This is a genomic window from Nonomuraea sp. NPDC050556 (assembly GCF_044457355.1).
Taxonomy (GTDB): Bacteria; Actinomycetota; Actinomycetes; order Streptosporangiales; family Streptosporangiaceae; genus Nonomuraea.
Genome location: NZ_JBITGU010000001.1, coordinates 2,716,644 through 2,774,314, shown reverse-complemented (window position 1 = coordinate 2,774,314; position 57,671 = coordinate 2,716,644). Strand labels below are relative to the sequence as shown.

The window sequence follows — 57,671 nt, the reverse complement described above, 5'->3', positions numbered from 1 at the left end:
CCGGTTTCCGTCGCTCCGGCTGGCGGTCCCTGAAGAGGACCTGCGGTTCAAGCCGGGGAAGCCGGCCCCCTTCGCCGTAGAGGAGCTTCCCGTTGAGTGGTGACGACTCGCGGCCTGTCCATATCCGTCGGCGGGACTTGGATCCGGCGGACGAACTGCGCGCCGCCGGAACGCTGACGAGGATCACCATCGGATCAGGAGCGGACGTGGAGGCCACCTGGCTGGCCACGGGGTACACCGTCGTGCGGCAGGTGCTCGGCGATCACCAGCGGTTCAGCACCCGGCGCCGCTGGAACCAACGGGACGAGATCGGCGGAAGGGGCACCTTCCGGCCGCGTGAGCTGGTCGGGAACCTGATGGACTACGACCCGCCCGAGCACACGCGGCTCCGGCAGAAGCTGACTCCGGGATTCACGCTGCGCCGGATGCGGCGGCTGGAGCCGTATATCGAACAGATCGTGACCGAACGTCTCGATGCCTTGGAACGGGCGGGTCCGCCTGCGGATCTGGTCGAACTCGTCGCCGACGAGGTGCCTGCGGCCGTGCTGTGCGAGCTGATCGGGGTGCCACGAGATGACCGCACCATGTTCACGCGGTTGTGTCACGGGCATCTCGACGCCTCGCGAAGCCAGAAGAAGCGGGCGGCCGCCGGCGCGGCGTTCTCCCGCTACCTGCTGGCCATGATCGCCAGGGAGCGGAAGGATCCCGGCGAGGGGCTGCTCGGAGCCGTCCTGGCCGAATATGGTGACACGGCCACGGACGAGGAGCTGAGGGGCTTCTGCGTTCAGGTGATGCTGGCCGGCGACGACAACATCTCCGGCATGATCGGACTGGGCGTGCTGGCGCTGCTCAGGCACCCTGAGCAGATCGCCGCGTTGAGGGGCGACCATCATTCGGTGGATCGGGCGGTTGACGAGCTGATCCGGTACCTGACGGTCCCCTATGCCCCGACACCCCGAGTCGCCATGGAGGACGTCACCATCGGGGACCGGGTGATCAGGAAGGGCGAGACCGTCTCCTGCTCTCTCCCCATGGCCAACCGTGACCCCACCCTGCTGCCGGATGCGGACCGCCTCGATGTCTGGCGCGAGACCGTCCCCCACGTCGCGTTCGGGCACGGCATCCATCATTGCCTGGGAGCCGCTCTGGCCCGCATCGAACTGCGAACGGTCTATACCGCCCTGTGGCAACGTTTTCCCACATTGAGGCTTGCTGATCCCGACCAGGAACCCATGTTCCGGTTGACTACCCCTGCCTATGGATTAACCAGTCTGATGGTTGCCTGGTAATCGAAAGCGCGATTCGTCCATTATGAGACGCTGGAAATATCGTCTGACGGCGGCAAGGATCAGATCATCTGAGCGTCCGGGTCGGCAGCGAATGGAGTTTCGACTCGCGTATGGATGACGGTATCGATGAGGGCGCGCCGATTGTGCAGCCGACGGCGAATTACATGATGAGAACGCATTGCGATCCGCATGAGGACATGTTCGCGCTCAGGGCGTACGGCCCGCTGGTGCGTATAGGCGGGGATGCGGCTACTCAGCTGCGTGTGGACTATGTCTGGCAGGCCATGGGATACGACGTCGTGCGCAGGATACTCGGCGACCACGAGAACTTCACGACGCGCCCTCGGTGGAGTTCGGCGCAATCGATCGGCGAAGAGCCCGTGCCGCCGAATCTCGTCGGCCAGCTGTCGGTATATGACCCGCCTGAGCACACGCGGCTGCGCGGGATGCTGACATCGGAGTTCACGGCCCGCCGGATCCGCCGGCTGGAGCCCGCCATGCAAGAACTCATCGAAGACCGCATCGACGAGATGGTGGCCGAGGGGCCGCCAGCGGACATCCAGGCGCTGTTCGCCGATCCGCTCGGCGGGGGAGTGCTGTGTGAGCTGCTCGGCATCCCGCGTGACGATCGGATCGAGTTCATCCGGCGCGTCAGGCAGAACGTTGATCTCAGCCGCGGGTTCAGGGCCCGTGCGGCCGACAGCGCGGCGTTCAACCGGTATCTGAACGGCCTCATCGTCCGGCAGCGGAAGGACCCCGATGAGGGGTTCATCGGCATGCTGGTGCGAGAACACGGAGAGGATGTCACGGACGAGGAGCTGAAGGGCGTACTCACGGCGCTGATCCTGGGTGGTGTCGAAACGGTCGCGGGGATGATCGGCTTCGGAGTTCTCGCGCTGCTGGATCATCCCGACCAGAGACAGTTGCTCCTCGCCGGACGCGAGGAGGCCGATCGCGTGGTCGGTGAACTGATGCGTTTTCTGTCGCCCGTGCAGCAGCCGAATCCACGGCTGGCCGTCAGGGACGTGGTCATCGACGGCCATCGGATCAAAGCGGGGGATTACGTCCTGTGCTCCATTCTGATGGCGAACCGCGATGAGGCGCTGACGCCGAATGCGAATGTCCTCGACGTGAGCCGTGATGGCGGCTCGCACGTCGGGTTCGGGCACGGCATTCATTACTGCATAGGCGCGGCGATAGCACGGACGCTGCTGCGAATGGCCTACCAGAGCCTGTGGCGCAGGCTCCCCGGGCTGCGCCTGGCGGTATCCGCCGAGGAAGTGAAGTTCCGTAACGCGTTCATCGACTGTCCGGACCAGTTGCCGGTCACCTGGTAGCGGGCGACAGGCGATACGCGCGGCACCGTGTGGCTTCGAAGGAGCCGCAGCAGAAAGGAGAAGCCGGTGGAAGAGTTCGATGTGGTGGTCGCCGGGGGCGGCCCGGGCGGCTCGACCGTGGCGTCGCTGGTGAGCATGCAGGGTCATCGGGTGCTGCTGTTGGAGAAGGAGGTCTTTCCGCGGTACCAGATCGGCGAGTCGTTGTTGCCCTCGACGGTGCACGGGGTGTGCCGGATGCTCGGCGTGACGGACGAGCTCGCCAAGGAAGGGTTTCCCGTCAAGCGGGGAGGCACGTTCCGGTGGGGGACGCGGCCGGAGCCGTGGACCTTCTCGTTCTCCGTCTCCCCGCGGATCACGGGTCCGACGACTTTCGCCTACCAGGTGGAGCGGGCGCGGTTCGACGAGATCCTGCTCAACAACGCCAAAACCAAAGGCGTGGTGGTGCGTGAGGGGTGTTCTGTCACCGAGGTGATCGAAGACGGCGATCGGGTGACCGGCCTGCGTTACGTCGATCCTGACGGTGGCGAGCATGCGGTGTCCGCACGCTTCGTGATCGATGCGTCGGGCAACAAGAGCCGGCTGTACTCCAGCGTCGGCGGCACCCGGAATTACTCGGAGTTCTTCCGCAGCCTGGCGCTGTTCGGCTACTTCGAGGGCGGCAAGCGGCTGGCGGCTCCGTATTCAGGCAACATCCTGAGCGTGGCCTTCGACAGCGGCTGGTTCTGGTACATCCCGTTGAGCGACACGCTGACCAGCGTAGGCGCGGTGGTCCGCCGGGAGATGGCGGACAAGATCCAGGGAGATCGAGAGAAGGCGCTGGCCACATTGATCGCCGAGTGCCCGCTGATCTCGGAGTACCTGTCGCAGGCGCGCCGGGTGACGACCGGCAAGTACGGAGAGCTGCGGGTCCGCAAGGACTACTCCTACCACCAGACGCAGTTTTGGCGGCCCGGGATGATTCTGGTGGGCGATGCCGCGTGCTTCGTGGATCCGGTGTTCTCCTCCGGAGTGCATCTGGCCACCTACAGCGGCCTGCTGGCGGCCCGGTCGATCAACAGCATCCTGGCCGGTGACGTGGACGAGAAGGCCGCCCTGACCGAGTTCGAGGCACGGTACCGCCGCGAGTACGGCGTGTATTACGAGTTCCTTCTGGCGTTCTACGAGATGAATGTGAACGAGGAATCGTATTTCTGGCACGCCAAGAAGGTCACCAAGAACAACGAGTACACGGAGCTGGAGTCGTTCGTGGACCTGGTGGGCGGCTTGTCCTCCGGTGAGTCGGTGCTGGTGACCCCAGGGCGGATCGCCGAGCGCAGCGCCGAGTTCGCCGCGGCCGTCGATGAGATGGCCGACGGCGACGAGTCCAGCATGGTCCCGCTGTTCAAGTCACAGGTGGTCAAACAGGTGATGCAGGAGGGCGGGCAGGAGCAGATGCGGGCGGTACTCGGTGAAGACGCGGAACCCGAGCAGCCGCTTTTCCCCGGCGGGCTGGTGACCTCACCCGACGGAATGAAATGGCTGACACACCATCCCGCGTAGGGCTCTCGCCTTTCGATCGATTCACCGGACGTCAGATCTCGGAACGCGACCGGTGACTGCCCGGATCGGCATCACGGAACAGGGATACGACATGCGTGTGTTGTTGTCGACGTCCGGATCACGCGGAGACGTCGAACCGCTGCTGGCGCTGGCGGTCCGGCTGCGGGCACTCGGCGCGGAGATACGGATGTGCGCACCGCCGGACTGCGCGGAGCGACTGGCCGAGGTCGAGGTGCCGATGGTGCCGGTCGGCACCTCGATGCGCGCGATGATGCACGGGAAGAAACCGCCCTCGCTCAAGGACATGCCGCGGCTGGATGCCGAGGCGATCGCCACGCAGCTCGAGCAGGTCCCGCCGGCCGCCGAGGGGTGTGATGCGATGGTGGTGAGCGGCGGGCTGTCGGCGGCGGTCGGCGTCCGGTCGGTGGCCGAGAAACTGGGCATCCCTTACGTCTACGTCTTCTACTGCCCCATCTACGTGCCGTCGCCGTACTACCCGCCGCCGCCGCCCCTCGGTGAGCGGCCCGCGCAGGACGTGACCGACAACCGGATGCTGTGGGACCGGAACAACCAGGGTGCCCACAAGCGGTTCGGCGACGCGCTCAACAGCCAGCGCGCCTCGATCGGCCTGCCACCGGTGGAGAACATCTTCACCTACGGCTATACCGATCACCCCTTGCTGGCCGCGGACCCGGTCCTGGCCCCGCTGCAGCGTACGGACCTCGACGTCGTGCAGACCGGTGCGTGGATCATGCCCGACGAACGGCCCCTTCCGGCCGAGGTGGAGGCGTTCCTGGAGGCCGGGCCACCGCCGGTGCACGTGGAGTTCGGCAGCGGCCCCGCACCCGCTGACGCCGCGAGGGCGGCCGTCGAGGCGATCCGGGCCCATGGCCGCCGGGTGATCGTCTCCCGCGGTTGGGCCGACCTGGCCCCGCCCGACGACCGGAGCGACTGCCTCACCGTCGGCGAAGTGAACCACCAGGTGTTGTTCGGCCGGGTGGCCGCCGTCGTCCACGCCGGCAGCGCGGGCATAACGACCGCGGCCACCCGGGCAGGCGCCCCCCAGGTCGTGGTGCCGCAGATGACCGACCAGCCGTACTACGCCGGTCGGGTGGCCGACCTGGGCATCGGTGTGGCACACGAGGGGCGGGTTCCGACCGTGGAGACCCTGTCAGCCGCACTCACCACGGCTCTGTCTCCAGAGACTCGCGCGCGGGCGATCGACGTGGCCGGAAAGATCCGCGCCGACGGGGCGAGCGTGGCCGCGGAACTTCTGCTCGACACGGCCGGGGACGCCAGGCCGAACGGAACGGAGTGACGATGGATTCCGAGAGCGTACGCAGGGAGCTGCGGCTGGGGGAGAACACCGCGGCGTGGCTCTCCCGGATCGATGAGCTCGGACCGCCTCCGGAGCCGGTACGGCTGCCGCGGGGCGATGAGGCGCGTGATCTTCTGCGGCGGCTGGAGGTGCCGGCTCTCGACGTCGAGGAGATCGTGGCGGCCACCCCCGACCCCGATCGCGACCCTGCCCTGTGGTGGCTGCTCGAGCGCGCCCACCACGAGATCGTCCATCGGATGGGCGACTTCAAGGTGAAGGTACGAGGTGGGCCTACCCTGCCGAGCGAGGCCGGGGACGCCGCACGCTTCTTCCACGCGTACGTCTTCCTCGCGACGATTCCGGCGGTGCGCAGCTTCCACGCGACCCGGGACATCCCGGAAGCGACCACGTGGGAGACCCTGACGCAGCTCGGGGAATCGGTCGCGATCCATCGCCGCAAGCATGGCGAGGGTGGCACGAACATGCCGTGGTGGCTCACCTTCCTCCTGCGCGGCTTGGTCTACCGGCTCGGCCGTCTCCAGTTCTCCCTGGCCGTCGCGAGGGGCGGCTCGCCCGTCCTCGGCATGCACATCCCCGAGGTGGGGGGACCGTTGATACCTGAGATCTACTACGACTCGCTACGCCGTGCCCGGCCGTTCTTCGATCGGCATTTTCCCGAGCACGGTGCCCGGACGGCGACGGGCACATCGTGGCTGCTCGATCCGCAGCTGGCCGAGTATCTCGCCGAGGACTCCCATATCCTGCAACTCCGACGCGACTGGACGCTCATCGACGCCGAACCGGAGGACGGGGACGATGCGATCTTGGAGTTCGTCTTCCGCTACAACGGCCAGCCGCTGGAGGAGCTTCCTCAGCGCTCGGCGCTGGAGAGGGCGGTGGTCACCCATTTGCAGGCGGGGCGTCACTGGCACCAGCTGAGCGGCAGGATCGAGCTGCCCTAGCCGTACTGACCCCAGAGGGTGGAGTACGGTGCCCTGGCGACGGGCCGCCTCGGAAGGTGCCGGGGTGCGCGCGACACGGCCGGCCAGCCGTGCGGCGGCCTCAGTCATGTCAGCCCGCGCCACCGATCACGGTAGGGGAGTCAGCGGGCGCCGGGGTGGGGTAGCCGTCGGGGTGGCGTGCCACCGCTCTCCGGGCGGTGTTCGAAGTGCCACCACTCGTTGTCGTAGATGCGGTAGAGGTCGTAGCGGGCGCCGCGCAGCTCAAGCCAGCGCGCGCCTTCGTGGGGGCGTACGTCCAGGGCTGTGCCTTTGACGTGGTTGGATTCCGCCGGCAGCGCCACGAACCTTCGTGCCGAGGCCACGGACCCGGTGCGGCGGACCTCCTCGTCGAACATCCGTTGCTGGACCGAGGGAGCGCGGTATCCCGAAGTGAGACCGATGAGCTGACCGTGCTGCCACAGCGCCTCGGCCCGCGCCGCGGTGAACGCCGCCTTGGCCCCGTCGGTGAGCCCGGTGAGATCCTCGGCCGGGAACCGCATCCCCAAGGCCCAGCGGCAGGCCAGTTCGCGGGCGCGGCCGGGCCGGCGGACGAACGCCGCGGGCAGCAGGAGTACGGCGAGCACCCGCGTGAGCGCGGCGTACATCCGGTCTCGGGCCCGAGGCGGGAGAGTGCGTGGTTCGTTGCCGTCGCCCCTGACGGCATCGCCGGGTGCGGCGGATTCGTGCGAACCCGCACCGGCCTGGACGACCACGGCATGGGTGGCCGGTGGCCATCGTCTTCTCCGCACACTGCTCCTTGAGTTTGGTGACATACACCAGTTCTACGGAGCCGGAGGTGACACGAAGGTCAGAGAACGTGTGACCGCTCTGTGACCGCGGAACTCAGATGCGATATCCCTCGCGTGAGACGGTTTCGATCAGCGGCGGCTGGCCGAGCTTCGACCGCAGCCGGTTGATCGTCGCCTTCACGGTCGTGGTGAAGGGGTCGGCCTGCTCATCCCAAACCCGTTCGAGCAGCTCCTCAGCCGACACCACCCGGCCGCGCGCGGTCAGCAGATGCTCCAGGACCGCCAGTTCCTTGGTGGTCAACGGCAGCCGCATGCCGCCCCTGACCGCCACCCGCTGCGCCGGATCGAGCCGCAGATCTCCGTGGACCAGGATCGGCGGCGCAGGAGGGTGCGCACGCCTGCCCAGAGCGCGGATGCGCGCCACCAGCTCGGCGAAGGCGAACGGCTTCGGCAGATAGTCGTCGGCGCCCAGGCTCAGGCCCGCCACCCGGTCAGCGGTCGTTCCCGACGCGGTGAGCATCAGCACCCGGGTCCTACGATCGTCTGCCGCGATCTCAGCGCAGAGCTCGTCGCCGTGGCGGCCGGGAATATCCCGATCGAGGATCACAACGTCGTAGTCGATCACGGAGATGCGCTCCTGGGCGTCATCGCCATCATGACTGACATCGACGGCCATGCCCTCGCGACGCAGCACCCGTACCACCGAATCAGCCAGGTCGACGTGGTCCTCCACCACCAGAACGCGCATCGTGTCGCCGTCTCGATCGGGGGCCGTTCAGTCTGACACGGTATCCAGCGTCTGGTCGATCTCCGAGTGAGCACCGGGAACCGGCGGGACGTGCCAGCCGTGGAAGCGGAGCGCCTTGGCGAGCCTGCCGGTGTCTTCCGGCCGCACGGAGACCTCAACCACACCGACCGGCAGGCCGGCCGAGTGCTCCAAGCGGATGTCCTCGATGTTGACATCGGCAAGCCCCGCTGCGTTGAAGAGCCTTGCCAGCTCTCCAGGCCGGTCCTGCAGGACCACCTGGATCACCGTGTAGTCACGCGCCGGGCCGCCGTGCTTGTCGGGGATCCGGCCGTGGCCGACCACGCCTCGCCGCAGCAGATCCGTCACGTCATCGAGATCGCCGGACCGCAGCGCCGAGGCCGCCGCAGCGAGATCGGCCGCGATCCGCTCCAGCACCCCGGCCACCGGCAGGGCGTTCCGGGAGAGAATCATCTGCCACAGCTCGGGATTCCCCGCGGCGATACGCGTCACATCTCGCAGCCCCTGCCCCACCAGCCCCAGAGCGACGGCGTCGCCGTCCTCCAGGCGCGCCGCCACCGCGGACGCGGCCACGTGCGGAGCGTGCGACACCAGCGCCACCGCCGCGTCGTGCTCGCCCGCGCTCACGGTCACGGCCTCCGCCCCACACATCGAAACCAGCTCCCTGGCCAGCAGCACGGCATCCGCATCCGTCTCAGGGCGAGGGCAGAGCGCCCAGGGACGCCCCAGGAACAGATCGGCGCGGGCGGCGGCCGGGCCGGACCGTTCCCGGCCGGCAAGCGGGTGTCCGGGGACATAGGAGGTCAGGTCGCAGCCGAGCCGCTCCGCGTCGGCGATCGGATCGACCTTGACGCTGGTCACATCGGTGTACGCCCGCGCGGCCCCCCGCTTCTGCAGATCGGCCAGCCGCTGCCCCACATCGGGCGGGGGCACGGCGATCAACGCCAGGTCCACGCTCTGACCGGTCCATTCCTGGCCCGCGCCGAGCGATCGCGCCAGCCGTACGGCATGCGCGTCGACGTCGGAGAGGTAGACCTCCACCCCCTTCTCGCGAAGGGCGAGCGCGGCCGAGGTGCCGATCAGACCAGTGCCGACGATGAGCGTCTTCTCCAGGGTCACGGCTACTTCTTATGCCCGTGCACTGGGCGATGTCCATCGGCGGAGCCTGGGCACTGCGCCATTTACACATGCTGGATCGCCGAGCGAATCAGGTGGCCACCGGCGCCATTGATGTGTCAATCCATTTCATTACTCGGCAGGCAGGAGGTGGCCGAGTGCCTTTCTGGATTCACGCCTGTCCATTGTCAAAGGACAGGCGGCCCGCATGGGGCGAAGGCACACCCCCTCTGCGTGGGGGCGAGCCTTCGCCCCATCCGGCGGAACCTCGCCGTCGGCCTGCCGGACTCCTTGGGCAGCTCAGCATGGCCGCCGCGACAGCATGCCCGGCGCGGACCACCCGCCATCCGGACCGGGATCACCCTCACCTGGCAACCGGCATCATGCCCGAAACCGGGCGGCCACCGAGGCCCCGCCGGGCTCGCGACGGCGGCGTCTGCCAATACCCCGGATTAACACGGATGGTAACCGCCCCGATTCAGTCCGAGTAATCACCAGGATAATCCCCAGTTGTGCGACGGAGGTACCGGTCCTTTGGATCGGTCTTATCTGAGACTAGGGGGGTGCATGTCCGGGATAGGGGGTGGTTCGAGGTGTGCAGCTCCTTTAACATTCCTGAAGAAGACCTAACCGAAAGTCGGAGTGATCGGAATGCTAACGGGAAGCGTTCTGCAATTCGATAAGGTGCGTGGCTACGGATTCGCGGCGGCAGTGTTCAATTCCATGCCGTGCAGAGTTGCCGAAGAAATGGGGATGCGGGACATTCTCCCGCCAGAGTACATGGCCGATGGGTCCGTGCATCTCTCACTGGGGAATCCGTGCTTGTCCGTGACCAGACGCCGCAGGCGCGACGGGGATTCGTCGAAGATGCGCGAGACGCGCGCGGCTGGGCTGATTTCCGAACGCCGTCGGCTCCGATACGACACTAATCGAATCGGAGGCTAGGTGGACACGACGGGAGTTGACATAGTCGCTCTCCCTGTCGTCGAAATAGAGCTGTCGCGGCTGTCTTCTGTATACTCACCGCGAACCTCAGGCGAGGATCCAGAGCACGTCGAGACCCTTTTGTCGGCACAAGGGGAGCTTCCGCCCATTCTCGTTCACCGACCAACGATGCGGGTGATCGATGGCCTGCACCGATTGAAGGTGGCACGGGTCAGGGGCGAAACGAAAATCGCTGCAAGGCTTGTCGACGGCACAGAATCAGACGCTTTCGTCTTGGCCGTCGAGGCGAACGTGCGGCATGGGCTGCCGCTTTCACTGGCCGACCGCAAGCGGGCGGCCATCCGGATCATCGGGACACATCCGCAATGGTCTGATCGCCGGGTGGCCTCGGCGACCGGCATATCTCCCGGTACGGTGGCCGACCTGCGCAGGCGCAGAGGACACAGCGGAGATGACGCCAGGATCGGGCGGGATGGGCGCATCCGTCCGGTCGACAGTTCGGAGGGAAGAAGGCTCGCCGCCGAGCTCATCCGCAGCCATCCGGACCTTTCGCTCCGCCAGGTGGCCAGACAGGTCGGTATCTCCCCGGAGACGGTCCGGGATGTGAGAGGCCGGCTGGAGCACGGTGAAAGCCCGATCCCGGACGGGAGCAGGAGGTTACGGACCAGGCCGGAGTCACTGCGCCGGGCAGATCAGGACTTCGGCCACGCCGGGGGCCGAGATCGCCAGGCGATGCTGGAACGGCTCAAGGCCGACCCCGCTCTGCGTCTGACCGAAACCGGGCGAATCCTGTTGCGAATGTTAGCCTTGCATTCCATCGACGGGCAGGAATGGGAAAGGCTTTTGCGCGGAGTCCCGCCGCATTGGGACACCGTTTTCGCTAGATGTGCCAGGGATCATGCCCAGATCTGGGCAGCGTTCGCGGATCGCCTTGAGGGGCGGGCGACCGACCTGGCCGCCGGATGATCATCAGCAAACGGGACGGGCGGCCGTATGTAGAACAAGCAGACGGGACCAGATCAGGCACACGACAATCCACATCGGGGAACCGCTTGGGGGACGAGCAAGAGTGCTGTTCGGGCGAGATCGTGAACTGAAGAGTCTGATGAGATTGCTCCATTCCACCGCGGCCGGGCGCGGTGGAATGGCCGTCATTACGGGGCCCGTGGTCGGCGGCAAGACCGCCATCCTCCACGAACTGGGCACGCGGGCCATCGCGGCGGGGGTCCGGCTGGTCAGGGCCAGCTGCACGCTGGCGGAGCAGCCGCTGGATTGGGGGCTCGCCGACCAGATCCTGGGTCGGGGGGCAGCGGAGCGGCTGACCGCTCACAGCGCGGGCGACGCGGTCGAGGAGGTCTGTGTCTCCCTGTTCCAGATGGCCGAGGCGAACCCGATCCTCCTGACGATCGACGACGTGGATCTCGGTGATGAGCCGTCCTTGCTGGCCATCCTCGCCATGGCGCCCCTGCTGAGGAACACCAGGATGATGATCGCCGTCACGATCTGCCCGGACCGGCCGCCGGCCCGCCTCCCTCATGGCGCCGAGACCTTGCCGCGCCTGCCCGACGTCCAGCTGGTTGAGCTGCCGCTCCTGTCCCCTCTGGCGGTCAGGCAGTTCGCCGCCGAGCACCTCGGGGCGGAGAGGGCCGACCAGATCGCTGACGACCTCTACCGCTTCAGCGGCGGCAGCCCGCTGCTGGTCCAGGCGCTGATCGAGGATCATGAGGCCGGCGCGGGCCGACTCGTGGCCGGTGACTCCTTCATGAGCGCGGTGGCAGCCTGCGTTCATGGCTGCGAGCCGGAGGCTGTCGGCGTCGCAGAGGCGGTGGCCGTCCTCGGCGAGCACGCTACGCCGGACGCTGTGGGCGAACTCGTGGGCCTGGCCCCTCCTGCGGCAACGCGATCGATGGGCGTGCTGGATCGCGCTGGGCTCCTGGCCGGGGGGCGCTTCCGCCATGGGGCGGGCCGCCTGGCCGTACTCGGGCGCATGACCTCGTACGGCAGGATGGAGATCCACCGGCGGGCCGCTGAGATCCTTCATCGGCGGGGCGGCCCGTCGTCGGCCGTGGCCGCGCACTTGCTGGAGGCGGACTGGTCGGGTGAGGAGTGGGCCTTCGATGTCCTCGTCGAAGCGGGAAGGCAGGCGTTCCGCGAGGGTGATTTCGTCGCTGTCATGAGGTATCTGCGGCTCGCTCTGGCGTCCGGCTGGGGGAGACCTGGCAGGCTGGACGTGAAGGTGATGCTCGCTGCTGCGGAGTGGCGCGTCGACCCGGCCGTGGCGGTACGTCACCTGCCCGATCTGCTCGACGCCGCGCGCTCGGGCGCGTTGCGTGGATCTCACGGACTGGAGCTGTTCCGCCAGCTCCTTTGGTACGGCCGGTTCGCGGACGCGGGGGAGCTGATCGATCGGCTGAGGTCGACCGTCGCCGACGGATCCTTGATCGGGATGTGCCATGTCCACCCGGCACTTCTCGACAGGTTGCCCCGATCCGCTCGCCGCTCGATGGGCCAGACAGTCGAGGACGCGCGACGCATTCTGCATCGAGCGGAGCCGATGGATGAAGAGATGGACGGGATCGTCTCCTCCTTGATGGCTCTGCTGTTAGGGGGAGTGCTGGATGCCGCGGACTCGTGCGAGACGCTCCTCAAGGAGCCCAGGGTGACGGAAGCGCCTACCTGGAAGGCGATCATCGCCGCCATCCGCGCGGAGACGGCGTGGCGTAAGGGCGACCTGGCGGGGGCCGAGGCGCATGCGCAGGAGGCGCTGACCATCGTGCGGCCCAGTGGCTGGGGCGTCGCGATCGGCGCACCACTCAGCACGCTGCTCCATGCCCAGACCGCGATGGGCCACCTCGATGACGCCAAGGCGACCGTGGGAGTGCCGATGCCCCGCGAGACGGCGGAGACCGCCTTCGGGATCGGCTACGAACTTGCGAGGGCGCAGTACCACCTGGTCACGGACCAGCCTCGCGCCGCTTTCGCCGGCTTCCAGGCATGCGGGCAGGCGGTCCAGCGGTGGGGATGCGGCCAGTCCCACATGTTCCCTTGGCGCCTCGGAGCGGCGCGGGCGTGCCTGCAACTGGGCTGGTGCCGCAGAGCGGCCGATCTACTCACGGCCCAGATCACCCACACCTCCCCCGGTGACCTGCGAACCTACGGGATCGCCCTCCGCCTGCTCGCTCAGGTGAGCAAGCCCGGACAGCGCCAGCGATTACTGATGCAGTCCGTGGACGCGCTCGAGGCCGCCCAGGATCGCTACCAGCTGGCCCTTGCTCTCTCCGACCTCGCCGGTACCCACCAGCTGAAGGGCGGCGAGGAAGAGGTCCGGGCCTACTGGATCCGAGCGCAGGAGTTGGCCCGCGAATGCAACGCGAAGCCGTTGATGAAGAGGCTTGCCACGCAGCACGATCATGCTGAGGCCGCACCGTTGAGCGGCGCAGAACGGCGAGTCGCCGTTCTCGCCGCCCGGGGGCAGACGAACCGTGAGATCGCCGAGGCGCTCTACATCACGCGGAGCACGGTCGAGCAGCATCTCACCAGGATCTATCGGAAGCTCAACGTACAGACCCGCGGTGACCTGGGCGACCTCTTCTCCGTGGGCATCGCGGAGGTGGCAACGGCCGCAGCCGGCCGCGAGCCGCGTGAAGCGGTGCGGGTATGAAGTGAGTTCGGGGCGACGGTCCGGCTGGTGGCCCAGGCCGAGACCGGCCGCCCGCGCTCCGCCATGATGAGTGTGCAACTGCTCGACCGCGCGGTTGGACGCTCATGCCGAGTAGGCGTCGGGGATGATTAACCAGAATATGTGCGCGGCGCCGTCGTGAATATCACTTTATCACATGAGTGCGTCAGGATGGCCATTCACGGCTGCCGACTGGAAAGGCCTCGCGAATGGGCTGGAAATCTCCTGGGATTTGCCGGTGAGAATGTCCAGTGGACACGGTGCGAACCTCCCTGGCCCAGTCGTAGCGTCGGAATATGGTATCGCTTCCACCTCTCGGTGTTGATTACGTCGAAATGTATGTGGCGGATTTGCAGGTCGCCACTCTCCCCTGGACCGATGAATACGGCTTCGCCATCGTGGGCACGGCGAACGCCGCCGACCATCGCAGCGTCGCGCTCCGGCAAGGCCGGATCACTCTCGTCCTCACCCAGGCCACGTCCGGCCGGCATCCGGCTTCGGCTTACGTGGAAACGCACGGCGACGGAGTCGCCGACATCGCCCTGCGGACCCCGGACGTTGACGCCGTCTTCACCCACGCCGTGGGCGCCGGCGCCCGGCCTGTACGGTCCCCGTCCCGTCACCCCGGCCCTGGGCCGGCATGCTCCGCCGTGATCGGCGGCTTCGGCGACGTGCTCCACACCCTCGTCCAGCGGGAGCCCGGCGACGGCCCCGGCCTGCCGGTCGGCTTCTCCGATGCTCCATTCGCAGCCGAGTCGCGTGCGGACGCGGCGGAGCTGCTCGACATCGACCACTTCGCCGTGTGCCTGGCCACGGGCGACCTCGACATCATCACCGACTTCTACGTCGCCACCCTCGGCTTCAGCGAGACTTTCAAGGAACGTATCGAGGTCGGTACCCAGGCTATGGAGTCCAAGGTGGTGCAGAGCGCCTCCGGCGACGTCACGCTGACCCTGATCGAGCCGGACCCCATGGCGGACTCCGGCCAGATCGACATGTTCCTCGAACGTCACGCCGGTGCCGGAGTGCAGCATGTCGCGTTCTCGTCCGCGGACGCCGTACACGCTGTGAGGACCCTGTCCGAGCGGGGCGTACGGTTCCTCGCCGCGCCGGACAGCTACTACGACCTGCTCGAATCACGGATTCAGGTCCGGGATCACACGGTGGACGAGTTGCGCGCGACGGGACTGCTCGCTGACGAGGATCATGGCGGACAGCTCTTCCAGATCTTCACGGCGTCCACCCATCCGCGCGAGACCCTCTTCTTCGAGGTCATCGAGCGGCAGGGAGCCCGCACCTTCGGAGGCGCCAACATCAAGGCCCTCTACGAGGCCGTCGAGGTGGCGAGGTCCCGGCAGGGTGCATGAGCGTCCCGTCTGCCTCGCCGAGTTCGAGGAGATCGCCGCCAAGGTCCTCCCCGGGGACATCCGGGATTTCATCGACGGCGGCAGTGGCCGCGAGCAGACCCTCCATGCGAATCGAGCCGCCTTCGACCGGGTGTTCCTGGTGCCGCGTGTGCTCCGAGACGTGTCGGCGTGCTCCACCTCCGCGACGCTGCTGGGCCATCGCGCGACGATGCCGGTGGCTGTGGCTCCCGTCGCCTACCACCGGCTCGTGCATCCTGACGGCGAGCTGGCGACGGCGCGGGCGGCGCGGGACACCGGTGTCCCGTTCACCGTCAGCACCTTGAGCAGCGTCCCGGTGGAGGACGTCACCGCCCTGGGGGGACACGTCTGGTTTCAGCTCTACTGCCTTCGGGACCGCGCCGCCACCCTCGGCCTGATCCGCCGGGCGGAGGACGCGGGGTGCCGGGCGTTGATGCTCACGCTTGACGTGCCATGGATGGCCCGCAGGCTACGTGACATGCGCAATCAGTTTCGCCTGCCCCCGCATGTGCGGCCCGTGCACCTGACGGCGGAGTCCGAGACCGAGGCTCATCGGGGTGCCTCAGGCGGCTCCGCGCTGGCGACGCATACGGCCATGGAACTCTCCGCCGCGGTGGACTGGTCGTACCTCGAGACCCTTCGGGCCGCCAGCGGACTCCCGCTGGTGGTCAAGGGTGTACTGGACCCTGAAGACGCCCGCCGCGCCGCAGATGCCGGCATCGATGGCATCGTGGTCTCCAACCACGGAGGACGTCAGTTCGATGGCGCCATAGCCAGCCTCGACGCACTGCCGGGTGTGGCGCAGAGCGTCGGGGACCGCTGCGAGATCTTGCTCGATGGTGGCGTCCGGTCAGGAGCCGACGTCCTCAAGGCGCTGGCGTTGGGAGCGTCGGGTGTGCTCGTCGGACGCCCCGTGATCTGGGGTCTGGCCGCGGACGGTGAACAGGGGGTCCGTACGGTGCTCGACCTTCTGGGCGCCGAGATCAAGGATGGGCTCGGCCTGACAGGCTGTGGCGACGTCGCTGCCGCCCAGGCGCTCAAGACCACTTCCGGCTGAGCACTTTCTCCGACTTGGGACAAGAGGAACTCGACGAGACAGCCGAGTCGCGGCGTGGGGTTCGTCTCCAGGCGTCGAAGGACTGCGGCGCGTCATGCGCTCCCACCATTTCCGACCGGCGCCCCCCGAGCCCTCCTGGCGAGCCTTCCTACGGTCGCAGGCCAGGGCTCCTAGCCTGCGATTTCTACCGCTGTGGGTACCACGGTGCCGAAGACTCCGCGCCAGCTCCCGAGGACCAGCTGCGACGCCGAGAGCTGGATCCGGACCGGGTATCGGCTGCAGCCGTACGGAGAGACCAAGGGCCGCTTCTGCGCGATCCGTACCGTGAGCAGGGATACGGTCACCCACAGCAGTAGCCCGCAGCTGTGAGCGTCGTCACAGGGGATTCCCGGAATAGGGCTGAGTAAAGCGGCTGTTAGTCCTGACGTGAACGAGTCATACGTCAAAGCCATGAGCGCCGCCGGCGACCTCATGTGCCGCCGTATGGCCATGGGACGAATGCGGATGGCCTGTCGGGCCCACTGACCCACCGTCCCTTTCGTTCCCCCTGAAGGTTCCCATGATCTCTCCCAGCTTCGTGCTGCGCAGGCTCAGCCATCTGCCCTTCCACCCCGGCACGCGCTAGCCCTTCCCCCGACATCCGATCGACGTCCGTTGCTCCGTAGTTGTGGGGAAAAGTTGTGATCCAGGCTTCCGGCCTGCGTAAGTCGTACGGTCGAACCGTCGCGCTCGACGGGGTCGACCTGCACGTGCGCCCAGGCGAGATCTTCGGTGTGCTCGGCCAGAGCGGCGCGGGCAAGAGCACCCTGCTGCGCTGCGTCAACCTGCTCGAACGTCCGGACTCCGGTACGGTCACCGTCGCCGGCCAGGACCTCACCGCGCTGGGCGGGCGCGAGCTCAACCGGGCGCGCACCCGCATCGGCATGATCCACCAGCACTTCGCCCTGCTCTCCTCGCGCACCGTCGCGGGCAACGTCGCCTTCCCCCTCGAAGTCATGGGCGTGCCCAGGGCCGAGCGGGAGCGGCGCACCGCCGAACTGCTCGACCTGGTCGGCCTCGGCGGGCGCGGCGGTGACCGTCCAGGACAGCTGTCCGGCGGGCAGAAGCAGCGGGTGGGCATCGCCAGGGCGCTGGCGGGCAACCCCGACGTGCTGCTGTCCGACGAGGCCACCTCGGCGCTCGACCCGGGGACGACGGAGTCGATCCTGGGACTGCTGCGCCGCCTCAACGGGGAGCTCGGGCTGACGATCCTGCTGATCACCCACGAGATGAACGTCGTCAAGAGCGTCTGCGACTCGGTGGCCATCATGGCCGCCGGGCGGGTCCTGGAGTCGGGCACCATCGCCGACCTCATCAGGACCCCGGGATCGCGGCTGACCAGGGAGATCTTCCCGCTGCCCGACCCCGCGCCCGGCGACGTCACGATCACCTTCACCGGCCGGGCGGACGAGCCGGTCATCTCCGAGGTCGTGCGCAAGTTCGACGTCGACGTCAACATCCTCGGCGGGGCCATCGAGAACCTCTCGGCCGGGTCCGTCGGCCGCCTGCGGGTGGGGCTCACCGGGGCCGAGCGCTCCGGCGCGCTCGACTACCTGGCCGGGCGCGGGCTGCTCGTGGAGGTGGCGGCATGACGTGGGCGGACATCTGGACGGCCACCGGGGAGACGGCGGCGATGGTGGGCTGGTCGACCGTGCTCACCGTCCTGTTCGGGCTCCCGCTCGGGGTGGCGCTCGTCGTCTTCGACCGGGGCGGGCTGCTGCCGCTGCCCGTGCTCAAGGCCGTGCTCGGGGCGATCGTCAACGTCGGCAGGTCGCTGCCGTTCCTCATCCTGATGATCGCGATCATCCCGTTCACCCGGTTCGTCGTCGGCACCACCATCGGGCTGGCCGCCGTCGTCGTGCCGCTCACCGTGGGCGCCGTGCCGTTCTTCGCCAGGCTGGTCGAGGTGGCGCTGCGCGGGGTGGGCGCGGACGTCGTCCAGGCGGCCGAGGCCATGGGCGCCGGCCGTACGACCATCGTGCGCAAGGTCCTGCTGCCCGAAGCCCTGCCCGGACTGGTGTCCGGGCTGACCGTCACGGTCATCGCGCTGATCGGCTACACCGCCATGGCGGGCACGCTCGGCGCCGGCGGGCTGGGCGACCTGGCCATCAGGTACGGCTACCAGCGCTTCGAGACCACCACCATGATCATCACCGTCGTGCTGCTCATCGTCATCGTGCAGCTCATCCAGAGTTTGGGCGACCTCGTCGCCCGGCGTCTGTCACACAAATAAAGGAAAAATCATGAAAATTCGTGCACTTGCGGGTGTTGCCGCTCTCGCGTTGTTGCTGACCGCATGCGGTACGTCGCAGTCCGCTACGCCCGCCGCGGCGACCCAGGATGCCGTGCTGAAGGTGGGCGCGAGCCCGGTGCCGCACGCGGAGATCCTTCAGTTCGTCAAGAACAACCTGGCCAAGCAGGCCGGGCTGAACCTGGAGATCGTCGAGTTCACCGACTACGTGCAGCCGAACGTGCAGCTCAGCGAGGGCCAGCTCGGCGCCAACTTCTTCCAGCACAAGCCGTACCTCGACGACTTCAACGCCTCCAAGGGCACCAAGCTCAGCTTCGTGACCCCGGTGCACCTGGAGCCGCTGGGCCTCTACTCCAAGAAGCTCACCGACGTGGCCGCGCTGCCCGCCGAGGCCACCGTGGCCGTCCCCAACGACGCCACCAACCTGGGCCGCGCGCTCAAGCTGCTCGCCGACAACGGCATCATCACGCTGAAGGACGGCGTGGGCACCGCGGCGACCGAGCGCGACGTCACCGCCAACCCGAAGAAGCTCACCTTCAAGCCCATCGAGGCGGCGCAGATCCCGAGGTCGCTCGAGGACGTCGACGCCGCGGTGATCAACGGCAACTACGCCATCGAGGCCGGGCTCAAGCCCGCCACCCAGGCGCTGGTGCTGGAGAAGACCGAGGGCAACCCGTACGCCAACGGCCTGGTGGTGCAGGCGGGGCACGAGAAGGACCCGAACATCGTCAAGCTCGGCCAGCTCCTTCAGGACCAGAAAGTCAAGGACTTCATCCAGAAGAAGTATGAAGGCGCCGTGATCCCCGCCAGCTGATCAGGAAAATGGTCTTATCGATCAATATCCACATATAGTGGATTGAAAGTATTCGGCAATCCTCGGGGCGTACCAAGAGGGTGACAGAAACCCTCTTCCCGAGGAGCCCGAATGCGATTCGTCTCACGAATCCTGATCGGCGTCGCAGCTGCCACAGCACTGGCAGTCGGCGCGCCCGCGGCGGCCAACGCGACAACAGCAACGGCCACCACGACAGCCACATCCGCCTCGCACTACTACGACGCGGACTGGGGTCCCTACTACTCCAGCGACCACAAGGCCAGCTCAGAGGGTCACGTGACCGTCGACAAGCAGGCCTACAAGTTCTGGTACTGGAAGACGTACAAGAAGCACGTCAAGTTCTGCTGGTTCGACAAGCAGGGCGACAAGCACTGCAAGTGGATCTGGAAGACGTACAAGAAGAAGGTCTTCGTCTGGAAGTACAAGTACTTCTACACCGTCGACAGCACGCTCACCAACTACAAGTGGTGGGGCCACCGCAAGTTCGTCTGCGCGTGGGAGACGTTCAAGGTCGTCAACTTCGACGGTTCCAGCTACTTCAAGAGCTTCAAGAACTGCTCCAAGCACCCGGCTGACTACAGCTTCGACGGCTGGAACGCCGCTCACATCTACGTCGACGTGAGCAGGGGCAACTACTACTCGCCCAAGGGCTACCACTCAGGCTGGCAGGACGTGTACCACCACGCGTGATCCTCAGCCAGGCGAAGCCGTGACCTTCCCGCAGGTCACGGCTTCGCCGTGTTTGTATTCAGGTATGCACTTCCTGATCTCTTTCGCGCTGGTCATTTCGCAGGCGGCATATCACCGAGAAAAGATCGATTCGCCCACGGAATTCACGAAAAAAGGTGATTGGGAGATCGCGCAGTGGACGTCGCAGCGCACGGTCGGGTTCGCCGCCACCGAGCTGATCCCGTCCTGGACCGCTGACACGCCGCCCGGCACCTGGATCAAGGTGGAGGCGCGCATCCCCGGCTCCGGCTGGTACACGATGGCCCGCTGGTCCTACGACGGGCCGCGCACCACGGTCAAGGGGCAGAAGGACGCGTCGGGGCGCGTCGCCGTGGACGTGCTCAAGGCCGCGCGGCCGTTCACGTCCTACCGGCTGCGGGTACGGCTGGCGCGCCCGCCCGGCTCCGCCGTACGACCTCGGGTGCGCACGCTCGGCGCGGTCGCCTCGGCCCCCGGGCGGACCCCGGCCGCCAAGGGGGGAGCGGCCTGGGGCAAGGAGCTGCAAGTGCCGCGGAAGTCGCAGCTCGCCCATGCCGACCACGGCGGGCGCACCTGGTGCAGTCCCACCTCGACCGCCATGGTCCTCGCCTACTGGGGCAAGGGGCCGGGAGCGGGCGAACTCGCCGGGTACCCGCCCGGCGACCCCGACCCGGCCGTCGACCACGCCGCCGAGCACACCTTCGACAAGGCGTACGGCGGAGCGGGCAACTGGGCGTTCAACACCGCCTACGCGGGGCGGTTCGGCCTGGACGCCTACGTCACCAGGCTGCGCTCGCTGGCCGAGGTCGAGCGGTTCATCGTGCGCGGCGTCCCGGTGGTGACCTCGCTCGCCTTCGCCAAACGCGAACTGGGCTACGGCAGCGAGGGCCACCTCATGGTGGTCACCGGCTTCACCGCGGACGGCGACGTGATCGCCAACGACCCAGCGGTGCGCACGGTCCGCGCCGTCTACCCGCGCGCCGCCTTCGAGAAGGCCTGGCAGCGCAGCAGCACCGGCACGGCGTACATCATCAGACCCTTTCCGGCGAACCGCTGACCGAATAGTGTTCGGTTCATGTATCCGGGAGCCATCGCAGCCGTCACCCCCGACAAGCCCGCTGTGATCATGGCGGGCTCCGGGCAGGTCGTCACCTACCGCGAGCTGGACGAGGAGTCCAACAGGCTCGCGCACCTCTTCCGCGCGTCCGGGCTCGTGCCCGGCGACCACATCGCCTTCATGCTCGAGAACCACCCGCTGTTCCTGGCGATCGCGTGGGCTGCGCACCGCTCCGGGCTCTACTACACGGCGATCAGCCCGCGGCTGCAGACCGACGAGCTGGCCTACATCGTGGACAACTGCGAGGCGCGCGTCTTCATCTCCTCCGCGCCGCTGGCGGAGGTGGCCGGGTCGATCACGGCCGCCACGCCCCGGGTGGAGCTCAGGCTCATGCTGAACGGCACGGCCGACGGGTTCGCCTCGTACGAGGAGGCGGTGGCGGGTCAGCCCGCCACGCCGATCGAGGACGAGTGCCAGGGCGCCGACATGCTCTACTCCTCGGGCACCACAGGGCGGCCCAAGGGCGTCAAGCCGCGCCTGTCCAAGGCCGGGATGACCGAGCCGGGGGCGCTGTTCAACCTGGTGTCGTTCCTGTTCGCGCCCTCGCCGGACAGTGTGTACCTGTCGCCCGCGCCGCTGTATCACGCGGCGCCGCTGCGTTACTGCATGACCTTCCAGCGGCTGGGCGCGACGATCGTGGTGATGGAGAAGTTCGAGCCGGCGCGCTACCTAGAACTTGTCCAGAAATATCAGGTCACGCACTCGCAGCTCGTGCCGACGATGTTCATCAAGATGCTCAAGCTGGCCGACCGCGAGTCCTACGACGTCTCCAGCCTGCAGTGCGCGATCCACGCCGCCGCTCCGTGCCCGATCCCGGTCAAGGAGCAGATGATCGAGTGGTGGGGGCCGATCGTCCACGAGTACTACGCGGGGACCGAGGGCAACGGGTTCCTGTACGCGGGGCCGCAGGACTGGCTGGCGCACAAGGGGACGGTGGGGCGCTCCCTGCTGGGGACCGTACACATCTGCGACGAGGACGGAAACGACCTGCCCGCCGGTGCGCACGGCACGATCTACTTCGCCGACGGCCCCAGCTTCGAGTACCACGGCGACCCGACGAAGACCCGCTCCGCGCAGGATCCGCAGGGCCGGGGGTGGACCACGCTGGGCGACATCGGCTACGTGGACGAGGACGGCTTCCTCTACCTGACCGACCGCCGCTCCTACATGATCATCTCCGGCGGGGTGAACATCTACCCCCAGGAGGCCGAGAACGTCCTCTCGGTCCATCCGAAGGTGGCCGACGTAGCCGTGTTCGGCGTCCCGGACGAGGAGATGGGCGAACAGGTCAAGGCGGTGGTCCAACCTTCGACCCCAGAGGAGGCAGGACCCGAACTGGAGGCAGAGCTGATCGAGTACTGCCGCACGCACCTGGCCCACTACAAGTGCCCGAAGTCAGTGGACTTCCGCGACGAACTCCCCAGACACCCCACAGGAAAGCTGTACAAACGCCTCCTGAGAGACGAGTACTGGCCCACAACCACCTAGGGCTGTCCACTTCCGGCCACCCCCACCACGCCAACCCCAGAGGTCATTGGCGCGTCCTCCTCTCACGTCTGCATCTTCCGGCGAGAGGGACCCTGGATGAACATCGGACCGGCTGAGCTCGCCGTCACCGTAGGCGCCCTCGGGGCGGCTGCCGCCCTCGTCAACGGTCTGGTCTTCCTCATAGCCCGCCTCACCCGTCACAGACGAAGATGAGTTTCGAGAACTTTCCCGTGGGTGGTCGGTCTGTGACCAGGGGTGATAAGGCGCGTGTCAGGGCTCTCACGCGGATCTGATCACGGTCTTAACCTGCACTTACACGCCCCGAGGCACCCTTGAGTCAGCAGACTTGAGGGAGAAGAAGATGAACGCGAACGAGCCTCACGAGCAGGGGACCTCCGGCGGCGGCTGGAGCCAGTTCGGTGCGACGCCGCCCTCGGCCGGGGGGTTCAAGCGCCCGGACGACACCCTGATCACGCCGGTCCCGCCGCAGCCGGCACCGCCCAAGCAGGGCTTCACCGGGGTGCAGAAGGCGGTGGCCGGTCTCGCGCTGGCGGCGATGGCCGTGGGCGGCGGCGTGGCGGGGGCCGTCATCGCCACCTCGGTGTCCCAGCCGACCACGTCCGTCTCGGCGCCGAGCCCGACGTTCAAGCAGGCGGCCAACCAGTACACGGTCGCGGACGTGGCCAAGAACGTCAGCCCGTCCGTGGTGATGATCCAGGGCAGCACCGGCGAGGGTTCCGGGGTCGTGCTGTCGGAGGACGGGCTCATCCTCACCAACAACCACGTCGTCGTCGGCGCGGGCCAGGGTTCCGGCGGCATGACCGTCAAGTTCAGCGACGGCAAGTCGGCCAAGGCGACCGTCGTCGGCACCGACCCGGCCACGGACCTCGCCGTCATCAAGGCGGAGGGCGTCTCGGGCCTGACCAAGGCCAACCTCGGCGACAGCGACCAGCTTCAGGTGGGCGACGCCGTCCTGGCCATCGGTTCGCCGCTGGGTCTCGACGGGTCGGTCACCGCGGGCATCATCAGCGCCCTGGACCGTACGCTGACGGTCGGCGGCGAGCAGGAACAGCAGCAGCAGATCCCGCCGGGCTGGCCCGGCGGCGGTCAGAGCCGGCAGCAGCAACAGCAGGGCGGCGGAGCCACCACGATCGGCGGCGCCATCCAGACCGACGCGGCCATCAACCCGGGCAACTCCGGCGGCGCGCTGGTCAACGCCGCGGGCGAGGTGATCGGCATCAACACCGCGATCGCCACCAACGGCGGCAGCAGCGGCAACATCGGGGTCGGCTTCGCCATCCCGATCAACACCGCCAAGCAGGTGTCGGAGCAGCTCATCAAGAGCGGCAAGGTGAGCCACGCCTTCCTCGGCGTCAGCGTCACCGACGCCACGGGCGACGTGCCAGGCGCGCTCATCAGGCAGGTCACCGACGGAAGCCCGGCGCAGGCGGCGGGACTCAAGACCGGCGACCTCATCACGAAGATCGGCGACAAGGCGGTCGAAGGCGGCGACACGGTCGTCGGCGCCGTCCGAGGTTTCAAGCCCGGCGAAGTGGTCAAGATCACATATATGCGCGACGGTAAGACTGCCGAGGTGCAGGTGACCCTCAAGGAGAAGACCGGCGCATAGGATCCCCCTCAATAACGGGTGTGCCGTCGAGATCGCTGCGGACTCGGCGGCACACCCCCCTCATTTCCCACGAAATTTCCCAAGAAATCAGGAAAAGCGGCGTCCCTCGTCCCGCTTGTAAGCCCAAGCGGCCGCGATGGCCGCGCCGACCGTCCAGACCGCGAGCATGATCAGGGCGACCGGCTGGGGCGACAGGCCCGTGGTGGCGGCCCAGATCAGTTCGGCCGCGCCGCGGCTGGGGAAGTACGGCGAGATCGTCTGCACGAACCCCGGCATCATCTGCGGCGGCAGCATCAGCCCGCCGACGATCGCGAACGGGAAGAACAGCACCTGCGACACCGCCACCGCCGCCTTCGAGGCGAGCACGAAGCCGAGGAACAGGCCGATCAGCATGAACGGCACGGCCCCTACGAGCAGTACGGCCAGCCCGAACAGCAGCCTCGGCAGCGAGATCGTCGCCTCGGTGAACAGCGCCGCGATCACCAGGACCGGCAGCGCCGCCAGCAGCATGATCGCCATCGTCGTCAGGATGCGCCCGGCGAAGCGCGGCGCCGGTCCTGACGGCAGCGTCCGCAGGTAGGGGTTCCAGGGCTGCTCCCTGTCCTGCGCCACGGACACGGCCAGCCCGATCAGCGCCGAGGACATCGCGCCGATCAGCATCATCGACCCCGTGGCCGCCGTCGCGCCGACCGGGTCGTCCGCCGCGAACGGCACCACGAAGGCCAGCATCGAGGCCGAGGGGAAGAACGCGCTGGCCACCAGCCCGATCGGCACCCTGACCTGCTCGATGAACTGGTAGCGCGCGTGGGCGAGCGTCAGGTTAGACATGCGTGCCTTCCTTGGACGTAAGAGCAAGAAACGCCTCTTCCAGCGAGGTCGGCCTGATCTCCAGCCCGGAGAACGGCACGCCACTGCGTACCAGCTCCACGACCAGTTGGTCGGAGTCGCCCGTGACCAGCTCGTACCGGCCGTCCTCGAAACGGCTGCTGAGTACGGCGGGCAGTGAGGGCAGCGACGAGGCCACGAGCGAGACGCGCCGCACGCCGACCATGTCGCGGATCGCGCGCACGGTGTCGTCGGCCAGCACCCGTCCATGGCCGACGACCACGACGCGCTGCGCGAGCGCCTCGATCTCCTCCAGGTAGTGGCTGGTCAGCAGCACGGTGCCGCCCCCGGCGTGGAAGGCGTTGATGCCGTCCCAGAGCGCCCGCCTGGCCTCGACGTCGAGCCCGGTCGTGGGCTCGTCCAGGAAGACCATCTTCGGGTTGCCGGCGAACGCCAGCGCCACGGCGACCCGGCGCTTCTGCCCGCCCGACAGGCCGCCGACCTGGCGCTTGACCAGGTCCGTGATCCCGAAGCGCTCCAGCAGCTCGTCCTTGGAGGCGCGGTCGGGGAAGTGCGCGGAGACGAAGTCGACGATCTCGCCGACCTTCAGCGACTCCGGCAGGCCGGTCTCCTGGGGCGTCACGCCGATGCTCCGCCGTACGACGGGGTCGGAGGGGGAGCCGCCGAACAGCTCGACCGTCCCCGAGGTGGGCCTGCGCAGGCCGACGAAGAGGTTGATCAGGGTGGACTTCCCCGCGCCGTTGGGCCCGAGGAGGCCGACCAGCTCGCCCTGGCGGATCTCGACGGACACCCCGTCGAGCGCGGTCACCTCCCCGTAGCGCCTGGTGACGTCGATGGTCCTGGCTAACACGGTCACGGGTTTCCTCCAGCATTGTCGAGCAGGGCGCGGATCGCCTTGGTGTAGTCGTCGAAGGCGGCGCGGCCGCGTTTGGTCAGCGCCACGTAGGTGGCCGGGGTGCGGCCGCGATGGGTTTTGACGATCTCGACGTAGCCGGCCTCTTCCAGCTTCGTCAGGTGCACGGACAGGTTGCCCGCCGTCATGTCCAGCAGATCCTTGAGCCGGGGGAAGGCGAACTGGTCGCCGTCCGGCAGCGTGTTGAGTGTCGCCACCACCCTGAGCCTGGCCTGGGCGTGGATCACGGGGTCGAGGGTCATCCCCTGACCTTCAGCCAGACGCCCAGGACGATCTGCCCCGCGCCGAGCAGGACCGCGGTGAGCAACGCGTGCCACCCCGGCCCGAGCACGACGCCGACCGCCGTCACGGCGACGGCCCAGAGACCGAAGCGGAACATCGTGCTTTCCATCCAGATCGCGCCGCCGGCCATGTAGAGCACGCCGACGACCAGCAGGGACGAAGCCGCCCAGAACAGGCCGCTCTCCGTGGAGGGCAGCATGGGGCCGAAGCGGAGGCCGATCGTGGTCATGAGGACCATCCCGGCGATCCACGTGGTGAGGTACATCCTGCTCTTGCTGGCGAGCTGGCCGCGGGAGTTGCCCTGGGCGCGGAAGATCCCGAAGGCGGCGGCCGTGCCGGAGAAGAGCTGGATGCCCATGAGGACGGTCGCCGCCGCGTCCTGCGAGATCGGCGCGTAGGGGACGCCGTCGAGGCCGTAGGCGAGGAAGAGCGCGCCGAAGCCGATCAGCCAGGCCACGCCCCACGGCGCGTAGAGGAGCAGCGGGTCGCCCTTGAACGCCCTGACGGTTTCCGCCTCCTGGCGCTCGATGAGACGCAAGGTCTCGGCGGGCGACAGGGCCATCTCGTCTTCATCCACAACTAGTTTGTAACACAAACCAGATTGCTTGGCCAACCCCTTCTAGTGCGGGCGGGCGACGAGCTGCTCCGACTCCCACAGGTCGCGGTAGTAGCCGGGCTGATCGACCAGCTCGGCGTGGGGACCGCGCTGGATCACGCGCCCCTGCTCCATCACCACGATCTCGTCGACCTCCTCCAGCCCGCGCAGCCGGTGCGTCACCAGCAGCGTCGTGCGGTCGTGCGTCACGTCCAGCAGATCGGCCATGAGCGAGTCCGCGTTCTCCTCGTCCAGCGCCTCGGCGGGCTCGTCGAGCAGCAGCACGGGCGGGTCGAACAGCAGCGCCCTGGCCAGCGCCAGCCGCTGCAGCTGGCCACCGGACATGGTCCTGGCGTCTTCGCCGAGCTCGGTGTCCCAGCCGGTGCGCTCCACCCAGGTCTCCAGCCTGGCCTGCCGTACGGCACGCGCCAGGTCCTCGTCGTCCGACGCGGGGCCCGCGAGGCGGAGGTTGTCGCGCAGGGTGGTCTGGAAGATGTACGGGTCCTGGGTGAGGCCGGTCATCATCGCCCGGACGTCGTCCGAGGGCAGGCGCGTGAGGTCGGTGCCGTTGACGGTGATCCGGCCGGACGCCGGTTCGACGAGCCGCATCAGCGCGGCGATCAGCGTGCTCTTGCCAGCGCCGCTCGGCCCGACCACGGCCACCCGCTTGCCCGGCGTGAGCGTCAGCGACACCCCGTCCACGGCGGCGCGCTCGGCTCCGGCGTGCCGTACGACCAGGTCGGTCACCTCGACCGTCAGCGGCCCGGACGGCGCGGCAGCGGGAGTCTCCGGCTCGGTGACCGCGGCGGGGATCGCGCGGACCTCGCGCAGGCGGCGCAGCGCCGAGGTGATCCCGGCATAACGCTCACCCGCCGCCGCCAGCGGCAGCACCGGCTCGAAGCAGACCAGCGACATCAGCGCCAGGACCGCCGTGCCGACCGAGCCGACGCCGGCCGACTGGGCCAGCCACACGATCGCCGCCACCGTCAGCCCCTGGACCAGGGTGCCGCCGCCGAGGGCGAGCGCGTGCACGCGGGCCTGGCGGCGTTCGAGGCCGGCCAGCGCGGCGTCCGCGTCGAGCGCGGCCGACCTGGCCCGCTCCCCGGCGCCGTAGGCGGCCAGGTCGGCCGAGCCGTGCACGAGGTCGGCCACCCGCTCGGCGAGTACGGCCCTGGCCGGGGCGAGCCGCGCCGACCAGCGCCGGGCGGCCGCCGCCGTGACGGCGGGCAGCAGCACTCCGGCGACGACGAGCCCGGCCAGCAGCACGAGCGCGGCGAACGGGTAGACGGTCAGCGCGATGACCACGGCGGCGACGCCGGTGATGAGCGCCGCTGCCGCGGGAAGCAGGCAGCGGACCAGGAGGTCCTGGACCGCGTCGGTGTCGTCGACCATGCGGCTCAGCAGGTCGGCGCCGCCGTGCCTGGGCGCCCTGGGGGCGATCATCGAGCCGTAGAGCTGCTCGCGGGTCGCCGCCTGGGCGCGCAGCGCGACGTCGTGCCCGGTCAGGCGCTCGCCGTACCTGAAGACGCCCTTGCTGGTCGCGAACGCGCGCACCGCCACGATCGCCACGCTGAGCGCGGCCAGCGGCGGTTGTTCCGCGGCGCGGGTGATCAGCCAGGCGGCGGTGGCGGTCAGCCCGAGCCCGGCGAGCTCGGCGGCCCCGCCCGCCAGGACGGCCCAGAGGAGCCTGAGGTTCATCGTGCGTCCTCCTTCGCGGGCTTGACGGGCTTGGCGGCGGGGGTGGTCACGCGGCCGTTGTCGATCCGGATCACCCGGTCGGCCAGGTCGATCATCGCCGGGCGGTGCGCCACGATGACCGCCGTCCTGCCGATGCTGAGCTCGGCCGTGGCCGCGACCACGGCTCCCTCGCTGCGCCCGTCGAGGCGGGCGGTGGGCTCGTCGAGGAGCAGCGCGGTGGCGTCCGGGCGGCAGAACGCCCTGGCCAGGGCCACGCGCTGGCGCTGCCCCGCCGAGAGGTTCGCGCCGCGCTCGCCCACCTGGGTGTCGTAGCCGTCGGGCAGCTCCTGCACGAACTCGTCGGCGTGCGCCGCGCGGGCCGCCGGCCGTACGTCCTCCAGATCGGGGGCGCCGAGGCGGATGTTGTCGGCCACCGAGGTGGCGAACAGGTGCGGGCGCTGCGGGACGAACGCCAGCTCGGCCCGCCAGGCGTCGAGGTCGAGGTCGCGCAGGTCGGTGTCGTCGATGAGGACCCGGCCCTGGTCGGGCTGCACGAAGCCGAGCAGCAGGTGGAGCAGGGTGCTCTTGCCGCCGCCGCTCTCGCCGACCAGCGCGACGAGCTCGCCGGGCTCGATGGTGAGGCTGACGTCGTCGAGCGCGGGATCGTCGCGGCCGGGATAGCGCACGGTGACGCCCTCCAGCCGGATGCGCGGCGCCTCCGCGCTCGCCCTCGGCTTGCCCTGGACGGCGGGCTGCGCGTGCTCGTCGTCGAGTACGGCGAAGGCCGCGTCGGCTGCGGCGACGCCCTCCATGGAGGCGTGGAAGCGGGTGCCCATCATGCGCAGCGGCAGGTAGGCCTCGGGCGCCAGCAGCAGCACCAGCAGCGCCGTGGTCAGGTCGAGCGACCCGCCGAGCAGCCGCAGCCCGATCGGCACCGCGACCAGCGCCAGCGACAGCGACGCGCACAGCTCCAGGACCAGCGACGACAGGAACGCCACCCGCAGCGCCTTCATCGTGGCCGACCGGTGCGCGTCGGCCACCTGGGCGATCACCGTCGCCTGGTGCCTGGCCCGGCCGAACGCACGCAGCGTGGGCAGCCCGCGCACCACGTCGAGGAAGTGCCCGCCCAGGCGCGACAGCGCGTGGAACTGCCGCTCGGTCACCGCCTTGGTGTGCATCCCGACCAGCGCGCCGAAGATCGGGATCAGCGGCAGCGTGACGAGCACGATGACCGCGCTCGTCAGGTCGGCGGTGAACAGCCTGACGAGTACGGCCAGCGGCACCACTCCGGCGACGGCCACCGCGGGCAGGTAGCCGGTCAGATAGGGGTCGAGCCCGTCCAGGCCGCGGCCGGTCAGCGTGACCAGCTCGCCGGACCGGCGGCCGGCCAGCGCGGACGGTCCCATGTCCTGCAACCTGCCGAGCAGGCGGTGGCGCAGCGCCGACTTCACCCCGCTCGCCGTACGGCCGGCGAAGACCCCCTGCGCCCAGCCGAGCAGGGCGCGCAGCCCCACCACGAGCGCCAGCCAGATGAGCGCCACGGCCGTGAAACGGCCGGACAACGCCCCGGCCAGCAGCTCGGCCTGGACCAGCACCAGCAGCCCGGCGGTCACGGCCACGACCAGGGTGACGGTCAGATGGCGTCGAACAGAACGCTCGGCCCGCATGAGCCGCAGGAGATCTTTGTGCACGTGCCCTCTAGAAGAACGAAGGAGTGAGGTCAGCTCCCCTGCCTGGGTGGAAGGTGCGCCAGACCCATACTTGCGCGCCGGCGATGATCGGCGCGAATGGGAGCGCCATGAAACTGAGCACATTCAGGGTCGCCGAGGGCGCCGTGTGACCCAGCAGGTAGCTCGCCGACCCGACCAGCACGATGATCGCGGGGGCGGCGGCGACCAGCGCGGAAAGCACCAGGTCGCGCCCGCGCCTGGTCGAGCCGCCGAAGCCCTTGAGCCGCCAGCCGAGGAACGTCCAGCCGTGGAAGGCGCAGGCGAGCGTCACCGTGGCGCCGATCAGCAGCCCGACCGGGTGCAGCAGCGAGGCGGAGAAACCGGTCGCGATCGCGTACAGCGCCATGCCCCAGCCGAACGTCAGCCCGAGCGAGCCCAGGGTGATCATCATGTCCCAGAACCCGCGCCAGGCGGCGCCGTCGATCCTGCGGCGGAACCACAGCCCCGCGTCACGCAGCACCCACGACAGCAGCATCGCCACCACCAGGGGATACATGCCGAACAGCACCGGGCCCTCGAGCATCGGGTAGACGCCGAAGAGCACCCCGGCCACCGCCACCAGCCACACCTCGTTGGCCAGCAGGAACGGCGCCATCGCCGCGACCATCGTGTCGCGCCGCTCCCTGCTGCGGCCGATCAGCGGCAGCAGCAGCCCGACGCCCAGGTCGAACCCCTCCAGCGCGAAGTAGCCGGCCAGCAGCACGGCGAACACGGCGAACCAGATCAGCTCCATGTCTCTGTCTCCTAGAAGCTCAGCGCTGCGGGGCGCTCGGCGGACGTGGCACCGAGGACGACCTCGGCTGGGCCGCGCCTGACGACGCGGGCGATGAGCACGTAGTCGACGACGGCGAGCAGGCCGAGCACCGCGACGAAGCCGAAGAGCGAGGCGGTCACCATGCCCGAGGTGAGGCCGGGGGACATGGCGTCCTCGACGGTCAGTTTCTGCCAGATCATCCAGGGCTGGCGGCCGATCTCCCTGGCCATCCAGCCGGTGATCACCGCGAGGAACGGCAGCGGCGTCATCAGCATGAGGATCGGATGCGTCCAGCGCCAGCGCGGCAGCAGCGCGATCAGCGGCAGCATGATGAACAGCACGAGCAGCATCATCACGTCGCCGACCATGAGCATGAACGCGAGGCCGAGCGCGGCTCCGACGTTGGCGCCCTCGGTGAACTTGTCCTCCTGGATCCCGGCGAACTGCGCGTATCCGAAGCCGACCGTGACGAAGATGCCGATCGCGGCCATGATCACGCCCATCTTCATGGACCTGGTGAAGAACTCCACCTCGGCGGTGCGGCGGAACAGCTGGTAGGCCGAGGCGCCGATGACCACAAACGCGCCGGTGAACAGGCCTGCGCCGATGACGTGGGGGAAGGAGAAGATCAGCGTCTTGTTGGTCATCAGCGCGCCGAAGTCCGTCAGCCGCAGCTGGCCCCCGCCGGCGACCGTGCCGACCGGGTTCTGCATGAAGGAGTTGGCCACCATGATCCAGTAGGCGCTGGCGTAGGCGGTGATCGTGACGACCCAGATGCAGGCCAGGTGCAGGCCCTTGGGCAGCCGGTGCCAGCCGAAGATCCACAGCCCGAGGAAGGTGGACTCCAGGAAGAACGCGACCAGCGTCTCCATGGCGAGAGGTGCGCCGAAGACGTCGCCCGCGTAGTGGGACAGGCCGCTCCAGCTCAGACCGAACTGGAACTCCATCACCAGACCGGTGACGATGCCCAGCGCGTAGTTGATCACGTAGATCTGGCCCCAGAAACGCGTCATGCGCTCGTGCAGGGGGTTGCCCGACAACACGAACCGCGTGTGCATGATCGCCACAAGGGGGGCCAGGCCCAGCGTGAGTGCGACGAACAGGAAGTGGATGTTTCCCGTCAACGCGAACTGCAGCCGGGCCAGGTCGACGACGTCCATGGCTCGAACCCTTCGTTGGTTCCGCTCTCTATATATAGATAGTCTACATGTAGACTGGCTACACCACGAACGGCAGCTTAGGATGTTCGGTGTGAACCCTGACGCGCTCCGCGGCCACATGGACGGCCTGATCCTGTCCGTGCTGGAACACGAGCCTCTGCACGGCTACGCGATCATCGAAGCGCTGCAGCAACGCAGTGCGGGCGCGTTGAGCGTGCCCACGGGCACCGTGTATCCAGCGCTGCGCAGGCTGGAGCGCACCGGTTTACTGACCAGCGACTGGGCGACGGTGGGCGGGCGCAAGCGGCGCACCTACCGGCTGACGCCGACGGGATCCAAGCAGCTCCAGGGGGAGCGGTCGGCCTGGCGCGAGTTCAGCGACGTGATCGGCAGCGTGCTGGAGCCCGTCAGGCGCGTTGAGCCCTAGTCAGGCTCATGCAGCGGGCGGCTCCGTAGAGCTGCAGCGCCGCCAGTGACCAGCTGACCACGGTGGCGGCGATGCCCGGGGGGTAGGCGGCGAACCCGGTCGGGCCGTGCGAGCCGTACATCAGGGCGGTGCTCAGGATGAGCGTGAGGACGAGCATGACGCCGACGAAGTACGCCAGGGCCCGCGTCACGCGGCGCGGGCGCCTGCCCTTGCGCAGCAGCACCAGCGCCAGCGCGCCGGTGACGCCGCTGATCATCTGCAGGATGTCGAGCGCCCTGGCGGCGGGCAGGAACCAGCCGGGCTTGGTCGCCCAGTCGGTGGGCGCCATCGGGAAGATGCGCCAGATCACCCACCACATGAGCGCCGTGAGCGGCACGGTGACGAACAGCAGCGCGCCCAGGCGGCGGCCGGCTGAGGCGGTGAGCTCCTCCTGGTAGTGGGGGGCGATCTCGGCGACCTCGCCGAACTCCTCGACCGCCAGCCGCTCGGCCTCGGTGGGCGGCACGCCCTCGGCCTGGTAGGCCTCGGCGGCGTCGATCAGGCTGTCGCGCGCTTCACCGACGAGGTCGCGACGAGGTCCGGGCGGGCCGCTGAGCGCCCGGTCCAGGGTGGTCACGTAGTCGTCGATGTGCATGACCTCCAGTCTACGAATCGATCCGCTGGTAGGCATCGGGGATGACCCTGAGATTAATACGTCGGATATTTCCGACATATACTGTTTGACATGCGGACGGACCACGTCTTCACAGCTCTTGCCAACCCGGTTCGGCGAGAGTTGTTAAGACTGCTGCTCGACGAGGGCGACCAGCCGGCGGGACGGCTGGCAGAACACTTCTCCCTGAGCCGCCCGTCCGTCTCGGAACACCTGCGCCTGCTGAGGCACGCGGGCCTGGTGGTGGAGCGCCGCCAGGGCAGGGAACGCCTCTACACCCTGGACCCGCAGCCCCTGAAAGACCTACGCGACTGGCTCACGCCGTACCTCTAGCGGGGCAGGGTCGGGGTGGTGGGTGGGCGGGGGGTGGTGGTGCGGCGGGCGGCGTGGGAGGTGGAGGTCCAGAGCAGCGCGCCCGCTGTCACGGCCACCAGCAACACCGTCCAGGCGGCCGCTCGCCACATGCGCATGCCGTAACCGCAGGCCAGCCAGTACAGCGACAGCCACCACCTGCGGGTCGCCTGCCTGCGCATCTCCATGGCGGCGAAGGCGAAGTCGGCTGCTGTGCCGTCGTCATCGAGGCCCTCGCGGAGCGATGCGTAGAGGGCGGCCAGGCCGTCTGGGGTTGTGCTTTCCTCGGGGGTGGCGTGGGCCCAGCCGCGCCAGCCATGTTCGTCGGCCAGCGCTCGGCGGCGGGAGAACCATCTCAGCGGCGGCCATCTCAGCGACAGCCGTACGCCGCGTGGGGTGAAGGCGAACGTGCAGCCCTTGAGGCGCAGCCCCGCCGGGTGGGCGAGGCCGGCGAAGCGGCAGGTGGTGAGGTCGAGGCCGTAAAGGCTCAGGCTGGGCGCGGTCACCTGGCGCAGCGAGGTGAGGGAGGACGCGCCCCTTCCGGTGATCGAGGCGGGGCAGCGCAGCAGGGCGGACTCCAGGTCGGCGTGCGAGTCGGTCATCCGTACCATCAACTGCCCGGCCACCTCCACCCGCCGCAGGTCCAGGGCACAGCCGTGCACGGTCACGTCGAGGGCGGCGTCGGCGCGGGCGGAGACCGCGCACAGCCGCCCGGTGGCCGAAAGGTAGGCGTCGGCCGCGAAGTGGGCGGAGTCGAAGACCGCTGCTCCGGTGACCTTCCTGAACGACAGCGTCTTGCCGAACCTGGCGCCCCTGAACGTCGCCGTGTCGCCGAACGACGCGCCGTCGAAGGTGGCGTAGCCGTCGAAACGCGCCCGCTCGCACGACAGTCCCCGCCCGAACGCCGTCTGGCTGAACAGCGCGTCGCGCGCCATCAGCGCCCGGTCGAGCGAGACGTGCCCGCGCACCCGCGCCCCGTGGAAGGACAGCTCGCGGGCGAACCGCGCACCGGCCAGCGACACGTTGCCGCCGAAGCAGGCGTCGAAGAACGAGGCGAGCCGCTCGAACCTGGCGCCGTCGAGCGACACGTCACCCAGGAAGTGCACCCCGGAGAAGCGCGCCTCGCCGGTGAACCTGGCCTGTTCGAGCCTGGTCCTGCCGGGCTTCCCGCCGACCGCCTCCAGCACCTGGGCGAGCAGGGCGCTGTCGAGGATGGTGCCGCGGAGGTCCAGGAGGCGTCCAGGCACGAGTGCGGCGAGGGCTTCGTCGCGTTGCGGGGGAGGGAGGTGGAAAAGGCAGTTCTCGTACGGCTGGCGCGCGATTCCTGTGCAGGCAGCCGAGTGCGCGCACGTGACCCAGTCCATGTCTGTGTCATACCCGCTACGTCAGGTGCCGACAGCTCCCGGTCGCCACGATGTCAAGGTTCGATGATTTCACCTCCCATGCACCTTTGCGGGGGTAAAGAACCCATAAAGTGCGCTCCATGCGTGTCTTATCCCAAGTTCTCGGCGCCCTCGTCGCAGTCGGCGTGGCGACCCTCTCGCTCACCGCCCCGGCCGCCGCCGCGCCCGGGACCGTCGTCATCAGCCAGGTCTACGGCGGTGGCGGCAACACCGGCGCACCGCTGACCAACGACTACGTCGAACTGTTCAACCGTGGTGCGTCGCCGGTCGCCATCGACGGCTGGACGGTGCAGTACACCAGCGCCACGGGCACGGGGAACTTCGGCAACGCCAAGGCGGCGCTGACCGGCACGCTCGCACCGGGCCAGTACTACCTGGTCCAGCTCGCGGCCGGGACCACCCCCAGCGCCCCGCTGCCGACCCCGGACGCCACCGGCACGATCAACGTCAGTGGTACGGCGGGCAAGATGGCTCTGGTGCGTTCCGCCGACGGGCTGGCCTGCAACGGGTCGAGCACCCCGTGCACGGCGGAGCAGGCTTCGCTGATCGCGGACCTGGTGGGCTTCGGCACGGCCAACTACTTCGAGGGCGCCGCTGCGGCTCCCGCGCTGTCCAACACGACGGCGGGGCTGCGCAAGAACCACGGTTGCGTCGACACCGACGACAACGCGGCGGACGTGGAGGCGGGCGCGCCCGCGCCGCGCAACACCGCGACCGCCGCTGCTCCGTGCGGAGGCGTCGAGCCCACGCCGACGCCCACGCCGACACCCACCGTTCCTTCCTGCACCCCGACGCACGAGATCGCGCAGGTGCAGGGGAGCGGCGACGCCTCGCCGGTCGCCGGGCAGAGCGTGCGCGTGGAGGGCGTCGTGACCGGCGACTTCCAGAAGAGCGACCAGCTCAGCGGCTTCTTCCTCCAGGACTCCACGCCCGACGCCGACCCGGCGACCTCCGAGGGGCTGTTCGCCTTCGCCCGCGACACGTTCAAGGACGTCAACGTCGGCGACAAGGTCGTGGTGAGCGGCAAGGTGACCGAGTTCAACGGCTGGACCGAGCTGTCGCCGGTCACCGCCGTCGAGGTGTGCGGCACCGGGTCCGTGACGGCTCAGCCGTACCAGCTGCCCCGGCCTGAGGGGACCACGTTCGAGCCGGTCGAGAACATGCTCGTGACCTTCGCCGAGCCGCTGACCGTCAGCGAGCACTTCAACCTCGGCCGCTTCGGCGAGCTCACCCTCTCCTCCGAGGGCAGGCTCTTCCAGCCCACCGACCGCGACGGCGTCGACGCCCAGGCGGACGTCCGGCGCAAGCTGCTCCTCGACGACGGATCCAGCAGGGAGAACCCGGCGACCATCCCGTTCACCAGCCCGCGCGTGGTGCGCTCCGGCGACATGGCCTTCGGGATCACCGGCGTGCTCGGCTACGGCTTCGGCCAGTACCGGCTGCAGCCGACCAAGCCGATCACCTTCCTGCCGACCAACCCGCGCCTGCCCAGGCCCTTCCCGGTGATCGGCAACGTCAAGGTGGCCAGCCTGAACACGCTCAACTGGTTCACCACGCTCGGCTCGCGCGGGGCCAACACGGCCGAGGAGCAGAAGAGGCAGCTCGACAAGCTGGTGTCGGCGCTCAAGGGCATCGACGCCGACGTGGTCGGGCTCATGGAGGTCGAGAACAACGGGCAGGTCGCCCTGCAGGCGCTGGTCGACGCGCTCAACGCGCAGGTGGGGGCCGGGACGTACGCCGCTCTGCAGCACCCGTTCCCCGGCACCGACCTCATCCACGTGGCGATGATCTACAAGCCCGCGCGGGTGTCGCCGGTGGGGGCGGCGTTGTCCTCCGAGGACCCGGTGTTCAGCCGGCCGCCGCTGATCCAGACGTTCCGCAGGGTGTCGGGCGGGCAGCCGTTCACGATGGTGGTGAACCACTTCAAGTCCAAGGGGAGCTGTCCGGCGAGTGGGCCGGACGCCGACCAGGGGGATGGGCAGAGCTGCTGGAACCCGCTGCGGGTGAAGCAGGCGCAGGCGGTGCTCGGGTTGATCGCTGATCTGCCTAACCCGTTGGTATTGGGTGACCTCAACGCTTATGGCGAGGAGGACCCGATCCACGCGTTGGAGGCTGGGGGGCTTACCAGTCTCACCAAGCGGTTCATTCCGGCGCCGTTCCGGTACAGCTACCTGTTCGATGGGCTGGCGGGGGAGCTGGATCATGCGTTGGCGGGTAAGCAGCTGGCGAAGCGGGTGACCAGTACGACGATCTGGCACATCAACTCGGACGAGGCCCGCATCCTGGACTACAACCAGGAGTTCAACCCGCCGGGCCTTTACCAGCCGGACGCGTTCCGCTCCTCCGACCACGACCCGGTGGTCATCGGCCTAACCCTCCCGGGCGGCCAATGACGTTGTAGGCGGTGGGGGCTCAACCACCTGCGAGCCCCCACTCCCCACCTTTACACCCCCGCCCTCCGCCTTCCCACCTTCCACCAGCGCCCTCCGCCTTCCCGCCCTCCGCCTTCCCGCCCTCCGCCCGCCCACCCGCCCGCCCCTGGTCCTGCTCGGGCTGGCCACCTCTGGCAGTCTCCGTCCGTTCGTGGTCGGGGGATGTACAACCTCGGCCCGGTCGCTTATGACGGCAGCTCTAGGTCCGGCCGCGCCCGTGCTAGGCCCAAAGGCTTCCACTGCAATGAGACGAGCCATCTCGAGCAGATCAGAGCGAGGCCGATCCAGGACCCATTTGGAATGGGCGGGCATGGCCCTGAGTCCGCGTTACGCCTCACGCACCTTCTCGACGATTGCTTCAGCGAGCGACTTGCTTGACGCTGCTACGAAGGTCTGTCGCCTGTCCATCGCGTGACGGATGTCTGCCAGGGTTCCGAAACCGTAGTCCAGGGGCAGAGCGTTGCCGTCCAGGTCGATGACCGATCCGCCTGCGGCTTGGAGGATGTAGTGACCCGGCGCGAGATCCCACACGGCGAAGCCCTTCAGGATTTCAATGGTGGCGTCGGTGAATCCCGTCGCGACGTGGCAAAGGCTGATGGATCCGAAGTCCGCTCCTATTCGCCCGACCTTCGCGCCGTCTTCGGTGGGTGTCGCCAGCTCATCGAACAGCGGTGTCTGCTGGGCCAGGTAGCGGAACCGGTCAGGCTTCATGAGGAAGTTCGTCACCAGAGCTTCGTTGAGCGGTGTCTCTTCCCCGACTTGTATGGGGTACTGGTCGCCGTCCGCCGTCATGAGAATCGCGCGGTCGCTTCCGTCATCGTCACGTACGGCCATGTAGAGGGGAAGGTGATGGAAGAAGTCGCCGACCACGGCCGCGATGGGGCGGGCGAGTCGGCGCGAGTAGACCATGACGTGGGCGTAGCCGTAGAGGGCTCGGACCGCCATCTCGCTCGTGTCCAGCGGGTCTACCAGGACACACAGGTCCGGATCGGGATCGCTTCCCACGACCTGGGGGTCTGCCTCTTCTGATGCGTAGACGAAGGACGGGAGAACCTCGGTGATTAGGTCTCGATAGCGCTCGTGCAACAGGAGGTCGAAGTCCGAGAGGAAGTTGTCGGCGTGCCGCTTGTTGACCCGGTTGCGATGGTCGCCCGACAGGGCAGCCTCGATGAGCCGTGGCCGTACTTCGCCGATCACGGTTGTGACCATGGAGACAAGCTCCGTGGCGAGTGTGGGCAAGGGATGGGTGGACATCGCGTCTCGCTCTCGTTTCAGCGCAGCTCTAGCGGGGGCTCGATTCCTGGCGGGCTCATCGTCGCCGCCAAGAACACGGCTTTGAAGCCAGCGGCGCGCATGATTCCCGCTCCCGCAAGATCATCGAAGCTGTTCACTGCTAGGTCTCGCTCCTTGGTCATCGCGCCGAAGACCGCGAACTAGATCTCCGCTCCGGGGTAGCGGCTCCGGATCTCCTGGGCGACGAAGCCCACCACGCCGGCGCGTTTGACCTCGAAGTCACAGAGGACGGATCGATGGTTCCTCCGCTAGGTCGGGATAGGTTGATGCCTGATCAAGAACGCAGCCATGACCAACCCGGCTTCGGGCAATAGGGAGAGCCGACAGGGGGGTGAGGCGTAATGGCTGGTCCGGGCAAGATCTCCTCGAAAGGACTGGGAGGGCTTCGGGCATCTGGCGGACAGGTGTCGGGGGTCCGGCCTATCGTCGAAGCATGTCGTCTGAATCGGCGGAGGCCGACCACTTCGTCCAGTACACGACTCCGCGCGGCTCGGTGGTGGTGATGCCGAACCTGACAGCAGCACAGCGGGATGAGATCGCCGCGACCTTCTCTCCCGGTGACACCCCAACCCCCGCAAGCCTGGAGGGTAAGGGCGAGAGCCAGAGTTGCGGGCAGTGTGGCGGGGCGGGCTACTGGATGGAGACGGTCACGACCGTGACTCCCTCGGGGTCTGAGGTGACGACCCAGAAGCGGGTGAACTGCCGGCAGTGCGGGGGTACGGGGCAGGTTCCCGCTTAGGCGAGACATGATGGTGACCCCTGTCCATGGATGTCATGGGCGGGGGTCTTCTTATGTCCGGGATTGCCGAGATGCGTCCTCACCGACGGACGTCCCCCGACGAGCTTGACAGTCACGCTGCTCAGGGCTGCAAGGAACGTCGGTCCGACGATACGTAGCCTTCATGCTGGTGGCGTGCTGACTCCAGGAATGACGACAGGCGGAAACCGCTGCGGGTTGTGTCCCCCCGCCACATGCGGACGGAGACTGCCAGAGGGCGCCAGCCACAGCAGGACCAGGGGCGGGAGGGTGGGCGGGCGGTGGGTGGGCAGGCGGGGGTGGGGGTTGGATGGGTAGGCGGGGGTTGGGGGTGGTGGGGGTAAAGGGGCAGCTCAGGGTGGATATTGCGGGATGATCTCAAATATGTAGTGATATCGGGGCAAAGGTTGCAGAACCCGTTTGACCTCCCAAAACTGTGTCCTCGGGACAGAACAGCAAGGGGGACGCCGGATGCGGGGCCGGATTTCGTGGGTGCTCAAGCGTGCCCTCCATGAACCACTCCTCCCCATAACCGCCTTCGCCGCCATCCTCCTGGCCACCGTCACCCTCGTGTCGCTCTCCATCTACACCACCTCCGTCATCGACGTAGGCGTCCGCTGGTCCGTCACCAAGGCCGGCCCGAGCACCACCGCCGCCCAGGTCACCACCTGGATCAAAGGCACCACCTACCACGACGTAGGGCTCGCCGTTAAGGCTCAGGCGGCCGAGACCTACCAGGGCTACGACACCGACGTCGTCTCCACCGCCCTCTCCGCCGACTACCAGCGCGACGGCGAGCGGGTCCAGTTCGGCACCCGCTCCGACCTGCAGTCCCAGGCCAAACTCGTCCAAGGTCAGTGGGCACGACCGGGCACGGATCCGATCGAGGTGACCGTACCCGAGGACCTCGGGGTCAAGGCCGGAGAAACACTCACGCTCGACAGGGACGGCGCGCTCACGGTCAGGGTGGCGGGCGTGTTCGCGACGCCGAGGGCGCTGTATCCCCCGCTGAACCCGTCCACCTCGGGAACGGTCCCGCTGATGGTGCCCGAGGAGACCTTCCTGGCGAAGTTCGCCGACCAGGTCCTCGGCTACTGGTATGTGACCCCCCGCCTCGACGCCATCGACGCCGGTGACCTCGGCCCCCTCGCCGCCGTCACCGCCGCGATGCCCGACCGCATCAAGGAACGCACCCCCTGCGCCCAGTGCGTCGTGCGCCACGACCTGCCGCAGATGCTCGCCCAGCTCGACCGCGGCGCCCTCATCGGCCAGTCCACGATGCTCGTGCCCATCCTGCAGCTCCTGATCCTGGCCGGCTACGCGCTCATGCTCACCGCCCGCCTCCTCGCCGACCACCGCAGGATGGAGGTCGCCCTCCTGCGGGCACGCGGCGCGGGCATGGGCGGCCTGATCGCGCTGAGCGCATCCGAGGCCGTGATCATCGCCGCCCCGAGCGTCCTCATCGCCCCGTTCGTGGCGCCGCACGTCCTCAACGCCGTCGCGTCCCTGCCCTGGGTCCAGGCGGGAGCCGTACCGCTGTCTGCCACTCCCGAGCCGGTCACGTTCCTGATCGCCGCGCTCGTGGCGCTGGCCGGGGCGTTCATGCTGGCCGCGTCCGCCGTGCGCAACGCCAGGCGCACCTACGTCGAGGAGCAGTCGGCGCGCGGACGCGGCGACCGCCAGGGGCTGCTCGCCCGCGCGGGCGGCGACGTGGCGCTGGTCGTGGTGGGCGGCCTGGCCGTCTGGCAGCTCACGCGGTACGGCGGGCCGGTCGCCTCGACCGCCGGGGGCGCGCTCGGCATCGACCCGCTCCTGGTGAGCGGGCCGGCGCTGGCGCTGCTCGCGGGCGGCATGCTGGGCCTGCGCCTGGTCCCGTGGACGTCGAAGATCGCCGCCGTGGTCACCTCCCGGCGCCCGGGGCTGGCGCCCGCGCTCGGCACCTGGCAGGTCAGCCGCCGCCCGCTGCGTTACGCGGGCCCCGCGCTGCTGCTCACGATGACGGTCGCCATCGGCGTGCTGTCGGTGACCACGGCGACGACGTGGAAGGACTCCCAGCGCGACCAGGCCGACCACCAGGTGGGCGCCGATCTGCGCATCACCCCGCCGGACCGGATGGCGACCGGGGCCGGGGCGGTCTATGCCGCGCTGCCCGGCGTGCGCCGGGTCAGCCCCGCCGTACTGCAGACCGTGCCGTTCGGCGACCACGACGCGACCATGCTCGCCCTGGACGCCGACCGGCTCGCCGAGGTGCTGCGGCTGCGTCCCGACCTGTCGGACGTGCCGGTCGCCGAGCTGGGCAGGCGGCTGGCGGCCGAGCGGCCGAACCTCAAGGGGATCCCGCTGCCGGGCACGCCGTCGAAGGTCTCCCTCGACGTGCGGGCCGAGGGCGAGGTGGGCGCGGAGCTGCTGCTCGCCGACGCGCTGGGCGCTCGCTGGCAGATCAGGCTCTCGCCGGAGATGACTGCCGATCTCGGCAAGCTGGGCAAACCCGCCTACCCGCTCGAAGTGCTCGGGCTCACCTTCACCGGGCAGAGCCCGCTCGTCACCGTCACCGAGTTGCGCGCCGACGACGAGCGTGTGAGCCTCCCCGCCGGGCTGCGGTGGTCGGCCGCCGACCTGAAGGGCGCGGCCAAGGAGGTCGCCCCGGGCAAGGACGGCCTGTTCACCGTGTCGGGGCTCCAGCCAGACGTGGCGGCGGCCGTCGTCGCGGGGCCGAAGCAGGACCGGCCGCTGCCCGTGGTGGTCACCGCCGACCTCGCGGCGGCCGAGACGCTCGCGGCGGGCGACGAACGGGTCATGCGGTTCGGCACGGAGACCGCGACCGTGCGCGTGGCGGCCGTCGTCGACAGCCTGCCCGGCGCGCCACCGGGAAGCCCGGCCGCCCTGGTCGACTACCGCACCGTCGTCGACAGGAGCCCGATCGGAGCGCCCCGCGTCACCGAGTGGTGGGCCACCACCCGGGACGGCGACCCGTCGGCGGCCGTCGCCGCCCTGGCCGCCCGGCCGGACTGGAGCGTCAAGACGTTCGACCGCGAGACGCACTTCGCGGAGCTGCGCGACAACCCCCTGGCCGGAGGGCTGCAGGGGGCGCTGCTGGTCGGGTTCCTGGCCGCCGTGGTGTTCGCCGGGATCGGCTTCACCGTCAACGCGGCCGTCGCCGCGCGGGAGCGCAGGGGCGAGTTCGGCCTGCTGCACTCGCTCGGCGTCGGGTTCAGGCAGATCCTGGCGCTGCTGGCGATCGAGCAGACGTTCATGGTCGCGCTCGGCCTCGGCGGCGGCACGCTGCTGGCCGCCGGGCTGGCCACGGTCGTGGTGCCGCACCTGGTGATCAGCGGGCAGGCGACAGGGGTGACCCCGCCGGTGCTGCTCGAGATCCCCTGGGCGCAGACGGGCGCGCTGCTGCTCGTGCTGGCCGCTGTCCTGTTCCTCATCGTGGTCCTGCTGGCCGGCTCGATGCGCCGGCGCGGGCTCGGCCAGGTGCTTCGCGCGGGAGAAGACGGATGACGATCGTCAGGCTCGGACTCACCCTCGCCCGGGTGCACAGGGGGACGGCCGCGCTGCTCGCCGCCCTCATGCTGGGGGTCACGCTGCTCTGCACCGTCCTGCCGCGCACGTTCGAGTCCTCCTACCAGGACGCGCTGAAGCAGGCCATCGCCGCCGAGCCGCCGGCGGACCTGGAGCTGGCGGTCCACCGGACGACGGCCAGGTCGGAGGTCAAGTTCGGCAGCGCCGCCGACATCGGCGGGTGGCGCGCCACGATCGAGCGCGCGATGCGCCCGGCGCTGCGCGGGCTGCTCGGACCGCCCACGTACGGCGTGCGCTCGGTGGGGCAGCAGGTCGTGGGCAGGGCCGGTACGGACAACGTCCCGAACAACTTCGTCGACCTCGCCTGGGACTCCGGCGTCGCGAGCCGCATCCGCTACGTCAAGGGCGGCCCGCCGGGACCGGGCACCACCGAGTACGAGCTCGCGCTGCCCACCAACGTCGTGACGGAGATGCACGCCGACGTCGGCACCGTCTTCGAGCTGTCCGGAAGGGCCCGCGCCAGGGTCACCGGGCTGTACGAGCCCGTCGACCCCGCCGACCCGTTCTGGGCCGCCTACCCGTCGATGGCGCAGGCCAGGGTGCCCAACCCGTTCGCCAACGTCCAGACGGCCGCGGTGACCGGCGTGATCGCCGAGGCGGCCGCAGGCAGGCTGACCACGCTGACCGGGCCGGTGGAGTACCGCTGGGGCTACCCGGTCAGGGCCGAGGCGGCCAGGATGACGCTCGCGCCCGGCCTCGGGCCCGCCTACGCCGCCTTCGCCGCCGACATGCGCAAGCAGGGCAGCGCGTTCGCCGTCATGCGCGTCGGCAGCGGCCTGCCCGCGGTCATGGACGGCTTCCTCAGCAGGCTCTCCTCCACCCAGACGCTGATGTTGCTGCAGCTGACCGCCGTCGCCACGGCCGCGTTCTGCATCCTGCTGCTCGTCATCGGCCTGCTGTCCACCCGGCTGGCCGACAGCCTGGTCGCCGCCCGCGCCAGGGCCGCCTCCACCGGCCAGATCGTCGGGCTGGGCGGCGTGGTGCTGGCGGTGGCGCTGCTGCCCGCGACGGCGGCCGGGTACGCGCTGGCCAGGCTGGTGCCCGGCCTCGACACGCCCGTCTCGCTGTTCGGCCCCGCGCTGATCGCGCTGGCCGCGATCGGGTACGGCCTGGCCACCATGGGCAGCGCGCACCGCCGCCCGCTGAGCGAGGGCCGCGAGGACGTGGCGGGCAAGGCGTTCAGCCCGCGCAGGCTGGTCGTCGACCTGCTCGTGGTGGGCCTGGCCGTGGTGGCCGCCTACCTGGCCAACAGCAGGGGTGTGGTGTCCGGCGGCGACCCGCTGCTCGTCGCCGCGCCCACCGCGGTGGCACTGGCCGTGGCGTTGATCATCCTGCGTGGTTATCCGTACGTGCTCAGGGGGTTGTCGCGGGCGACCGCGCGCGGCCGCCGGCCGGTGACCTTCCTCGCGCTGGCCACCGCCGCCCGCGCCGGGACCGTCGCGACGCTGCCCGCGCTGGTGCTGGTCCCCGCCCTGACCATGTCCGTGTACGGCACGCTGACCCTGAACGCCCTCGGCGACAGCCAGAACGTCGCCGCCTGGCAGCAGACCGGCGCCGACGCCCTGGTCGAAGCCTCCGGCGCCCTGGCCAAGGACGCGGCGGAGAAGATGCGCCAGGTGCCGGGCGTCGAGGCCGTCGTCGCCGCGGACCTCGGCACAGGACGGCTGGCGGGCGGCAGGACCACCTTCAGCGTGCTGGCCGTCGACCTGGACGCCTACGGCAAGCTGCTCGAGCGCGCCTCGCCCGAGGTCGCGCGGCGGGTGTCAGCGATGGGCGCGGCGGTGCGGGGCGCGAAGCCGGGCTCGGCGCTGCCGATCGTCGCGACGGAGAGCTTCGGCGTCGCGCAGAACCGGCTGATCGTGTGGGAGGGCAAGGGCGACGCGCCCGTCCCCCTCACCCGCGCGGGCAGCATCGACGCGTTCCCCGGCGTCAGCGTCCAGGACCCGCTCGTCGTCGTCCCGCTGCAGGCCGTGGCCGAGGCGGGGCTGACCCCCGCGCCGAACCGGCTCTACGTGTTCGGCCCCCGCGCCGACCCGGCAGCGCTGGCCGCCGCCGCGGGGCCGACGGCGCAGGTCACCACCAGGGAGGCGGCCATCGCCGCGATCACCGGCGCGCCGCTCACCTCGACGATCAAGCTGGCCTTCCAGATCGTGTCGATCGCGCTGGCCGTCGCCTCGCTGCTCGCCGTCTGGATCACCGTGGTGGCCGGGGCGGGGGAGCGCTCGCGCAACATCGCGCTGCTGCGTACCCTCGGCATGTCCAGCCGCCAGGCTCAGGCGGTCGTGATCGGCGAGATCGCGCCGCTCATCGTGCTGGCCGGGGCGGCCGGGCTGCTGCTCGGGATGGGGTTCCCCGCTCTGTTCGGCCGCGCCGTCGACCTCAGCGGCCACGCGGGCGGGCTGCCCGTCGGCTACACCCTCACCTGGACCGCGCCGCTGCTGCTCGCCGCAGGGGTGACGGCGGCCGCACTGCTCGGCGCGGTCGTCCAGGTCACCCTCGCCGTGCGCCGGTCGGCCGGTTCGGTGCTCCGCGCGGGGGAGTGAACGTGGAATGCTGGGCACGGGTATGTGGTTGACCATCGTGCAACAAGACTGACGACGAGGACGAGGAGCCACTCGTGGCCACCATCGAGGTAACCGAGACGAACTTCAACGAGATCGCCGACAAGGGGATCGTCCTGCTCGACTTCTGGGCGGCCTGGTGCGGCCCTTGCCGGACGTTCGGCCCGATCTTCGAGCAGGCCTCGGGCAAGCACGAGGACATCACCTTCGGCAAGATCGACACCGAGGCGCAGCCGGCGCTGTCCGAGGGCTTCGAGATCACCTCGATCCCGACCATCATGGCCATCCGCGACGGCATCGTCGTGTACGCCCAGCCCGGCGCGCTGCCCGCCCCCGCCCTCGAGGACCTCATCGGCCAGGTGCGCGCCCTCGACATGGACGCCATCAGGGGCGAGCTCGCCGCCGAGCTGAGCGCGGCGGAGAAGCAGCAGCAGGGCTGATGTCCGCGTTGGACGCCGCTCTGGAGCGGTTGGCTCGCACGGGGCCCGAGTGGGAGGACGGACTGTCCAACCACGGGCCCATGGCGGCCGAGGCGCTCGTGCGGCTCGGCTTCGGGGACGCCGTCGAGGGCTGGGTGTCGGGGTACCTGCCCAGGCTCGACGGCGCACCGCGGCCCTCCGACCGGATCGGCGACTGGCGGGCCGCGCTGGGCGACCTGCGCAGGGCGGGCGACTGGAACGCCTACTTCGCCGACCGGCTCGCCTCAGCGCCGTGGCGCGAGGTGCTGGCGCTCTGGTGGCCCCGGCTGGTGCCGGGCATGGCCGCGGGAGCCACGCACGGGGTGATCCGTACGGCTCACGCCGTACGGGCCGTGGCCGCGCACGAGACGCCAGCCAGGCTGGGCGAGCTGGCGCGGGCGCTGGCCTACTGGGCGGCGGCCTACGTCGAGCTGCCAGGACGGCCGGTCACCCTCGGGAGCAGGCCCCTGGCCGAGGCGGTCGCCGCGCTGCCCGTGTACGAGGGCGAGCGGGCGAGCCGGATCACCGCGACGCTCGGCAGGCTCACGCCCGACTTCGCCGCTGCGGTCACCGAACTGCGGCCGCCCGCCGACGGGCTGGCCGCCTTCCACGAGCTGTCGCGCACCTTCGCCGTGGTGTTCCTGGAGCGGGGCAGGGTCAACACCATCGAGTACGTGCACGCGGTCACCGCGCCCGTGGCGGTCACCTCGATCCTGGGGGAGCTGCCGCGGCCCCTGTGGGGGCCGACCTACGCCGCGCTCTGGCAGGTCTGCGCCGCCATCCACTCCGGATACGCCCTGGGCACGACCGTTTCTCCGCTCGTCGAATCCCCGGCGAACCCGGTCGACCTGGCGGAACGGGCGGTGGCCAACGGGGACGAGCACGCGATCAAGCTCACCGAGGCGTGCCTGCGCTCGTTCGACGCGACCGCGGACCCGGTCTTCCTGCGTACGGCGGAGCTGGGCCTGACGCTCGTGTGAGTCAGGGCTTGCGCCCCACGCCCGCGTAGCCGATGGACGTCTCCGGCTCGCCGATCAGGAGCTCGGCGTCCGGCCGCCAGGCCTTGGGATACACCAGGCCGGGCTCGACCAGGTCGTAGCCGTCGAAGAAGCGGGCGATCTCGGCCTCGGTCCTGAGGGTGAGGGAGGCCGTCGCCTGGCGGTAGATCGCCAGGGCCTCGGGCGTCCTGTCGGGGGTGGTGTCGACGGCGTGGCTGATCGCCAGGTGGCTGCCCGGCGCCGACACCTCGCGGAGGCGCTCGACGACGGGGTACGCCTCGGCGTCCGGCAGGAAGTACAGCACTCCCAGCAGCAGGAACGCCACCGGCTCCGCGAGGTCGATCAGGCCGTCGAGCTGCTTGAGCAGGGCGTCGGTGTCGCGGATGTCGGCCTGGATGACGTGCACGTTGGAGCTGGCCAGCAGCGCCCTGCCGTGGGCTGCCACGACCGGGTCGTAGTCGACGTAGACGACCTGCGCTTCCGGGGCGTTCTCGTGCGTGTTTCCCTGCGTGGGCAAGCCGGAACCGAGGTCGACGATCTGCCTGATGCCTGTGGCGCTCAGATACCGTACGGCGCGGCGCAGGAAGGCGCGGTTCTCCTTGGCGGAGTCGCGGGTGTCGGGGAAGAGCTTGAGTATCCGCTCGGCGGCTGCCCGGTCGGCGGCGAAGTTGTCCTTGCCGTCCAGGTAGTAGTCGTACATCCTGGCGACGTTGGGGACGTTGGGATCAACGCCCTCCGGGGCCCGCTGACTGTTCACGCGATGATCATAGAACACGATTCGGTCCCATTTCCCGCAAACCCCCCAACCTCCAGCCCCGCCGTACCCCAGCCCGCAAAGGACCCCAGCCCCTCCGGCGCCCTCAGGGTCCTGAAAAGACCGCGACCCCTCCCAAGGGACGATGTCCTTGAAAGGGGTCGAGGTTACGGAGACAGCCGGACTCACACCGACCGATAAAGCTCAGCCACCCGGAACGCCAGATCCAGCGACTGACTCCGGTTGAGCCGAGGATCGCAAGCAGTCTCGTACCGCAGGGACAGGTCGTCCTCCACGATCTCCTGCCCCCCGCCCACGCACTCGGTCACGTCATCCCCGGTGAACTCGATGTGGATCCCCCCAGGATGCGTCCCCAGCGCCCGGTGCACCTCGAAGAACCCCGCCACCTCATCCAGCACGTCGTCGAGCCGCCGCGTCTTGTGACCGCTCGGCGCCTCCCACGTGTTCCCGTGCATCGGGTCGCAGATCCACGCCACCTGCGCCCCTGACGCGGTGACCTTCTCCACCAGCGTCGGCAGGTGCTCGCGGATCTTCCCCGCCCCCATGCGCGTGATGAACGTCAGCCGCCCGGGCTCGTTGGCCGGGTTCAGCTTGTCGATGAGCGCCAGCGCCTCCTCGGGCGTCGTGGTGGGCCCGAGCTTCACCCCGATCGGGTTGCGGATGCGCGCGAAGAAGTCGACGTGCGCCCCGTCGAGCTGCCGCGTCCGCTCGCCGATCCACACCATGTGCGCCGACACGTCGTACGGCAGGCCGGTGCGCGAGTCGATGCGGGTCAGCGCCCGGTCGTAGTCGAGGATGAGCGCCTCGTGCGAGGAGTAGAACTCCACCGTGTGGAACTCCTCCGGCTCCGCCCCACAGGCGCGCATGAACGCCAGCGCCATGTCGATCTCGCGGGCCAGCTGCTCGTAACGCCGCCCGGCGGGCGACTCGAGCACGAAGTCCTGGTTCCAGGCGTGCACCTGGCGCAGGTCGGCGTAGCCGCCCTTGGTGAAGGCGCGGGCGAGGTTGAGCGTGACGGCCGAGGAGTGGTAGGCGCGCAGCAGCCGCCAGGGGTCGGGCACCCGCGAGGTCTCGGTGAACTCGAACCCGTTGACCATGTCCCCGCGGTAGGCGGGCAGCGTCACCCCCTCGCGGGTCTCGCTGCCGCTGGAGCGCGGCTTGGCGAACTGCCCGGCGACGCGGCCGATCTTCACGACCGGCACCTTGGCGGCGTAGGTGAGGACGATGGCCATCTGCAGCAACGTCTTGAGCTTGTTGCGCACGTTGTCGGCGGTGGCGCCGGCGAACGTCTCGGCGCAGTCACCGCCCTGCAGGACGAACGCCTCGCCCTTGGCCACGGCGGCCAGTTGGCTCTTGAGCTGGTCGCACTCACCTGCGAAGACCAGCGGGGGCAGGCCGCCGAGCTCGGCGACGACCTTCTCGAGCTCGCCGCGGTCGGGCCAGTCGGGCTGCTGGGCCGCGGGGAGGGCTCGCCAGGAGTCGAGTTCCACATTGCTCTGTGCGCTCACGACATACGAGGGTATGCCACTCCGTCCCGCGCTCCGACACCAATGTCCACCTTTTGAGAAGGGATCACCGTATGGACACGTGCTCGGGGCGGATGCCCTGGCCGATGAAGCGGCGGGCCAGGCGGTTGAGCACGGGGATCTTGCTGATCTCGGGGATGCGGGCGGCCTGGAGCTGCCCGGACAGCGCGGGTTTGATGAGGCGGTTCTGGGCCACGCGCTGGGCGGCCTGGGTCACCCGGGTGGGGAACATCCGGCGGCGCTGGACCAGGGCCAGGGTCGACGGGGGGATGGGCGCGCCGGAGCGCAACGAGCCCGCCAGGAGGTTCGCCGTGGCCACGGCGTCCTGGACCGCCAGGTTGATGCCCACGCCGAAGACCGGTGACATCGCGTGGGCGGCGTCGCCGATGCACAGGAAGCCGGGCAGGTACCACTGGCGCAGCCGGTTGATCGCCACCGTCAGCTCGCTCACCTCGGCGAAGCTCTCCAGCTGGTCGACCCGGTCCTTCATGTACGGCAGCAGCCGCCCCACGGGCTCGCGCAGCGCCGAGATCCCCTCGGAGCGCAGCCGCTCGTAGCCGCCCTTGGGGATCACGTAGGCGAGCTGCCAGTAGGTCTCCCGGTTGATCGACACCATCAGGTGCCCGGCAGACACCCGCAGGAACGTCTCCTCGGGGTCGGTGGAGACCCGCGGCATCCTGAACCACAACACGTCCATCGGCGCGCCGAACTCCTGCGGCACCAGCCCAGCCACCCGCCGCAGGTCGGAGTGGCGCCCGTCGGCCGCCACGGTCAGCGCCGCCCGCACCTCGTGCGTGCCCGACGCGTCCCGGTACCGCAGGCCGCGCACGACGCCGTCCTCCCTGATGAGGTCGTCCGCCTCCGCCTTCATGACCAGCCGGAAGCTCGGATACCGGGCGGCCGCCGAGGTGATCAGGTTGAGGAAGTCCCACTGCGGGACGAACGCGATGTAGTCGTAGCCCGGCATCCCCCGCAGCGTGGCCATCCGCACCCTGCCGGTGTCGCTGACCAGGTCGAGCCCGTACGCCTTGCGGTGCGGGAGCTTGTGGAACTCCTCGGCCAGCCCGAGCTCGTCGAGCACCTGCAGCGTCGAGGGATGGATGGTGTCCCCGCGGAAGTCGCGGAGGAAGTCGGCGTGCTTTTCCAGCAGCGTCACCTCGACGCCGGATCTGGCCAGGATCAGGGCGAGCATCGCGCCCGCCGGTCCGCCACCCGCGATTACACAGCTCATAATTCATCACCTAGTGAAATTGTCGCAAGCATCCGTCAATTCGGCAACCCCGCCCGCCATCCGATCAGGCGGGTGCCACGAAGTACTGACGTGAGACAGCAACCGGTCACCCACGTGTCGCCCGAGGCGGATGACGGAGATCTGCTCAGCAGGGTCGCGCGCGGCGACGAGGCCGCGTTCGAACGGCTCTACGACCGCCTGTCGGGGCCGGTGTTCGGCCTGGTCAGGCGGGTGGTGCGGGACCGGGCGCAGGCCGAGGAGGTCACCCAGGAGGTGCTCGTCGAGGTGTGGCGCACCGCCGCGCGCTACGACGCGTCCAAGGGGACCGCCCAGGCCTGGGTGCTGACGATGGCGCACCGGCGCGCCGTCGACCGGGTGCGCTCTGCGCAGGCGGCAGCCGACCGCGACCACCGCGTCGGGACGAGCCAGTTCGAGGTCGACCACGATCAGGTCATCGAGGAGGTCACCGTACGGCTGGAGGGGGAGCGGGTACGGCGGTGCCTGGGCGGGCTGACCGACATCCAGCGCCAGGCGGTCACCCTCGCCTACTACGGCGGATACAGCTACCCGGAGGTCGCCGGGCTGCTCAAGGTGCCGCTCGGCACGATCAAGACCAGGATGCGCGACGGCCTCGTCAGGCTGCGCGACTGCATGGGAGTGGACCGATGAACGAAGACCTCCACACCCTGTCCGGCGCCTACGCGCTGCACGCGCTGCCCCGCCGCGAGGGAGCGCTGTTCGAGGAACACCTGGCGGGCTGCCCGGCGTGCGAGGACGAGGTGCGCGGGCTGCGGGAGACCGCCGCCAGGCTCGCCGTCGCGGTGGCCGAGAGCCCGCCGCCCGAGCTGCGCCCCCGCGTGCTGGCCGCCATCCAGCAGGTACGGCAGGCCCCCGCCCCGGCCGAGCGCCGCGACAACGTGGTCCCGCTGCGCCCTCGGCGCACCAGGATCGCGATGGCGCTCACCGCCGTGGCCGCGGCGGCCGCCGTCGCGCTGGGCGTGCTGTCGTTCAACGGCCAGCAGCAGCTCGACCGGCTCCAGGCCCGCCAGCAGGAGATCGTCGCCGTCCTGGCCGCCCCCGACGCGCGCACCGTGCGCCAGCCGGTCACCGCCGGCGGCACGGCCACCGTGCTGGTCTCCCGGGCGCGGGGCAAGATGGTCGTCGCCACTGCCGGGCTGCCCGCGCTGCCCGGCGGCAAGGTCTACGAGCTGTGGCTGATGGGCAAGGGGGGCGTACGGCCCGCCGGGCTGCTGGACGGCGAGGCGCCGGTGCTGGCGGACACCCTGCGCGGCGACGACCACGTCGGGCTGACCGTCGAACCGGCGGGCGGCTCCAAGCAGCCGACCACTCAGCCCATCATGTTCGCCGAACTGCCCGCCTGAGCCGACCACGCGGAGAAGGCGCGGTTCCTGGCGGCCAGCGTCCTGTGGGCGGACACGGCGACCTCCGCCATGGCCTGGGCGTGCGCGTCCACCGGGCTCGCCGTACGCCAGATCAGCACGTGCCGCATCCACAGCGGATCGCCGCGCAGCGGCAGCACGGTCACCTGGTCGCCGGGGTCGTAGAGCGCCTGGCAGGCCGAGACCGCGTGCCCCGCGCCGATCAGCTCCCGCCGCACCCCCGCCTCCACGAGCTGGTAGCGGGCGCGCGGCGCGAACCCGGCCTGCTCGCACCGCTCCAGCAGGTGTTCCGGCCAGCCCATGCCGTCCGAGGGCGGCAGCACCCACTGCTCGTCGGCCAGGTCGGCCAGCTCGACGGGCGAGGCGGCCGCCAGCCGGTGCGCCGACGACACGGCCACGAAGACCGGCTCCTGGGCGACGACGGCCAGGCCGATGGAGGGCGGCACCCGCAGCGCGTGGCCCGGGTAGTCGGCCACCAGCGCCATGTCGAGCCGCCCGTTGACCACCATGTCCACCAGCACCCTGACGAAGTGCTCGGTCTGCAGCGTGACCCGCGCCTCGGGCATCGCCCGGGTCAGGGCGTCGACGAGCGCGACGACGACCGGGTTCTCGAAGCTGCCCACCCCGACGACCGGCCCCGCCGTACCCGAGGGTCTGGCCTGGAGGAGGTCGTCGACGCCGGCGATGATCGAGCGGGTCCTGGCCAGCACGAACTCGCCGTAGGGGGTCGGGACGACGCCGCGGTGGCCGCGAGCGAACACCTCGCCGCCCAGGAGGTGCTCGATGCGCCGCACCTGGGCGGTCAGCGCGGGTTGCGACACGCCGAGCGCGGCCGCCGCCCTGGTCACGCTGCCGTGGTCGGCCACCGTACGGAGCACGCGAAGGTGTCTCAGCTCCAGCTGCACGCCCGCACCATAACACCGGAGTTATCCCTATATGGGATGAGATATGGGAGCAACTTCGCGCGGATAGTGCACACATGCCCCCCATGCGCCTTTTCGCGCCCCTGCTGTTAGCGGCGGCGCTGCTGCAAGCGACTCCAGCCCAGGCCGCGGAGCCGGGCACGGCGACCGTGACCCCGGTCCAGGTGACCGGCAGCCCGGCCAAGCGGTTCAACCTGATCATCATGGGCGACGGTTACACCGAGGCCGAGCAGTCGGCCTTCGCCGCCGACGTGGACCGCCACCTCAACGTCATGTGGTCGATCGAGCCGTTCAAGTCCTACCGCACCTACATCAACGTCTACCGGGTGGACGTCGTCTCCGGCGAGTCCGGCGTCAGCTGCGACCCCGGCCTCGACGCGCCGCGCAGGAACACCCCGCTGAAGATGGGCTTCTGGGGCCAGTGCAACCCTGGCAGCGTCCAGCGCCTCATCACCATGGACAACGCCGCCGCCAACCGGTTCGCCAACCTCGTCACCGGCACCTCGTCGGGCAACAGGCAGATCCTGGCCCTGGCCAACAGTAAGACGTACGGCGGCGCGGGCGGCTCCTACGCCACCGCCTCGGGAAGCAACGCCATGTCGGCGCTGATCAGCCCGCACGAGCTCGGCCACTCCCTGGGCGGGCTGCAGGACGAGTACGACTACTACCAGCGCGGCGTCCCCGGCGGCCCGTACACCGGTCCTGAGCCGTCGAGCGCGCACCACACGCTGCTCACCGAGGACCAGATGCGGCAGCAGCAGAAGAAGTGGTTCCGCTGGCTCGGCGAGCCCAGCGAGTCAGGCGGCCCGATCGCCCGCTTCGAGGGCGGCATGTACGCCACCACCGGGGTGTGGCGGCCGAGCAAGCACTCCATCATGAAGACCCTCGGCTACTACTTCGACCAGGTCAGCCGCGAGGTCATGGTCCAGCGCATCACCGCCAAGACCGACGTGATCCAGGACTCCGCGCCCACGTCCGCGCCGGTCGGCGCCGACCGGGTGCTCTGGGTGCAGCCGATGCACCCGGTCAGCCACTCGCTGACCACCACGTGGAACGTCGACGGCGAGGACCTGCCCGGCGACGTAGACAGCCTCGACCTGCGCACCCTGGGCTTGACCCCGGGCGCCCACACGGTCAGGGCCACGGTGACCGACCCGACGGACTTCGTCCGGAGCCCCGCCGTACGCGCGGCCATCACCAAGACCCGCACCTGGACGGTCGACACCACCATCACCACCCCGCCGGACACCTCGGCCCCGGCGTTCACCGCCTCCACCCCGACCGACCGGCCCGTCGGCGCGAACGACGTCGTCTACGTCGAGACGAACCGCCGGGCCGACGTCACCTGGAAGCTCGACGGCAGGCCCGTCGGCACCGGCCCCGACCTGGACCTTTCCAAGGCCGGATCGGGCACCGCGCTCACCGCCACCACGGGCAGCCAGACCCTGGCCTGGACGGTCGACGCGCAGAAGCCCACCACCGCCTACGAGCTGTCGAAGCCGCTGCTCAAGCCCGCTGAGGACACCTACATCTTCAACGGCCCCGTCGACATGCGCCTGACCGGCGCCGACGACCGCGCGGGCTACGTCGTGTCCGAGTCTCGGGTGGACGGCGACGGCTGGTTCAACTACTTCGGCTGGCCCACCTCCTCCGCGCTGCCGTGGCATTTCACCGAGACCGGCACCACGATCGACAGCCTCGTGTACGGCAAGCTCCCCCGGGGCAGGCACACCGTCGAGTACCGCTCGATCGACGCCACCGGCAACTACGGCCGGGCGAAGAGCTTCACCCTGACCACGATCGCCCCGCCGCCGCCCTGCACCGAGACGATCACCGGCGTCCGCCGCGGCCCGTTGACCGTCACCTCGGGCGTCACCTGCCTGCGGGACGCCACGGTCTCAGGACCGGTGACCGTCAAGGCGGGCGGTTCGCTGGTGGTCGACGGCGGTACGGTCTCCGGCGCGCTCACCGCGTCGAAGGCCGCCGAGATCCACCTGCTCAACGCCACGGTCAACGGCTCGGTCTCGCTCTCGGCCACCACACTGACCGTGGTCGGCGCCAAGCTCAACGGCGCTGCCGTGATCGGGAGCGGCATCCTGGCGGGCACCACCGTCAAGGGCGCGCTGGTCTGCTCGGGCGGCCAGGTCGACGACCTGGGCGCGCCCAACACCGTCACCGGCGCGTCGGCCTGCCGCGGAGCCGTACAGAGCAAGGCGCTCGCCGCGGAGACGGGTGGTGAGTACGAGGCGGTGACCGGCTCCACCGAGCCCGAGCACGGCTCCGACGAGCACGGTCACTAGCTCACAGGCGGTCCAGCACCTCGGTGAGACAGGCCGCGGTCAGGTCCCTGATGGGGGCGTAGTCCTTCTCGGGATACTGCCGCGGCCCGTTCTCCACCAGCAGGATCAGGTAGAGGTAGGCCCGATAGAGGTCGAGCCTGACCAGCGCGTCCCCGCTCAGCTCGACCGGGGTGACCGACCGGTACCCGACGAGCAGCGGGTCCTCCTCGAGCAGCGGGACGAACAACGTCGGCGTGATGAGGTCGGCGAGCGGATCGCCCCAGAACGCCCGCTCGTGGTCGATGATCGCCTGGATCCGCGGCTCGCCGGTCAGGTCGAGGAACACGTTGCCCGGCCACGCGTCGAAGTGCACCAGCCGCGGCGTCGTCACTTCGTCCAGCGCGCCGGACACCGCCGTCAGCCTGGCCAGCAGCTCACCGGCGGGCAGTGGCAGCTCGGTCGGATAGCGTTCGGTGTCGGCTAGGAGCGCTCCCACCATGGCCAGGTAGGCCTCGCGCCACGAAGCGCCCGTGATGCCCGCGTGCGGGTAGCCGAAGGTGTCGCCGGTCACCGAGTTGAGCCTGGCCAGGTGCGCGCCCAGCTCGTGGCGCACCGCCGCGTGCTGCGCCTCGCCCAGCACGATCTGGTTCCACGGGGTGCCGTCGAGCACCGACAGGACCAGGTAGTCGCCGCCCAGCACCGGGTCGTCGAACCCCGCGTGCAACACCGAGGCCACCGGCACCCCGGCCTCGGCGGCCAGCGCGCAGGCCGCCGCCTCCATGCGCAGCAGGTTGCGCTCGTAACTGAGCTGTTCGAGCTCGGGCGGCGGCGACAGCTTGAGCACGACGTCCCTGCCGTCGTCGAGGGTCAGCAGCCACACGGCGTTGGCGAACCCGTCGGTGAGCTCGGTCGAGCGCGTCACTCCTGAACCCAGGGCCCGGTGCGCGAGCCCGTCGAGTTCTGCGGGCGATAAGCGGCGTTTCGTCAGACTTTCCACCAGGGGATCAAACCACGCTGATCGTCCAGCTCGCCGCGTGTTCGTCGCCCGGCTGCAACACGACCAGGTCGGTGCCCGAGTTGAACGCGTCAGGCGGGCAGGTCATCGGCTCGATCGCCAGCCCGTGGTAGCCGACCTGCTCGCCCACGCAGACCTGCACCCACGGCAGCACGGCCGGGTCCCACGACACCCGCACGCCGCCCGCGCTCGCCTCCCCGGCGCTCAGCCCGGTGAAGGCGTGGTCGATCGCGGTCCGCCCGACCGCCCTGGGCTTCCTGAAGTCGTACGGCGTGCCCGCGACGTCCACCAGCTCGGCAGGCAACATCGCCGCGTCGGCCAGCAGCACCTGGGACGCCGGGATCTCCAGCTCGTCCGCGTCCGGCAGCAGCCACGGGTGCGGGCCGACGCCGTACGGCGCGGCCTCCTGCCCGGTGTTGCGCGCGGTGACCGTGGTCGTCAGCCCGCTCGCGTCGAGGTGGTGCTTGACCTGCAGCTCCAGCGTGAACGGGTACCCCGGGGCCGGGGCGACCGTGTGCGCCAGCCGTACGAAGGCGTGGTCGTCCTCGACGGCCAGGTGCTCCACGACCCGCCACTCGGCGGCCGACACCAGCCCGTGCAGGGCGTGGCCGCGCTCGGGCTCGGTGACCTCCAGCTCGTACGGCACGCCGCCGAAGGTGTAGCGCGCCCCGCCCACCCGGTTGGGCCACGGCGCGAGGATCGCGCCCGCGTAGTAGGGGATCGGCCCCCCGCTGTCCTCCCAGGTGGTGACCAGGTCGCGGGAGCCGTGCCTGAGAAGGCGCAGCGCCGCGCCGCGCGGGCTGACCTCGGCGGTGTATCCGCCTGCTTCAAGAGGGGGGCAAACGTTCACCTGGGAAGTGTATCCGCTGGTCAAGCGGACTCCCTCGGCACCAGGTAGGTGTCAAGGATCACCACGGGCTGTCTCAGCTCCTCACCGTTGATGCGCGCGACGAGCAACTGCGCCATCTGCCTGCCCATCGCCTCTGTCGGCTGGTGCACCGTCGTCAGCGGCGGGTTGGTGTGCAGCGCCACCTTGGAGTCCTCGAACCCCACGACGGCCACGTCACCCGGGATCGACCTGCCCTTGTCACGCAGCGTCCGCATCGCGCCGACCGCCATCAGGTCGGACGCCGCGAACACCGCGTCGAGGTCGGGATGCGCCTCCAGCAGCTCGCGCATCGCCGAGGCGCCGCTCTCCTCGGAGAAGTCGCCGTAGGCCACCAGCTCGGGCAGACCGGAGGCGAGCAGGGCGTCGCGGTACCCGGCGAGCCGGTCGACGCCCACGCCCATGTCCTGCGGGCCGGCGATGGTGGCGATGCCCCGCCTGCCCTTGCCGAGCAGGTATTTCACCGCCTGCCGCGCGCCTGCCCTGTTGTCCATGTCGACGTAGCTGAACGGG

General features: G+C 69.5%; 50 protein-coding genes (2 of these 50 cut by a window edge). 29 read left to right on the top strand and 21 right to left on the bottom strand.

Annotation, left to right across the window (positions count from 1 at the left end):
• The 6 genes from ACIBG8_RS13395 to ACIBG8_RS13370 all read left to right on the top strand — a co-directional run.
• Positions 1-103, top strand: the 3' portion of a protein-coding gene (locus ACIBG8_RS13395; RefSeq protein WP_397342963.1) for a cytochrome P450. The gene continues 1,010 nt to the left of window position 1, outside the view; 103 of the gene's 1,113 nt are visible here — the last part of the coding sequence; its start codon lies off the left edge, out of view; it ends in the stop codon at positions 101-103.
• Positions 93-1,289, top strand: coding sequence for a cytochrome P450 (locus ACIBG8_RS13390; RefSeq protein WP_397342962.1), 1,197 nt, complete (start codon positions 93-95; stop codon positions 1,287-1,289). The genes ACIBG8_RS13395 and ACIBG8_RS13390 overlap by 11 nt, the downstream gene beginning before the upstream one ends.
• Positions 1,290-1,399: 110 nt before the next feature.
• Positions 1,400-2,626 (top strand): cytochrome P450, encoded by a 1,227-nt coding sequence (locus ACIBG8_RS13385; RefSeq protein WP_397342961.1) that lies wholly within the window; start codon positions 1,400-1,402, stop codon positions 2,624-2,626.
• Positions 2,627-2,692: 66 nt separating this feature from the next.
• Positions 2,693-4,165: a tryptophan halogenase family protein gene (locus ACIBG8_RS13380; RefSeq protein ID WP_397342960.1), complete on the top strand. Its 1,473-nt coding sequence runs from the start codon at positions 2,693-2,695 to the stop codon at positions 4,163-4,165.
• A gap of 91 nt (positions 4,166-4,256) precedes the next feature.
• Positions 4,257-5,483, top strand: coding sequence for a glycosyltransferase (locus ACIBG8_RS13375; RefSeq protein ID WP_397342959.1), 1,227 nt, complete (start codon positions 4,257-4,259; stop codon positions 5,481-5,483).
• A gap of 2 nt (positions 5,484-5,485) precedes the next feature.
• Entirely contained in the window at positions 5,486-6,445 is a 960-nt protein-coding gene (locus tag ACIBG8_RS13370) for an acyltransferase domain-containing protein (RefSeq protein ID WP_397342958.1), read from the top strand.
• 140 nt (positions 6,446-6,585) lie between these two features.
• Here the strand turns inward: ACIBG8_RS13370 and vanY-N are convergent, their stop codons facing one another.
• The 3 genes from vanY-N to ACIBG8_RS13355 all read right to left on the bottom strand — a co-directional run bounded on the left by vanY-N (position 6,586) and on the right by ACIBG8_RS13355 (position 9,118).
• Positions 6,586-7,233 carry a D,D-peptidase/D,D-carboxypeptidase VanY-N gene (vanY-N, locus tag ACIBG8_RS13365; protein ID WP_397342957.1) on the bottom strand — a complete coding sequence of 216 codons (648 nt, stop codon included), beginning with the start codon at positions 7,231-7,233 and terminating at the stop codon, positions 6,586-6,588.
• Positions 7,234-7,327: 94 nt separating this feature from the next.
• Positions 7,328-7,981 carry a response regulator transcription factor gene (locus ACIBG8_RS13360; RefSeq protein ID WP_397342956.1) on the bottom strand — a complete coding sequence of 218 codons (654 nt, stop codon included), beginning with the start codon at positions 7,979-7,981 and terminating at the stop codon, positions 7,328-7,330.
• A 27-nt stretch (positions 7,982-8,008) separates the two neighbouring features.
• Positions 8,009-9,118 (bottom strand): prephenate dehydrogenase, encoded by a 1,110-nt coding sequence (locus ACIBG8_RS13355; RefSeq protein WP_397342955.1) that lies wholly within the window; start codon positions 9,116-9,118, stop codon positions 8,009-8,011.
• 942 nt (positions 9,119-10,060) lie between these two features.
• On the opposite strand from ACIBG8_RS13355, the gene ACIBG8_RS13350 reads away from it, so the two are divergent.
• The 12 genes from ACIBG8_RS13350 (at position 10,061) to ACIBG8_RS13295 (ending at position 24,249) form a co-directional block, all read left to right on the top strand.
• Positions 10,061-11,026 (top strand): ParB/RepB/Spo0J family partition protein, encoded by a 966-nt coding sequence (locus tag ACIBG8_RS13350; protein WP_397342954.1) that lies wholly within the window; start codon positions 10,061-10,063, stop codon positions 11,024-11,026.
• Positions 10,959-13,721, top strand: a complete 2,763-nt coding sequence (locus tag ACIBG8_RS13345; RefSeq protein ID WP_397342953.1) for an AAA family ATPase — start codon at positions 10,959-10,961, stop codon at positions 13,719-13,721. Before ACIBG8_RS13350 ends, ACIBG8_RS13345 begins: the two co-directional genes overlap by 68 nt.
• A 314-nt stretch (positions 13,722-14,035) precedes the next feature.
• Positions 14,036-15,106 (top strand): 4-hydroxyphenylpyruvate dioxygenase, encoded by a 1,071-nt coding sequence (hppD, locus tag ACIBG8_RS13340; protein ID WP_397342952.1) that lies wholly within the window; start codon positions 14,036-14,038, stop codon positions 15,104-15,106.
• A complete protein-coding gene (locus tag ACIBG8_RS13335; protein ID WP_397342951.1) occupies positions 15,099-16,181 on the top strand; it encodes an alpha-hydroxy acid oxidase in 1,083 nt (360 codons plus the stop codon). Before hppD ends, ACIBG8_RS13335 begins: the two co-directional genes overlap by 8 nt.
• 204 nt (positions 16,182-16,385) lie before the next feature.
• Positions 16,386-16,550, top strand: coding sequence for a hypothetical protein (locus ACIBG8_RS13330; RefSeq protein ID WP_397342950.1), 165 nt, complete (start codon positions 16,386-16,388; stop codon positions 16,548-16,550).
• Positions 16,551-16,861: 311 nt separating this feature from the next.
• The gene (locus tag ACIBG8_RS13325) at positions 16,862-17,812 is read left to right on the top strand and encodes a methionine ABC transporter ATP-binding protein (RefSeq protein ID WP_397342949.1); all 951 of its coding nucleotides are present in this window, start codon (positions 16,862-16,864) and stop codon (positions 17,810-17,812) included.
• On the top strand, positions 17,809-18,453 hold the full coding sequence (locus tag ACIBG8_RS13320) for a methionine ABC transporter permease (protein WP_397342948.1): 645 nt from the start codon (positions 17,809-17,811) through the stop codon (positions 18,451-18,453). Before ACIBG8_RS13325 ends, ACIBG8_RS13320 begins: the two co-directional genes overlap by 4 nt.
• Before the next feature lie 10 nt (positions 18,454-18,463).
• Positions 18,464-19,285, top strand: coding sequence for a MetQ/NlpA family ABC transporter substrate-binding protein (locus tag ACIBG8_RS13315; protein ID WP_397342947.1), 822 nt, complete (start codon positions 18,464-18,466; stop codon positions 19,283-19,285).
• 111 nt (positions 19,286-19,396) lie between these two features.
• Complete coding sequence (locus tag ACIBG8_RS13310; protein WP_397342946.1) at positions 19,397-19,996, top strand: hypothetical protein; 600 nt, start codon at positions 19,397-19,399, stop codon at positions 19,994-19,996.
• A gap of 64 nt (positions 19,997-20,060) precedes the next feature.
• Positions 20,061-21,071 (top strand): C39 family peptidase, encoded by a 1,011-nt coding sequence (locus ACIBG8_RS13305; RefSeq protein ID WP_397342945.1) that lies wholly within the window; start codon positions 20,061-20,063, stop codon positions 21,069-21,071.
• An 18-nt stretch (positions 21,072-21,089) separates the two neighbouring features.
• Positions 21,090-22,619, top strand: a complete 1,530-nt coding sequence (locus ACIBG8_RS13300; protein ID WP_397342944.1) for an acyl-CoA synthetase — start codon at positions 21,090-21,092, stop codon at positions 22,617-22,619.
• A 361-nt stretch (positions 22,620-22,980) separates the two neighbouring features.
• Complete coding sequence (locus ACIBG8_RS13295) at positions 22,981-24,249, top strand: S1C family serine protease (RefSeq protein WP_397342943.1); 1,269 nt, start codon at positions 22,981-22,983, stop codon at positions 24,247-24,249.
• Between the two features lie 87 nt (positions 24,250-24,336).
• On the opposite strand, the gene ACIBG8_RS13290 is transcribed toward ACIBG8_RS13295, so the two are convergent.
• The 8 genes from ACIBG8_RS13290 to ACIBG8_RS13255 are packed head-to-tail and all read right to left on the bottom strand — an operon-like array spanning position 24,337 to position 32,206.
• On the bottom strand, positions 24,337-25,077 hold the full coding sequence (locus ACIBG8_RS13290) for an ABC transporter permease (protein ID WP_397342942.1): 741 nt from the start codon (positions 25,075-25,077) through the stop codon (positions 24,337-24,339).
• On the bottom strand, positions 25,070-25,951 hold the full coding sequence (locus tag ACIBG8_RS13285; protein ID WP_397342941.1) for an ABC transporter ATP-binding protein: 882 nt from the start codon (positions 25,949-25,951) through the stop codon (positions 25,070-25,072). The genes ACIBG8_RS13290 and ACIBG8_RS13285 overlap by 8 nt, the downstream gene beginning before the upstream one ends.
• Complete coding sequence (locus tag ACIBG8_RS13280; RefSeq protein WP_397342940.1) at positions 25,948-26,250, bottom strand: transcriptional regulator; 303 nt, start codon at positions 26,248-26,250, stop codon at positions 25,948-25,950. Before ACIBG8_RS13280 ends, ACIBG8_RS13285 begins: the two co-directional genes overlap by 4 nt.
• A complete protein-coding gene (locus ACIBG8_RS13275; RefSeq protein ID WP_397342939.1) occupies positions 26,247-26,867 on the bottom strand; it encodes a hypothetical protein in 621 nt (206 codons plus the stop codon). The genes ACIBG8_RS13280 and ACIBG8_RS13275 overlap by 4 nt, the downstream gene beginning before the upstream one ends.
• 42 nt (positions 26,868-26,909) lie before the next feature.
• The gene (gene cydC / locus ACIBG8_RS13270; protein ID WP_397342938.1) at positions 26,910-28,583 is read right to left on the bottom strand and encodes a thiol reductant ABC exporter subunit CydC; all 1,674 of its coding nucleotides are present in this window, start codon (positions 28,581-28,583) and stop codon (positions 26,910-26,912) included.
• Entirely contained in the window at positions 28,580-30,253 is a 1,674-nt protein-coding gene (gene cydD / locus ACIBG8_RS13265; protein WP_397342937.1) for a thiol reductant ABC exporter subunit CydD, read from the bottom strand. Before cydD ends, cydC begins: the two co-directional genes overlap by 4 nt.
• A 7-nt stretch (positions 30,254-30,260) precedes the next feature.
• On the bottom strand, positions 30,261-31,025 hold the full coding sequence (locus ACIBG8_RS13260; RefSeq protein ID WP_397342936.1) for a cytochrome d ubiquinol oxidase subunit II: 765 nt from the start codon (positions 31,023-31,025) through the stop codon (positions 30,261-30,263).
• 11 nt (positions 31,026-31,036) lie between these two features.
• Positions 31,037-32,206 (bottom strand): cytochrome ubiquinol oxidase subunit I, encoded by a 1,170-nt coding sequence (locus tag ACIBG8_RS13255; protein WP_397342935.1) that lies wholly within the window; start codon positions 32,204-32,206, stop codon positions 31,037-31,039.
• Positions 32,207-32,297: 91 nt separating this feature from the next.
• On the opposite strand from ACIBG8_RS13255, the gene ACIBG8_RS13250 reads away from it, so the two are divergent.
• Positions 32,298-32,633, top strand: a complete 336-nt coding sequence (locus tag ACIBG8_RS13250; RefSeq protein WP_397342934.1) for a helix-turn-helix transcriptional regulator — start codon at positions 32,298-32,300, stop codon at positions 32,631-32,633.
• Here ACIBG8_RS13250 and ACIBG8_RS13245 read toward each other — a convergent pair.
• Entirely contained in the window at positions 32,614-33,267 is a 654-nt protein-coding gene (locus tag ACIBG8_RS13245; protein WP_397342933.1) for a permease prefix domain 1-containing protein, read from the bottom strand. The two genes, ACIBG8_RS13250 and ACIBG8_RS13245, sit on opposite strands and share 20 nt — an antisense overlap.
• A 90-nt stretch (positions 33,268-33,357) precedes the next feature.
• Here ACIBG8_RS13245 and ACIBG8_RS13240 point away from each other — a divergent pair, with 90 nt between their 5' ends.
• Complete coding sequence (locus tag ACIBG8_RS13240) at positions 33,358-33,618, top strand: ArsR/SmtB family transcription factor (RefSeq protein ID WP_397342932.1); 261 nt, start codon at positions 33,358-33,360, stop codon at positions 33,616-33,618.
• Here ACIBG8_RS13240 and ACIBG8_RS13235 read toward each other — a convergent pair.
• Positions 33,615-35,000 carry a pentapeptide repeat-containing protein gene (locus ACIBG8_RS13235; RefSeq protein ID WP_397342931.1) on the bottom strand — a complete coding sequence of 462 codons (1,386 nt, stop codon included), beginning with the start codon at positions 34,998-35,000 and terminating at the stop codon, positions 33,615-33,617. The genes ACIBG8_RS13240 and ACIBG8_RS13235 overlap by 4 nt on opposite strands.
• A gap of 119 nt (positions 35,001-35,119) precedes the next feature.
• Here ACIBG8_RS13235 and ACIBG8_RS13230 point away from each other — a divergent pair, with 119 nt between their 5' ends.
• The gene (locus ACIBG8_RS13230) at positions 35,120-37,432 is read left to right on the top strand and encodes an ExeM/NucH family extracellular endonuclease (protein ID WP_397342930.1); all 2,313 of its coding nucleotides are present in this window, start codon (positions 35,120-35,122) and stop codon (positions 37,430-37,432) included.
• A 366-nt stretch (positions 37,433-37,798) separates the two neighbouring features.
• Here the strand turns inward: ACIBG8_RS13230 and ACIBG8_RS13225 are convergent, their stop codons facing one another.
• Positions 37,799-38,725, bottom strand: a complete 927-nt coding sequence (locus ACIBG8_RS13225; RefSeq protein WP_397342929.1) for an inositol monophosphatase family protein — start codon at positions 38,723-38,725, stop codon at positions 37,799-37,801.
• A 472-nt stretch (positions 38,726-39,197) separates the two neighbouring features.
• Between ACIBG8_RS13225 and ACIBG8_RS13220 the strand changes: the two genes are divergently transcribed.
• From ACIBG8_RS13220 to ACIBG8_RS13200, 5 genes are all read left to right on the top strand, one after another.
• Complete coding sequence (locus ACIBG8_RS13220) at positions 39,198-39,503, top strand: hypothetical protein (protein WP_397342928.1); 306 nt, start codon at positions 39,198-39,200, stop codon at positions 39,501-39,503.
• Between the two features lie 489 nt (positions 39,504-39,992).
• Positions 39,993-43,025, top strand: a complete 3,033-nt coding sequence (locus ACIBG8_RS13215) for an FtsX-like permease family protein (RefSeq protein ID WP_397342927.1) — start codon at positions 39,993-39,995, stop codon at positions 43,023-43,025.
• Complete coding sequence (locus ACIBG8_RS13210; protein ID WP_397342925.1) at positions 43,022-45,649, top strand: FtsX-like permease family protein; 2,628 nt, start codon at positions 43,022-43,024, stop codon at positions 45,647-45,649. Before ACIBG8_RS13215 ends, ACIBG8_RS13210 begins: the two co-directional genes overlap by 4 nt.
• A gap of 74 nt (positions 45,650-45,723) precedes the next feature.
• Complete coding sequence (locus ACIBG8_RS13205; protein ID WP_397342923.1) at positions 45,724-46,107, top strand: thioredoxin family protein; 384 nt, start codon at positions 45,724-45,726, stop codon at positions 46,105-46,107.
• On the top strand, positions 46,107-47,105 hold the full coding sequence (locus tag ACIBG8_RS13200) for a hypothetical protein (protein WP_397342922.1): 999 nt from the start codon (positions 46,107-46,109) through the stop codon (positions 47,103-47,105). The genes ACIBG8_RS13205 and ACIBG8_RS13200 overlap by 1 nt, the downstream gene beginning before the upstream one ends.
• Before the next feature lies 1 nt (position 47,106).
• Here the strand turns inward: ACIBG8_RS13200 and ACIBG8_RS13195 are convergent, their stop codons facing one another.
• The 3 genes from ACIBG8_RS13195 to ACIBG8_RS13185 form a co-directional block, all read right to left on the bottom strand.
• On the bottom strand, positions 47,107-47,880 hold the full coding sequence (locus tag ACIBG8_RS13195; RefSeq protein ID WP_397342921.1) for an SAM-dependent methyltransferase: 774 nt from the start codon (positions 47,878-47,880) through the stop codon (positions 47,107-47,109).
• Between the two features lie 182 nt (positions 47,881-48,062).
• On the bottom strand, positions 48,063-49,406 hold the full coding sequence (locus ACIBG8_RS13190) for a class II 3-deoxy-7-phosphoheptulonate synthase (RefSeq protein WP_397342920.1): 1,344 nt from the start codon (positions 49,404-49,406) through the stop codon (positions 48,063-48,065).
• Between the two features lie 64 nt (positions 49,407-49,470).
• The gene (locus ACIBG8_RS13185) at positions 49,471-50,655 is read right to left on the bottom strand and encodes an FAD-dependent oxidoreductase (RefSeq protein ID WP_397342919.1); all 1,185 of its coding nucleotides are present in this window, start codon (positions 50,653-50,655) and stop codon (positions 49,471-49,473) included.
• 90 nt (positions 50,656-50,745) lie between these two features.
• Here ACIBG8_RS13185 and sigK point away from each other — a divergent pair, with 90 nt between their 5' ends.
• Positions 50,746-51,324, top strand: a complete 579-nt coding sequence (gene sigK, locus ACIBG8_RS13180) for an ECF RNA polymerase sigma factor SigK (protein WP_397342918.1) — start codon at positions 50,746-50,748, stop codon at positions 51,322-51,324.
• Positions 51,321-52,037, top strand: coding sequence for an anti-sigma factor domain-containing protein (locus ACIBG8_RS13175; RefSeq protein ID WP_397342917.1), 717 nt, complete (start codon positions 51,321-51,323; stop codon positions 52,035-52,037). Before sigK ends, ACIBG8_RS13175 begins: the two co-directional genes overlap by 4 nt.
• On the opposite strand, the gene ACIBG8_RS13170 is transcribed toward ACIBG8_RS13175, so the two are convergent.
• A complete protein-coding gene (locus ACIBG8_RS13170; protein ID WP_397342916.1) occupies positions 52,004-52,960 on the bottom strand; it encodes a LysR substrate-binding domain-containing protein in 957 nt (318 codons plus the stop codon). The genes ACIBG8_RS13175 and ACIBG8_RS13170 overlap by 34 nt on opposite strands.
• A 74-nt stretch (positions 52,961-53,034) precedes the next feature.
• Here ACIBG8_RS13170 and ACIBG8_RS13165 point away from each other — a divergent pair, with 74 nt between their 5' ends.
• Positions 53,035-55,278 carry a M64 family metallopeptidase gene (locus tag ACIBG8_RS13165; protein ID WP_397342915.1) on the top strand — a complete coding sequence of 748 codons (2,244 nt, stop codon included), beginning with the start codon at positions 53,035-53,037 and terminating at the stop codon, positions 55,276-55,278.
• A gap of 1 nt (position 55,279) precedes the next feature.
• Here the strand turns inward: ACIBG8_RS13165 and ACIBG8_RS13160 are convergent, their stop codons facing one another.
• The 3 genes in view from ACIBG8_RS13160 to ACIBG8_RS13150 are tightly spaced (at most 20 nt apart) and all read right to left on the bottom strand, a layout consistent with a single transcriptional unit that may run on beyond the window.
• Positions 55,280-56,254 carry a phosphotransferase family protein gene (locus tag ACIBG8_RS13160; RefSeq protein ID WP_397342914.1) on the bottom strand — a complete coding sequence of 325 codons (975 nt, stop codon included), beginning with the start codon at positions 56,252-56,254 and terminating at the stop codon, positions 55,280-55,282.
• A gap of 7 nt (positions 56,255-56,261) precedes the next feature.
• A complete protein-coding gene (locus ACIBG8_RS13155) occupies positions 56,262-57,122 on the bottom strand; it encodes an aldose 1-epimerase family protein (protein ID WP_397342913.1) in 861 nt (286 codons plus the stop codon).
• A 20-nt stretch (positions 57,123-57,142) separates the two neighbouring features.
• A protein-coding gene (locus ACIBG8_RS13150; RefSeq protein WP_397342912.1) for a LacI family DNA-binding transcriptional regulator crosses the window boundary here: on the bottom strand, positions 57,143-57,671 show its 3' portion. Its footprint extends 470 nt past the window's final position; 529 of the gene's 999 nt are visible here — the last part of the coding sequence; its start codon lies off the right edge, out of view — the gene reads right to left on this strand; its stop codon occupies positions 57,143-57,145.

Bases quoted from the DNA above. Each gene is read 5' to 3' on its own strand.
- ACIBG8_RS13385 (WP_397342961.1), top strand. From the start codon at position 1,400: ATGGATGACGGTATCGATGAGGGCGCGCCGATTGTGCAGCCGACGGCG.
- ACIBG8_RS13375 (WP_397342959.1), top strand. From the start codon at position 4,257: ATGCGTGTGTTGTTGTCGACGTCCGGATCACGCGGAGACGTCGAACCG.
- ACIBG8_RS13370 (WP_397342958.1), top strand. From the start codon at position 5,486: ATGGATTCCGAGAGCGTACGCAGGGAGCTGCGGCTGGGGGAGAACACC.
- ACIBG8_RS13360 (WP_397342956.1), bottom strand. From the start codon at position 7,981: ATGCGCGTTCTGGTGGTGGAGGACCACGTCGACCTGGCTGATTCGGTG.
- ACIBG8_RS13345 (WP_397342953.1), top strand. From the start codon at position 10,959: ATGCCCAGATCTGGGCAGCGTTCGCGGATCGCCTTGAGGGGCGGGCGA.
- hppD (WP_397342952.1), top strand. From the start codon at position 14,036: ATGGTATCGCTTCCACCTCTCGGTGTTGATTACGTCGAAATGTATGTG.
- ACIBG8_RS13320 (WP_397342948.1), top strand. From the start codon at position 17,809: ATGACGTGGGCGGACATCTGGACGGCCACCGGGGAGACGGCGGCGATG.
- ACIBG8_RS13315 (WP_397342947.1), top strand. From the start codon at position 18,464: ATGAAAATTCGTGCACTTGCGGGTGTTGCCGCTCTCGCGTTGTTGCTG.
- ACIBG8_RS13310 (WP_397342946.1), top strand. From the start codon at position 19,397: ATGCGATTCGTCTCACGAATCCTGATCGGCGTCGCAGCTGCCACAGCA.
- ACIBG8_RS13305 (WP_397342945.1), top strand. From the start codon at position 20,061: ATGCACTTCCTGATCTCTTTCGCGCTGGTCATTTCGCAGGCGGCATAT.
- ACIBG8_RS13300 (WP_397342944.1), top strand. From the start codon at position 21,090: ATGTATCCGGGAGCCATCGCAGCCGTCACCCCCGACAAGCCCGCTGTG.
- ACIBG8_RS13295 (WP_397342943.1), top strand. From the start codon at position 22,981: ATGAACGCGAACGAGCCTCACGAGCAGGGGACCTCCGGCGGCGGCTGG.
- ACIBG8_RS13290 (WP_397342942.1), bottom strand. From the start codon at position 25,077: ATGTCTAACCTGACGCTCGCCCACGCGCGCTACCAGTTCATCGAGCAG.
- ACIBG8_RS13280 (WP_397342940.1), bottom strand. From the start codon at position 26,250: ATGACCCTCGACCCCGTGATCCACGCCCAGGCCAGGCTCAGGGTGGTG.
- cydC (WP_397342938.1), bottom strand. From the start codon at position 28,583: ATGAACCTCAGGCTCCTCTGGGCCGTCCTGGCGGGCGGGGCCGCCGAG.
- ACIBG8_RS13260 (WP_397342936.1), bottom strand. From the start codon at position 31,025: ATGGAGCTGATCTGGTTCGCCGTGTTCGCCGTGCTGCTGGCCGGCTAC.
- ACIBG8_RS13255 (WP_397342935.1), bottom strand. From the start codon at position 32,206: ATGGACGTCGTCGACCTGGCCCGGCTGCAGTTCGCGTTGACGGGAAAC.
- ACIBG8_RS13245 (WP_397342933.1), bottom strand. From the start codon at position 33,267: ATGCACATCGACGACTACGTGACCACCCTGGACCGGGCGCTCAGCGGC.
- ACIBG8_RS13240 (WP_397342932.1), top strand. From the start codon at position 33,358: ATGCGGACGGACCACGTCTTCACAGCTCTTGCCAACCCGGTTCGGCGA.
- ACIBG8_RS13235 (WP_397342931.1), bottom strand. From the start codon at position 35,000: ATGGACTGGGTCACGTGCGCGCACTCGGCTGCCTGCACAGGAATCGCG.
- ACIBG8_RS13230 (WP_397342930.1), top strand. From the start codon at position 35,120: ATGCGTGTCTTATCCCAAGTTCTCGGCGCCCTCGTCGCAGTCGGCGTG.
- ACIBG8_RS13225 (WP_397342929.1), bottom strand. From the start codon at position 38,725: ATGTCCACCCATCCCTTGCCCACACTCGCCACGGAGCTTGTCTCCATG.
- ACIBG8_RS13220 (WP_397342928.1), top strand. From the start codon at position 39,198: ATGTCGTCTGAATCGGCGGAGGCCGACCACTTCGTCCAGTACACGACT.
- ACIBG8_RS13215 (WP_397342927.1), top strand. From the start codon at position 39,993: ATGCGGGGCCGGATTTCGTGGGTGCTCAAGCGTGCCCTCCATGAACCA.
- ACIBG8_RS13210 (WP_397342925.1), top strand. From the start codon at position 43,022: ATGACGATCGTCAGGCTCGGACTCACCCTCGCCCGGGTGCACAGGGGG.
- ACIBG8_RS13200 (WP_397342922.1), top strand. From the start codon at position 46,107: ATGTCCGCGTTGGACGCCGCTCTGGAGCGGTTGGCTCGCACGGGGCCC.
- ACIBG8_RS13185 (WP_397342919.1), bottom strand. From the start codon at position 50,655: ATGAGCTGTGTAATCGCGGGTGGCGGACCGGCGGGCGCGATGCTCGCC.
- ACIBG8_RS13175 (WP_397342917.1), top strand. From the start codon at position 51,321: ATGAACGAAGACCTCCACACCCTGTCCGGCGCCTACGCGCTGCACGCG.
- ACIBG8_RS13165 (WP_397342915.1), top strand. From the start codon at position 53,035: ATGCCCCCCATGCGCCTTTTCGCGCCCCTGCTGTTAGCGGCGGCGCTG.